Raw genomic sequence first — 56,928 nt, 5'->3', positions numbered from 1 at the left:
CCGCGTTTTGGCTGGCGAGTAACGTTGTTGCCGCTACTGGAACTGTACTGGCAGCAAAGCGATCCTGCGCGGCGAACAACGGGGTGGCTGCGAATGTTGAAACGTCTGCGCAAAGCGCGGGAACCACAGCCACTACGCCTGAGTCCGTTGCATATGGATGTTCATGCCGGAAACTTGGTGCATAGCGCGTCAGGGTTAAAACTCATCGACTGGGAGTATGCCGGTGATGGCGATATCGCGCTGGAACTGGCGGCGGTGTGGGTGGAAAATACTGACCAGCACCGACGGTTGGTTAATGATTATGCCGTGCGGGCGAAGATTAATCCGGCGCAATTGTGGCGTCAGGTCAGGCGCTGGTTTCCCTGGTTGCTGATGCTGAAAGCAGGGTGGTTTGAGTACCGCTGGCAACAAACCGGCGATCAACAATTTATCAGGCTGGCCAATGACACCTGGCGGCAGCTATCAATAAAACAATAAGGAGAGCAGTGTGGGTCCAGTAATGTTGGATGTTGAAGGTTACGAACTGGACGCGGAAGAGCGTGAGATTCTCGCGCATCCGCTGGTCGGAGGGCTGATTCTCTTTACGCGTAACTATCACGATCCAGAGCAGTTACGCGAACTGGTGCGTCAGATCCGAGCAGCTTCGCGCAATCACCTGGTGGTGGCGGTGGATCAGGAAGGTGGGCGTGTGCAGCGTTTTCGTGAGGGTTTTACCTGCTTACCGGCGGCGCAATCATTCGCTGCACTGCTGGGAATGGAAGAGGGTGGCAAACTGGCGCAAGAGGCGGGTTGGTTAATGGCCAGCGAAATGATCGCTATGGATATTGATATCAGCTTTGCGCCAGTGCTGGACGTAGGGCATATCAGCGCGGCGATTGGTGAGCGTTCTTATCATGCTGATCCAGAAAAAGCCCTCGCAATCGCCAGCCGATTTATTGATGGTATGCATGAAGCCGGAATGAAAACCACCGGTAAACACTTTCCTGGTCACGGCGCAGTAACTGCTGACTCACATAAAGAGACGCCGTGTGATCCGCGTCCGCAAGCGGAAATTCGTGCCAAAGATATGTCAGTCTTCAGCACGTTAATTCGCGAAAATAAACTCGACGCCATTATGCCTGCGCATGTGATCTACAGTGATGTTGATCCGCGTCCGGCGAGCGGATCTCCCCACTGGCTTAAGACCGTTTTACGTCAGGAACTGGGTTTTGACGGTGTGATTTTCTCTGACGATTTATCGATGGAAGGCGCAGCGATTATGGGCAGTTATGCTGAACGTGGGCAGGCATCACTGGATGCGGGTTGCGATATGATCCTGGTCTGCAATAATCGTAAAGGGGCCGTCAGCGTGTTAGATAATCTGTCACCGATCAAGGCAGAACGTGTTACACGTTTGTATCATAAAGGTTCATTTTCGCGACAGGAACTGATGGACTTGGCTCGCTGGAAAGAGATCAGCGCCCGTCTGAATCAGTTACATGAACGCTGGCAGGAAGAGAAAGCAAGTCACTAACCCTGGCTTATGTGAGGAAGCGATGATTATCTATTTACACGGTTTTGACTCTAACAGTCCGGGTAACCACGAAAAAGTCTTACAATTGCAGTTTATTGATCCCGATGTACGGCTGATAAGCTACAGCACTCTGCACCCGAAACACGATATGCAGCATCTGCTCAAAGAAGTGGACAAAATGTTGCAACTGAATGTTGACGAGCGCCCGTTAATTTGCGGTGTTGGGCTGGGTGGTTACTGGGCGGAGCGGATTGGTTTTCTCTGTGATATCCGCCAGGTGATCTTCAACCCTAATCTGTTCCCTTATGAAAACATGGAAGGGAAGATTGATCGCCCGGAAGAGTACGCTGATATTGCTACTAAGTGTGTGACCAACTTCCGCGAGAAGAATCGCGATCGTTGCCTGGTGATCTTGTCGCGTCACGATGAAGCGCTTAATAGCCAGCGGACATCTGAAGAGTTGCATCATTATTACGAGATTGTCTGGGACGAAGAGCAGACGCACAAGTTCAAAAACATCTCCCCGCATTTGCAGCGTATTAAAGCGTTCAAAACCCTCGGTTAAAAGCTATCATCGGTCGCATCAGGTAACCTTGCCGCTATCTGATGCGCCCCGGATTCTGTAGGTCGGATAAGGCGTCCACGCCGCATCCGACAGCCGTGCACCAATGTCTGATGTGCATCTTATCAGGCCTAACACCTCACCCTGTTTCACTCTCCCGAAGCTGCTTGAACAATAAACAAAGCACTGTGTTTTTTGATCTCATCCGGTAAATCCGATTATCTTTTCAGCAACAAAACTTGATTCACATCAATTTTGGTATGACCAATGCACCATTCATGTTATTCTCAATAGCGAAGAACATTTTCATCACTGTAACCTGCTGTTAATTAAGGGCTATGATCATAACCATTAATTAACAATTGGTTAATAAATTTAAGGGGGTCACGTTGACTACGCCATTGAAAAAGATTGTGATTGTCGGCGGCGGTGCTGGTGGGCTGGAAATGGCGACACAGCTTGGACATAAGTTGGGGCGCAAGAAAAAAGCCAAAATTACGCTGGTAGATCGTAACCACAGCCATCTGTGGAAACCGCTGCTGCACGAAGTGGCGACTGGATCGCTCGATGAAGGCGTTGATGCGCTGAGCTATCTGGCCCATGCACGTAATCATGGTTTCCAGTTCCAGTTGGGTTCTGTGGTTGATATCGATCGTGAAGCGAAAACAATCACCATTGCTGAACTGCGCGACGAAAAAGGCGAACTGCTGGTGCCTGAACGCAAAATTGCCTATGACACGCTGGTAATGGCATTGGGCAGCACCTCCAACGATTTCAATACGCCGGGTGTAAAAGAGAACTGCATTTTCCTCGATAACCCGCACCAGGCGCGTCGTTTCCACCAGGAGATGCTGAATCTGTTCCTGAAGTACTCTGCTAATTTGGGCGCCAATGGCAAAGTGAACATTGCGATTGTCGGCGGCGGCGCTACTGGCGTGGAACTCTCTGCCGAACTGCACAATGCGGTGAAACAACTACATAGTTACGGTTACAAAGGGCTGACCAACGAAGCCCTGAATGTAACGCTGGTGGAAGCGGGCGAGCGAATTTTGCCAGCATTGCCGCCACGTATCTCTGCTGCGGCTCACAGTGAGTTAACGAAACTGGGCGTTCGCGTACTGACGCAAACGATGGTGACCAGTGCCGATGAAGGCGGTTTGCACACTAAAGATGGCGAATATATTCAGGCCGATCTGATGGTGTGGGCTGCCGGAATTAAAGCGCCGGATTTCCTGAAAGATATTGGTGGGCTGGAAACCAACCGTATCAACCAACTGGTGGTGGAACCGACGCTGCAAACCACGCGCGATCCAGACATTTATGCCATTGGCGACTGTGCGTCGTGTCCGCGTCCGGAAGGGGGCTTTGTACCGCCGCGCGCCCAGGCCGCACATCAGATGGCTACCTGCGCAATGAACAATATTCTGGCGCAGATGAACGGTAAACCACTAAAAAATTATCAGTATAAGGATCACGGTTCGCTGGTATCACTGTCGAACTTCTCTACCGTTGGTAGCCTGATGGGTAACCTGACCCGAGGTTCGATGATGATTGAAGGACGTATTGCGCGTTTTGTGTACGTTTCTCTGTACCGCATGCATCAGATTGCGCTGCATGGCTACTTTAAAACGGGGCTGATGATGCTGGTAGGTAGCATTAACCGCGTGATCCGTCCGCGTCTGAAACTGCATTAATTGGCTTGTACTGGCGGATGTGGTGTGAACGCCTCATCCGCCCTTACAGGAAGAGGACGATTTGTGAGCCTGATAAGACGCGTTAAGTGTCGCATCAGGCATCCCTTCAGACTCATCTGAATCATTCAGTATTTCCTGCTATTCCCGCGTTTTTCATCTTCTGTCTGATAGCGGCTTTTCCTCTTCGCTTGCATGATTGGCATAACTGCAAAGAAGGAGGTGTTCCCGTGAATAAATCAATGTTGGCGGGTATCGGGATTGGTGTCGCGGCTGCGCTCGGCGTAGCGGCAGTAGCCAGTCTGAACGTGTTTGAACGTGGCCCGCAATACGCTCAGGTTGTTTCTGCAATCCCAATCAAGGAAACAGTTAAAACACCGCGCCAGGAGTGCCGCAACGTCACGGTGACTCACCGCCGACCGGTGCAGGATGAAAATCGCATCGCCGGTTCGGTTCTGGGCGCTGTGGCGGGCGGGGTTATAGGGCATCAGTTTGGCGGTGGGCGCGGTAAAGATGTTGCCACCGTTGTGGGGGCGCTTGGTGGTGGGTATGCCGGTAATCAGATTCAGGGCTCTCTCCAGGAAAGCGATACTTACACGACCACCCAACAGCGTTGTAAAACGGTATATGACAAGTCAGAAAAAATGCTGGGATATGACGTGACCTATAAGATTGGCGATCAGCAGGGCAAAATCCGCATGGGTAGCGATCCGGGCACACAAATCCCATTGGATAACAACGGACAACTGGTTCTGAATAACAAAGTATAAAAAAGCTGTACTCTGCAATTTAGCCCCTCATTCGCTCAGGCTGAGGGGCTTTTTTTGCGTCTTATTTCACCAGCGCTGGCCATAAGCGCAATGTTGTCCGCGAAATCTGCATTAGTTTTTCCAGCGATGCGCCTTCCCGGGCACTGATCGACATCCCCTGAATTATACAATTAAGAAATTCCGCAAGATGCGTTACGTCACAGTGGGCAGGAATTTCCCCGCGAGCCTGGCGTTGACATAAAAACTGTTGCAAGGTGCGTTCCTGCATCGCGTGGCGTGACTTTACGGTATGGGCGATATCTCCGGAGTCCGGGGAGAGCGTGGCGCAGTTGTTAATCATAAAGCAACCTGCAGGGGTGTCTTTACTGGTAAAACAGCTCGCGATGGCGGCGAAATAGTCTGCCAGTGCAGACTCCACGCTTTTCTCTTCACAAAACAATTGCGCTTCGTGCTTTGCGGCAAAACGGTCGATATAGCGGTCAAGTACGGCGCGGAATAATCCCTCTTTGTTGGTGAATTCCGCATACAGCGTCGGCGCTTTGGCTCCGGTCGCTTCGACGAGATCGGCAAGGGAAGTTGCTTCATAACCGTGCAGCCAGAACAGTTTCATAGCCTTATCAAGCGCGGCTTCCCTGTCGAACATTTTGGGGCGGCCACGGCTTTTTTTTACACAATGTGCTGAGTCAGTTGCCATGATGCCGTTATACCTTGTAGCTGTGAATGAATGATTATTATAAAAATAATCACCACCGTTCACCAGTCCAGAGAGCAGAAAAATAATTGCTCCCTATTTAACTGAAATTTAAAGAATTTTAATTTAATTAATGAGTGTTATAAAAAATATCTTGTATGTGATCCAGATCACATCTATCATTTAGTTATCGATCGTTAAGTAATTGCTTGCGACGCCATTCATCTGCATAAGGTCACTATTATGAAAAACGTAAAAACCCTCATCACTGCGGCGATTTTAAGCTCCATGTCATTTGCCAGCTTTGCGGCTGTCGAAGTTCAGGCAACACCAGAAGGTCAACAAAAAGTGGGTACTATCAGTGCTAACGCGGGGACAAATCTGGGATCGCTGGAAGAACAACTGGCACAAAAAGCGGATGAGATGGGCGCAAAATCTTTCCGTATTACTTCAGTAACCGGCCCGAATACCCTTCATGGAACGGCAGTAATTTATAAATAAGCATTAACCCTCATTAATGCCCGCTACTGCTGCTTTTTTCCCCGCGACATGCCGTGCCGCGGGGATTTTTTTATCCGGTATTTACAACGCTTGTTGGTTCACTTGATGACGACGTACATCCACCGGCATTCCTGAACGTACATCCATCACATGCTGCATTACTTCGGCGTCAGTTCGCGCTGCATTTTTAAATGCCTGCATCGCACTATTGAGCGTAATCGGCAACAATTGCGGATCGTCATCAATCTTCTCTGACAGAGGCTGATGCACTTCTACCAGGCGTGCGCCATTTGGCTCGGCAGAGACTTTAATCGGTGTGTTGATAATGTTCACTTTGGTGCCAGGGGTGACCTGGCTGAAAAGTGTTTTGATATCGTCATCGCGCAGACGAATACAGCCGGAACTTACCCGCATACCAATGCCGAAATCGGCGTTTGTACCGTGAAGTAAATAAACGCCGCCATAGGCCGCCAGACGGATCGCATGATGACCCATCGGATTATCCGGTCCTGCCGGAACAACAGCCGGAAGTTCGATGCCCTGGGCTTTATAACGGGCGCGGATGTTTGCGGTAGGTGTCCATGTTGGGTTAGCTCGCTTGTCCGAAACGGTAGTTACCATTGTTGGTGTCAATGTGTCTCCGCCTAACTGGCCAATGCCGATCGGATATACGGTCACCGAATTTTTACCCGGTGGATAATAATAGAGACGTAACTCTGCAATATTGATCACAATGCCTTCACGTGGCGCATCCGGCAGCAGCGTTTGCAACGGAATCGTTAACACGCTTCCGGCTCGTGGTACATACGGATCAACGCCAGGGTTGGCCTGTAACAGCGCCAGGAAACCGACGTTATATTTTTTGGCGATGGCTTCCAGCGAACCACCGTCATTCTCCACCACATGAAATTTGTTTTCACCAACCAGACGACTACCCGCAGGTGGCAGCGGCCAGGTATTGGCTTTTGCCGGTAGCGCCAGTGCTACGGCTGCGGCGAACGTAAAATACGTCAGCCAGCGAGAAAAACGTGTTTTGATCATCACCAAAAATCCATAAAAAATATAAGGTTATTGTAATAAAAAGATAAGTATGAATTATGAATGGTGGCAGTGTCGGGTAGTGCAGGGAAGTGCAAAGAATTTGTAAATATTAGGAGAGATGCTGGTTCATGCCTGATGCGGCGTGAACGCCTTATCCGCCTGCAAATTCAATACACGGTAGGCCTGATAAGTGTAGCAAATTTTGTTTATGCTTTGTGTCTAAAGGGGGCATAACCGCCCCCCGATTTACTACTACGCGATGGCGTTCTCTTCCAGCTCACGCATAAACTGGCGCACCCAGTCGATACGTTGTTTCCGCTCGCTCAAATCCTGAATAAACTTCAGGCGCGTCGGGCCATCGAGACGATAGTGCTGCGGCTGTTTTTGCAGCAAACCAATCAACCAGGCTGGATTCACGTGATTCTTCTCGGCAAATTCGATCACGCCGCCTTTCTCATTCCCCTCCAGCTTCCGGATCCCCAGCTTCTGCGCTTGCTGGCGCAGGCGGGCAATCTCCAGCAGAGTACGTGCCGGATCCGGCAGCAGGCCGAAGCGATCGATAAGCTCTACTTTGATCTCTTCCAGTTCATTTTCCGTTTTGGCGCTGGCAATGCGTTTATAGAACGACAGACGTGTATTCACGTCAGGGATGAAATCGTCCGGCAGTAGCGACGGCATCCGCAGTTCGACTTCCGTTTGCTGGCTGGTGAGATCTTCCAGCGACGGCTCGCGTCCGGCTTTCAGCGCATCAACGGCGTTTTCCAGCAACTCCATATACAGCGAGAAACCGATGGTTTCCATCGAACCACTTTGTTCTTCACCGAGCAGTTCACCCGCACCGCGAATCTCCAGATCGTGAGTTGCCAGCGCAAAGCCCGCGCCAAGGTCTTCCAGAGACGCAATCGCCTCGAGACGTTTTTGCGCATCGGGAGTCATCGCTTTCGGATGTGGCGTCAGCAGCCACGCATACGCCTGATGGTGTGAGCGTCCGACGCGACCGCGCAACTGGTGCAACTGCGCCAGACCGAAATGATCCGCGCGTTCAATGATAATGGTGTTGGCGGTAGGAATGTCGATCCCGGTTTCGATAATTGTGGTACAAACCAGCACGTTGAAACGCTGGTGATGGAAATCATTCATCACCCGTTCCAGTTCGCGCTCACGCATCTGCCCGTGACCGATGGCAATTCGTGCTTCTGGCACCAGTTCCGCCAGCCGTTCGGCGGCTTTCTGGATGTTTTCCACGTCATTGTAGAGATAATAAACCTGCCCCCCACGCAAAATTTCACGCAGGACGGCCTCCCGGACGACCAGGCTGTCGTACTCGCGGACAAACGTTTTGACCGCCAGACGACGGGCGGGCGGTGTGGCGATAATTGACAGATCGCGCATTCCACTCATTGCCATGTTCAGCGTGCGCGGAATTGGTGTCGCGGTGAGCGTCAGTATGTCGACGTTCGCGCGCATCGCTTTAATGCGTTCTTTATGACGGACACCAAAGCGGTGTTCTTCATCGACAATCAGCAAGCCCAAATCTTTAAACTTGACGTCGTTTTGCAGCAGTTTGTGCGTGCCGATCAAAATATCGATTTTCCCTTCCGCCACTTCCGTAAGGATTTGCGCCTGTTCTTTGGCGCTGCGGAAACGGGAGATCATTTCGATGCGCACCGGCCAGTTAGCAAAACGGTCGCGGAAGTTGTCGTAGTGTTGTTGGGCGAGGAGGGTGGTTGGCACCAGCACTGCCACCTGCTTGTGGTTTTCCACCGCCAGGAAAGCGGCACGCATCGCCACTTCCGTTTTACCAAAGCCAACGTCACCGCACACCAGACGATCCATTGCCAGTGGCCGACACATGTCGCTAAGAACTGCGTTGATGGCCTGCGCCTGATCCGGCGTGGTTTCGAACGGGAAGCTGTCGCAGAACAATTGATATTGTTCGCGATCGTGTTTAAACGCGAAGCCTTCTTTGGCAGCGCGTTGGGCGTAGATATCCAGTAGTTCCGCTGCCACATCACGCACTTTTTCCGCCGCTTTCTGCCGCGCCCGTGACCACACATCTCCGCCAAGTTTATGCAGCGGAGCGTTTTCTTCTGCGCCACCGGCGTAACGGCTAATCAGGTGCAGCGATGATACCGGAACATACAGTTTGGCGTCGTTGGCGTAGGTGAGCATCAGATACTCGCCCGTAATGCCGCCAGCCTCCAGCGTGGTCATTCCGGCATAGCGCCCGACGCCATGTTCCAGGTGAACAACCGGCTGGCCGATATGCAGCTCCGCGAGGTTGCGGATCAGCGTGTCTGGGTTGATGGCGCGACGAGAGTCCTGACGACGACGGGCAACACGTTCACCGAGCAGATCGCTTTCACAAATCAGCGCCAGATGACGTACTGTATCGATAAAACCATGTTCGGCAGCACCGATCATCAGATAACGCCCACGCTCGCTGGCCTCATCGAGACGCATAATGCGTTGCGGGGCAATTTTGATTCGGGCGAGCAGTTCCCCGAGTGCTTCGCGGCGGCCTTCACTTTCTACCGAGAACACCACCGGGCCATCGAAGGATTCGAGAAATTTACGCAGCGCATCCAGCGGCGCTTTTTGTTGCGCCTGAATGGCCAGGTCTGGCAGTTTCTGAAAACCTAAATTGGCATTCGCTGCTTTCGTCGGTAAATGCTCGGTTTTAAGCTGCACGCGAGGCCAGTTTTTTAACGCCGAGAAAAGTTCATCCACTCGCAGCCAGAGCGATTGTGGCGGCAATAGCGGTCGCATCGGATCGACGCCGCGACTTTCAAAACGCGCCAGCGTATCGGCCTGGAAACGTTCGGCACTGTTTTCCAGATCGCCGGTATTCACCAGCAACGTATTGGCCGGGAAATAACTGAACAGTGGCGGCAGCGGTTCGCTGAAGAACAGCGGCTGCCAGTATTCGATCCCGGCAGGCAGCGTGCCTTTACTCACTTGCTGGTAAATATGTTCCGGATCGCGTTTCACCTCAAAAGTATCGCGCCACTGACTGCGGAACAGCTCAATCGCCGCTTTATCGGTCGGAAATTCATGTGCGGGCAGCAGGTTGATGGCTTCCACTTCTTCCAGCGTGCGCTGGCTGTCGACGTCAAATACCCGCAGGCTGTCGATTTCATCATCAAAAAAATCAAGACGATAAGGCAGTTCGCTGCCCATTGGGAAAAGATCCAGCAACGCACCACGCGTGGCGTATTCGCCGTGCTCCATCACCTGATCAACATGGCGATAACCAGCGCTGTCCAGTTGGGTACGCAATGCATCGCGCGATAACCGCTGACCTTTTTTCATTACCAGCGCATGGCCGTGGAGAAAACTGTGCGGGCAAACGCGCTGCATAAGCGTATTCACCGGAACAATCAGTACGCCACGCTGCATTGATGGTAACTGGTAAAGGGTGGAAAGACGCGAGGAGATAATGTCCTGATGAGGCGAAAAACTGTCGTAGGGGAGGGTTTCCCAGTCCGCCAGGTTCATCACCATCTGGTCGGTGAACTGGCTGATTTCATCGTGCAAACGCAGGGCATTTTGCATATCTGGTGCAATAAGCACCACCGGTCCGGCGTGACGTTCGGCAATTTCGGCTACCAGCGTCGCGCAGGCAGCTCCGGTTAACTCGCCCAGCAGACGCTGCTCACCCGCTTTGACGGGCAGCGTATAACGATATTGTTCAGGCATAACAGTTGTCAGAGTCTCGTTAGGATATGCCTCAACATATGGGGGCATATCTCTGATAAGCAATGCTGTTCATTATCCGGAATCGACATGGTTTAGCAAATTGAATCGCCCCGGCTGGGGCGATGGCTTAGCGAGAGTAACTGGTTGCAGGCAGAGAAGGCGGGGAGAACAACAGATCGTTGAATGCGCGTTGTGAAAATTTTCGCACCAGCAAGCCAGCCAGTGTGCAAATCAACAAACTGACAAAGGGATAAACCAGCAGGAGCGCCAGTTCGATTGGCGGCGACCAGCGCGCCGCGTTTATTTGCGGAATCAGACTTAAGCTGAATATCTCTACCAGAATGCGATGGGTGGTGTAGATGGCGATGGTGTTGGAACCAATCACATTCAACAGGCTGAGGGAACGCATACCGAAGCGCTGCTCGAACTGATAAAACAGCTTCATAATCACCACAATCGACACCAGCGACAGTAGTAGCGACACGTTCAACAACCAGGCTCCGATCGCCAGAACAGCCAGCAGCACTGCTATCAACAGATGGCGACGTAGCGGCACCTCTTTAACGTAGGTCATCAACGTTGAGCCAAACCATGCGCCAAGACTGTAATAAGGCAAATTGCGGATCACACTGTTCATCCCCCACCACGGTGTGGGAACGAAATTAACAGCCACGCTCATCAGTACAAACAGGGCGAATAACGGCAGTGCCTGGCGGTTAAAAGCTTTACACACCACGAAATAGACGATTAAGGCATACAGATACCACAAGCTGGTGCTGGCGGTGGCCATCCCATGCAGGAACTCGCCGGTGGAATCGGCATAAGCAGCATTGGCGGTATTGTTTAAATCGCGCTCTGGTGCCAGCCATTGGTTGAGCGCGCTCAACGCCAGCCACTGGACAATGCCCCAAAGCGCCAGCACCCAAAAGATGCTCCAGATGCGTTTATCGACACAATTACCCCACGGCACGCTGTCGATGTAGCGGCGAATCAAATAGCCGGATATAAAGAAAAAGACCGGCATCCGAAAGGGTGCAAGGTAAAGATTGAAATAGATCCAGCATTTGCTCAAGACTTCCGATAACGGATGCTGGAAAGTGGTCAGATGCGGATAAAAGGTAACAACCGAGTGATAAACCACCACCAGGCAAATACATAACCCTTTGATCTGATTAATCCATAGCTCTTTTTGTTTCATCAGGACAACGCGCTCATAAAATTTAACATGCCGTTGATCCTGCGGGGTGAGCGGCGTGGTGTAATGCGTATCTGTCTGTATTTGGTTATTTTTCAGATAAAGATCAGGTTACAAGGCAGATGAGAAAACGAGACACTTTAGCCGATTGATTTACTGATACTTTTCAGATTAGCCCTGACGATCACTTACAGTTCAGGCGTTTACCCATCCTGCTTTCGCTTATATACTCGTGTCTTTGCTAACAGCAACCAGACGGATTTCATGTACCAACCTGTCGCTCTATTTATTGGCCTGCGTTACATGCGTGGGCGTGCAGCGGATCGCTTCGGTCGTTTCGTCTCCTGGCTTTCTACTATCGGCATTACCCTCGGGGTGATGGCGCTGGTCACGGTATTGTCAGTGATGAACGGTTTTGAGCGCGAACTGCAAAACAACATCCTTGGCCTGATGCCACAGGCAATTCTCTCTTCGGAGCATGGCTCCCTTAACCCGCAACAACTCCCGGAGACTGCGGTCAAACTTGACGGCGTAAATCGTATTGCGCCTCTCACTACAGGTGATGTGGTGCTGCAAAGCGCGCGCAGCGTGGCGGTCGGGGTGATGCTGGGTATCGACCCGGCGCAAAAAGATCCGCTAACCCCGTATCTGGTCAATGTGAAGCAAGCCGACCTCGAACCGGGGAAATATAATGTCATCCTCGGTGAACAACTTGCCTCACAGTTAGACGTCAATCGCGGCGATCAAATCCGTGTGATGGTGCCGTCTGCCAGCCAGTTTACGCCGATGGGGCGTATTCCAAGTCAGCGCCTGTTCAATGTGATTGGCACTTTTGCTGCCAACAGTGAAGTCGACGGCTATGAAATGCTGGTGAATATTGAGGATGCCTCGCGTCTGATGCGTTACCCGGCGGGTAATATCACCGGCTGGCGTCTGTGGCTGGATGAGCCGCTGAAAGTCGACTCTTTAAGCCAGCAAAAACTGCCAGAAGGCAGCAAGTGGCAGGACTGGCGCGATCGTAAAGGCGAGTTGTTCCAGGCCGTGCGCATGGAAAAAAATATGATGGGTCTGTTGCTGAGTCTGATTGTCGCCGTTGCAGCGTTTAACATTATTACATCGCTGGGGCTGATGGTAATGGAGAAGCAGGGCGAAGTGGCGATCCTACAGACACAAGGCTTAACTCCACGACAAATCATGATGGTCTTTATGGTACAAGGAGCCAGCGCTGGCGTTATCGGTGCGATCCTGGGCGCTGCGCTTGGTGCACTGCTTGCCAGCCAGTTAAATAATCTGATGCCGATAATCGGCGTCCTGCTTGATGGCGCAGCGTTACCGGTCGCTATCGAACCTTTACAGGTCATTGTTATTGCGCTGGTGGCGATGGCTATCGCGCTGCTTTCTACGCTTTACCCTTCCTGGCGCGCTGCCGCCACTCAACCCGCTGAGGCTTTACGTTATGAATAAGATCCTGTTGCAATGCGACAACCTGTGCAAACGCTATCAGGAAGGCAGTGTGCAAACCGACGTGCTGCACAATGTCAGTTTCAGCGTGGGCGAAGGCGAAATGATGGCCATTGTTGGTAGCTCCGGTTCTGGCAAAAGTACCTTGCTGCATTTACTGGGCGGGCTGGATACGCCAACCTCCGGTGATGTGATTTTTAGCGGTCAGCCGATGAGCAAACTGTCGTCGGCGGCGAAAGCGGAACTGCGCAACCAGAAGTTGGGCTTTATTTATCAGTTCCACCACCTGCTGCCGGACTTTACCGCGCTGGAAAACGTCGCTATGCCGCTGCTGATTGGCAAGAAAAAGCCTGCTGAAATTAACAGTCGGGCGCTGGAAATGCTAAAAGCTGTGGGGCTGGAGCACCGGGCGAATCACCGCCCGTCAGAACTTTCTGGTGGTGAGCGTCAGCGTGTGGCGATTGCCCGGGCGCTGGTTAATAACCCGCGTCTGGTGCTGGCGGATGAACCTACTGGTAACCTCGATGCGCGTAACGCTGACAGCATCTTCCAGTTGCTCGGAGAATTGAATCGCTTGCAGGGCACTGCCTTTCTGGTGGTTACTCACGATCTGCAACTGGCGAAACGTATGAGCCGTCAACTGGAAATGCGTGATGGTCGTCTGACGGCGGAACTGAGCCTGATGGGGGCGGAGTAATGGCGATGCCTTTATCGTTATTAATTGGCTTGCGTTTTAGTCGCGGACGGCGACGCGGCGGCATGGTGTCGCTGATCTCCGTTATTTCTACCATTGGCATTGCCCTGGGCGTGGCAGTATTGATTGTCGGTTTAAGTGCGATGAACGGCTTCGAACGTGAACTGAACAACCGCATTCTGGCAGTGGTGCCGCATGGTGAAATTGAAGCGGTGAATCAGCCGTGGACGAACTGGCAAGAAGCACTGGATAAAGTGCAGAAAGTGCCGGGTATTGCCGCCGCTGCGCCATATATCAATTTCACGGGGCTGGTGGAGAGCGGTGCAAATTTGCGCGCTCTGCAGGTAAAAGGTGTTGACCCACAGCAGGAACAGCGACTGAGCGCGCTGCCATCGTTTGTCCAGGGAGATGCCTGGAAAAATTTTAAAGCCGGTGAACAGCAGATTATTATCGGCAAAGGCGTGGCGGATGCGTTGAAAGTGAAGCAGGGCGATTGGGTGTCGATCATGATCCCGAACTCAAAGCCTGAGCATAAGCTGATGCAGCCGAAACGTGTGCGCTTGCAAATTACCGGAATTTTGCAGCTAAGCGGTCAACTTGATCACAGTTTTGCCATGATCCCGCTGATGGACGCTCAACAATATCTTGATATGGGTTCCAGTGTGTCAGGTATTGCCCTTAAAATGACGGATGTTTTTAACGCCAACAAGTTGGTACGCGATGCGGGTGAAGTGACCAACAGCTATGTCTATATCAAGAGCTGGATCGGTACTTACGGCTATATGTATCGGGATATCCAGATGATCCGCGCCATTATGTATCTGGCAATGGTACTGGTGATTGGCGTAGCCTGTTTCAACATCGTCTCCACCTTAGTGATGGCGGTGAAAGACAAGAGCGGCGATATCGCAGTATTGAGAACGCTGGGTGCTAAAGACGGTTTAATTCGCGCTATTTTCGTCTGGTATGGACTACTGGCGGGGCTGTTTGGCAGCCTGTGTGGCGTGGTTATCGGCGTGGTGGTTTCGCTGCAACTTACTCCGATTATTGAGTGGATTGAAGGTCTGATCGGTCATCAGTTCCTCTCCAGTGACATCTATTTTATTGACTTTCTGCCATCGGAATTACACTGGCTGGACGTCTTCTACGTACTGGTCACAGCATTGTTGCTGAGTCTTTTGGCAAGTTGGTATCCGGCGCGGCGCGCCAGTAATATTGACCCTGCGCGAGTCCTTAGCGGCCAGTAAGGCAGTACATTAAAACAAGGAGTGGCAATGTATTACGGGTTTGATATTGGTGGGACGAAAATTGCGCTTGGCGTGTTTGATAACAATCGGCAACTGCAATGGGAAAAGCGGGTGTCGACGCCGCGTGACAGCTATGACGCATTTTTAGATGCGGTGTGCGAGTTGGTGACCGAAGCTGACCTGCGTTTTGGCTGTAAAGGTTCTGTTGGCATTGGCATTCCTGGAATGCCGGAAACGGAAGATGGCACTTTGTATGCCGTCAATGTTCCTGCTGCCAGCGGTAAACCGCTGCGTGCCGACCTGAGCGCACGTCTTGATCGCGATGTGCGCCTTAATAACGATGCCAACTGTTTTGTCCTTTCTGAAGCCTGGGATGAGGAATTTACCCAATATCCGTTGGTGATGGGGTTAATTCTTGGTACTGGCGTTGGTGGCGGGCTGGTATTCAACGGTAAACCGGTGACGGGAAAAAGCTATATTACCGGCGAGTTTGGGCATATGCGTCTGCCGGTCGATGCGTTAACCATGATGGGACTGGATTTCCCGTTACGCCGTTGCGGTTGTGGCCAGCATGGCTGTATCGAGAATTATCTTTCTGGTCGCGGTTTTGCGTGGCTGTATCAACATTATTATCATCAACCGTTGCAGGCTCCAGAGATTATTGCGCTTTACGATCAAGGCGATGAGCAGGCAAGGGCGCACGTTGAGCGTTATCTGGATTTATTAGCGGTTTGTCTGGGAAATATCCTGACTATCATTGACCCTGATTTGCTGGTCATTGGTGGTGGGTTATCCAATTTCCCGGCAATCACAACGCAACTAACGGACAGGTTGCCTCGTCATCTCTTACCTGTAGCTCGTGTCCCACGCATTGAGCGTGCGCGTCACGGGGATGCAGGAGGAATGCGTGGAGCTGCCTTCTTACATCTTACCGATTAATCAATAGAGGTTGCTATGCTGTCGCGTCGGGGTCATCGGTTAAGTCGTTTTCGTAAAAACAAACGCCGCCTGCACGAGCGTTTGCGTCAGCGTATTTTTTTCAGAGATAAAGTGGTGCCGGAAGCAATGGAAAAACCAAGAGTACTCGTACTGACAGGGGCAGGCATTTCTGCGGAATCAGGTATTCGTACCTTTCGCGCTGCAGACGGCCTGTGGGAAGAACATCGTGTAGAAGATGTCGCGACGCCAGAAGGCTTTAACCGCGATCCTGAACTGGTACAGGCATTTTATAACGCCCGTCGCCGTCAACTACAGCAGCCAGAAATTCAACCTAACGCTGCGCATCTTGCATTGGCAAAACTGCAAGACGCCCTGGGCGATCACTTTTTGCTGGTGACGCAGAATATCGATAACCTGCATGAACGCGCGGGCAATACCAATGTGATTCATATGCATGGGGAATTGCTGAAAGTACGCTGTACGCAAAGCGGGCAGGTGCTCGACTGGACGGGCGATGTCACGCCAGAAGATAAATGCCATTGCTGCCAGTTTCCGGCACCGCTGCGCCCACACGTGGTGTGGTTTGGTGAAATGCCGTTCGGTATGGATGAAATCTATATGGCGTTATCGATGGCGGATATTTTCATTGCTATTGGCACGTCCGGGCATGTTTATCCGGCAGCAGGATTTGTCCACGAAGCGAAGCTGCATGGCGCGCATACGGTTGAACTGAACCTTGAACCGAGCCAGGTTGGCAATGAGTTTGCCGAGAAATATTACGGCCCGGCAAGTCAGGTCGTGCCAGAGTTTGTTGAGAAGTTGCTGAAGGGCTTATAAAGCAGAAGTCATTGCCTGATGCGCTACGCTTATCAGGCCTATAAAAGGGCACAATTAATTGAATTTGTGGGTTTTGTAGGCCGGATAAGGCGTTCACGCCGCATCCGGCATAATACACGCGCATTTTACCGACCTCTTTTAACTTTTACTCGGCCATAACAGCGCGGCAAAAAACGTACAGACACCAATCAGCACCGCCCAGAGCGGCGATATTCTGGCAATCGTAAAGCTATTATCGATACACAGGCATAAAGCCTGATAGCCCATATTGGCAACAGTCATAGCTACTGCAAATTTTAGCGCATAAATAAAACGTGTCGTGTAGTAAAAGATCCTGGAAAATAAGACAAATGCTGCAGCCCAGGAGATAAAACCTAATGTCGAGGTGCTGCCTGGCGGATCACTCTCATGCTTTTGTTCGGGATGCGGATAATATGTCAGTGGCGGCGTTGGTTGTTTTAATATCTGAGCTTGTAAAATATCCAGTGCATTATTCATACCCTGATACCAGAGATCAGCATTTAAATAAGCCAGTGTGTAATTTTCTATCAGCCGTCCCAGATGTTTATCGTCCATACTGCTTTCAACCTGGCCGTTGGTTATCACAATTAACCGTGGCTCCCGGGTAGTAAAGATTAACAGAACACTCCCTTTTACATCAGTCAATGAAGATGACGCATGCGCCAGCATCGCTTTGCCATTTTTCCTGAGACTGGTTTCATTGATGTCAGGAACAACCACGATAAATGGCGCAATCCCGGTTTGTTGACGAAAGATCTCCGCTTTACGCGCGATATCCTCGCCATCGGGAACGGTGCCAGTGGTATCCGTAAAGAATGTTTTCATTACGGGTATTACAGGCTGGCTTATTCCCGCCAGTGGCAGAAAAGCAATATAAATAACTTTTTCATTGGCGGGATTTCCTTTTCCTGCGCGTCTTTTTAGAGGAGGGCATACTGATTAATAAACCGACGGCGATAAAAATAACGCCCATCATGCCGATAAATCCCCATTTGAAAAAATTAACCCACGGGTTATTTATTTCAGCCTTTTCAGGATGTCCTGGAGGATAATAAACATTAACTTTATCGCCTTCGCTGTCTTCATAAAAAGTACTACCGATACTCGAATTGAAAATGAGCGTGTAGTCTGGCGTAGGACGAAATGCGACAACAGGATGCCATGAACCATCATTACCGATCTGGCGTGAATTGTGCCAGACGGTATCAACAATGATCCCTTCGGTATGTACAGTATTTTTGCTGTAGGTGAACTGGTTATAAAAGATAACAATAGAAATAAGGAGGAGTATCAGACCGACTCCAGGGAAAACGCGGGATAAAATTTGATTGTCCTGACTCATAAGCAACATCCTTGCTTAATAAAAAAGCGGGCGGTAATAACTCCGCCCGCTTGCTGAATTAACGTCCTGCTTTCAGCTTCTGATAATACTCTTCATAAATGCTGCTGGCTGAGCCAACGTCACTCTGCCATTCGCCATTTTTGATGGTTTCGGCATCCGGATAGAGGGTCTTGTCGTTCGCCACTTCCGGGCTTAACAGTTTACGTGCGGCGAGGTTTGGTGTTGGATAACCAATAGTTTCCGCAACCTGTTTTGCCACATCCGGACGTAGCAGGAAGTTGATCAGTTTCAGCGCGCCTTCTTTGTTTTTGGCATTTGCTGGAATAGCCAGGCTGTCCATCCAGAAAATGCCGCCTTCTTTCGGCCAGACCACGTCAATTGGCGTGCCTGCCTGACGGGCAACGAAAGCAGAACCGTTCCAGATCATGCCGAGGTTAACTTCGCCTTCCATGTACGGGTTAGCCGGGTTATCGGAGTTAAACGCCGCTACGTTTGGCATCAGCTTTTTCAGCTCGTTATACGCGGCTTCAATCTCTTTCGGATCGGTGGTGTTGCCAGAATAACCCAGCTTACGCAGTGCCATCTGGAACACTTCACGGGCGTCGTCGGTCAGCAGCAGGCTGCCTTTGTATTCAGGCTTCCACAAATCGGCCCAGCTCGTCACGGATTTCGGATCAACCGCATCACCGTTAACGCCAATCGCCGTCGCGCCCCAGATATACGGAATGGAGTAATCGTTATTCGGGTCAAATGGCTTGTTGAGCATTTCTGGATCGAGGTTGCTGAAGTTCGTTAACTTCGACTTGTCGATCTTCTGGATCATCCCTTCTTTACGCATTTTATCGACGTAATAGGTTGAAGGAACCACCAGGTCATAAGCACCGTCTTTGTACGTTTTCAGCTTGGCGTACATGGTTTCATTCGACTCATAAGTCGAATAGATAACTTTAATGCCGGTTTCTTTAGTGAACTGTTCCAGCAGTCCTGGCGGTACGTACTCGGTCCAGTTGTAGAAATACAGCGTGTTGTTGTCATCGGCGTGAGCGGCGCTCATGCCCAGTGCCAGAGCACCCGCCGCGAGCAGGTGGCGTGACCATTTTTTCATTTAACGTCCCCTGTGTTACCTTTCGTTTTATCACGAGCAATAAGCTGGCTGGCAATCACCATCACCAGCGACAGCACCAGTAAAATGGTTGCCAGCGCGTTAACTTCCGGCGATACGCCGACTTTGACCATCGAATAAATTTTTAACGGCAGAATTTCATAGCTCGGCCCGGTGACAAACGACGAAACTACCACATCGTCCATGGACAGGGTAAAGCTTAACACCCAACCCGCCGCCACCGCTGGCATTGCCAGTGGCAGAATGATTTTCCGCAGAATGGTGAACTCGCTGGCACCGAGATCTTTCGCTGCTTCCAGCATCCGCACATCAAAGCCTTTCAGACGCGAATACACCGTCACCACCACAAATGGCAGGCAGAAGGTAATGTGTGAGAACAGCAGCGACCAGAAGCCAAGCTGAATACCCAGCAGCATAAACAGCACCAGCAGGGAAATCGCCATCACGATATCTGGCGACATCATTACCACAAACAGCATCCCGCTAACGAACGGCTTACCGCGGAAGCGATAGCGGTACAGCGCAACAGCCGTCAGTGAGCCAATAAGCGTAGCGAATGTCGCTGAAAACACCGCCATCGTCAGTGAATGTTGCGCTGCTTGTAACAGACTATCGTTGTTCATCAGCAGGCTATACCATTTGGTGGTAAAACCCTGCCAGTTGATGCCAAAGCGCGAGCTGTTAAAGGAGTTCACAATCAAAATGATGATTGGAATATACAGGTACGCATAGATAGCGGTCATAAAACCGCCGCGGAGCAGTCGACCGATCATTCGAGTTCCACCTTCTTGTTCAGCAAACGAGAAGCGCGCCAGTAAACCAGCAGCATCAGACCCATTACGATAGTCAGGGTAATACTGGTCGCGGCACCAAACGGCCAGTCGCGAATGTTGAGGAACTGCACTTTGATGACGTTACCGATCAGCAGGTTTTTCGCACCGCCCATCAGGTCAGAAACATAGAACAGGCCCATTGCTGGCAGCATCACCAACAGACATCCGGCAATAATCCCCGGCATGGTCAGTGGGATGATGATGCGGATAAAAGTCTGCAACTTGCTGGCACCGAGATCGCGAGCCGCTTCCAGCAATGGTTTATCCAGCTTTTCAATACTGGAATAAAGTGGCATCACCATAAACGGCAACAGGATATATACCAGACCGATAATCACCGCGCTGGGGGTGAACATGATGCGAATTGGGGTATCAATAACGCCCAGCCACAGCAAGAACTCGTTGAGATAGCCTTTGGTGCTGAGGAAAATTTTCAGGCCATAGATACGAATCAGTGAGTTGGTCCAGAACGGCACAATCAACAGAAACAGTAACAGCGGACGCACCTTGTGTGGCAGTTTAGCCAGAAACCAGGCAAACGGGTAGCCCAGCACCAGGCAGGCTATAGTCGCGATCAGCGCCATATTCAGTGAGTGCAGCAGCACTTCAAAATAGAGCGGATCGAGCAGACGGGCGTAGTTCTCCAGCGTAAAAACCATTTTGACGAAACTGGCGTCGTCGCGGGTCAAAAAGCTGGTGCCAATGATCATCAGGTTGGGCAGAAAGACAAACAACACAAGCCAACCGACAATAGTGACAATCACTACATTCTGGAACTTACTTGTGTTCTTCATCAGCCAGTACAACCTCCCAGCTTTCTACCCAATTAATGGCCATTTTCTGGTCGAGAGAGTGGTCAAAGTCAGGATCGTCTTCATTAAAGAATTCGCTGACCATCACCATCTTGCCATTTTCCAGTTCGACAACTGATTCCAGCGTCATACCTTTGTAGTTGCGTTCGCGAACGTAGCCAATCAGCCCTTCGACGTGGTTGTCATCGTTGATTTCGTCAACGCGTAAGTCTTCCGGGCGCAGCAAAACATGCAACTTTTGCCCTGGTTCAACAGCGAAGTTAACGTAGATATTACATTCGCGGCCTTCAACGTTGGCTCGTACGCGTTGTTCGTCGAGACGCTCGATCACCGTGGCGTTGAACATATTGATTTCGCCAATGAATCCGGCAACAAACAAGTTTTTCGGCTCTTCGTAAATTTCACGCGGCGTGCCGTCTTGTTCAATGCGACCATCGCGCATCACCACAATTCTGTCCGACATGGTGAGCGCTTCTTCCTGATCGTGGGTGACGAAAACGAAAGTAATGCCAAGCTTACGCTGTAAAGCTTTCAGCTCGTTCTGCATCTGTTTACGCAGTTTGTAATCCAGCGCGGAGAGCGATTCATCCAGCAGCAACAGGCGAGGCTTGTTAACCACCGCGCGGGCAATGGCTACGCGTTGCTGTTGACCGCCAGAGAGTTGATGAGGTTTGCGTTGAGCGAAGGTCTCCAGTTGCACCATCCGCAGAGCCTCCATCACGCGAGGCGTAATTTCAGCAGCGGGGGTTTTTTGCATACGCAAGCCAAAGGCCACATTTTCGAACACGGTCATGTGGGGGAATAGCGCGTAGCTTTGGAAAACGGTGTTCACATAGCGGTTTTCCGCCGGAACGTAGGTGATGTCCTCGTTATCCAGCATGATGCGTCCAGAATCAACAGTTTCCAGACCTGCAATCAGGCGAAGAACGGTTGTTTTACCGCAGCCAGAAGGGCCAAGCAGCGTAAGGAACTCGCCATTGTTGATAGTCAGATCCAACTGGGGAATGACTTCTTTACCATCAAAACATTTGCGAATTCCCGCCAATTGCACCAGCGGTGAAAGCGAACTCGGTTGTTTATTCAATTTTTTACTCTGTCCCATGTAAACGCAACGGATGGCTTACCGATGCGGGGTTTGTGGTTAACCACCTTGGTGACTCTTAATGAGGGCGGTAATTCTACGGCAAACCATCGTAATCGCCAATCCTTGTTGTGAATTACTGGCTTAGCTTTATATTGATTAAGGTAATGTTGATAAATATTCCCGCTTGCAGGGGTAAAAGTGACCTGACGCAATATTTGTCTTTTCTTGCTTCTTAATAATGTTGTCACGAAAAGTGAGGGTGACTACATGGATAAACTACTTGAGCGTTTTTTGAACTACGTATCTCTGGATACCCAATCAAAAGCGGGGGTGAGACAGGTTCCCAGCACGGAAGGCCAGTGGAAGTTATTGCATCTGTTGAAAGATCAGCTTGAAGAGATGGGGCTTATCAATGTGACCTTAAGTGAGAAGGGCACATTGATGGCGACGTTACCGGCTAACGTTCCAGGCGATATTCCGGCGATTGGCTTTATTTCTCATGTGGATACCTCTCCGGATTGCAGCGGTAAAAATGTAAATCCGCAAATTGTTGAAAACTATCGCGGTGGTGACATCGCGCTGGGTATCGGTGATGAAGTCTTATCACCGGTGATGTTCCCGGTTCTGCATCAACTATTGGGGCAGACGTTGATCACCACCGATGGTAAAACCTTGTTAGGTGCAGATGATAAAGCGGGTATCGCAGAAATCATGACCGCGCTGGCAGTATTGCAGCAGAAAAACATTCCACACGGCGATATTCGCATCGCCTTTACGCCAGATGAAGAGGTGGGCAAAGGGGCAAAACACTTTGATGTTGAAGCCTTTGATGCTCGTTGGGCTTATACCGTTGATGGCGGTGGCGTAGGTGAACTGGAGTTTGAAAACTTTAATGCCGCATCGGTGAATATCAAAATAGTCGGCAACAACGTTCACCCTGGCTCGGCAAAAGGCGTGATGGTTAATGCGCTGTCACTGGCAGCACGCATTCATGCGGAAGTTCCGGCGGATGAAAGCCCGGAAACTACCGAAGGTTATGAAGGTTTTTATCACCTGACGAGCATGAAAGGCACCGTTGAGCGTACCGATATGCACTACATCATTCGTGATTTCGACCGTAAACAGTTTGAAGCGCGTAAACGTAAGATGATGGAAATTGCCAAGAAAGTGGGTAAAGGGCTACACCCTGACTGCTACATTGAACTGGTGATTGAAGACAGCTACTACAATATGCGCGAGAAAATCGTTGAGCATCCGCATATTCTTGATATCGCCCAGCAGGCGATGCGCGATTGCGATATTGAACCGGATCTGAAACCGATCCGTGGCGGCACCGACGGTGCACAGTTGTCATTTATGGGATTGCCGTGCCCGAACCTGTTTACTGGCGGTTATAACTATCATGGTAAACATGAGTTTGTGACCCTGGAAGGAATGGAAAAAGCGGTACAGGTGATCGTGCGTATTGCCGAGTTAACGGCACAACGGAAGTAAGCGAAAAGGGATGCGGCATGTGATGCCGCATCCGGCTTAGATTCAAACTTATCCTTCGAAGAACCAATACCCGCTATTGACCAGCGCCGCGAGCATAGCGAGGAACGATGGATCTTCCAGCGCATCGCCAAAATTCTCGGCGGTCAGAGCAATATTGCTGGCGAGTGCCTCCAGCGCCGGACGGTGTGGAGAATCGATCTTTTCACCATTAGCATATACTTCATCACCAATACGCAACACGCGCAGACCACCCAGACGTACCAGTACATCACCTTGTTTCAGCGCGTCGTATATTTCATCCGGTTGATAAGGCGGTTCTGGCGGAGCGATATCCAGTTCATGCCGTGACTGGGAGATAAACTCGCCAAACCACTGTTTAAAGTGTTCTGGCTGGTTGATCAATTCAAGCATCATCTCACGCAGTTTATCCATCTCCTGCGGCAGAACGTCCGCCGGATGGGCGCGAGGAGGGATATCCGGATCACTGTAATAATTACCGCCCAGCTCACGTTGCAGAACATAATCGGCAAAACCGCTGATCAGCTCCCGCGTATTCGGTGCACGAAAACCGACAGAATAGTTCATCGCATTTTCCAGCGCGTAGCCTTCGTGCGGGAATCCTGGCGGAATATAAAGAATATCGCCTGGCTCCAGTTCTTCGTCGATAATTGCTTCAAACGGCTCGACCTGTAGCAGATCCGGATGCGGGCAGTGTTGCTTCATCTGCAGCTTTTCACCCACCCGCCAACGACGACGACCGGTGCCCTGAATAATAAAAACGTCGTACTGATCGAGATGTGGACCGACGCCGCCGCCAGGTACGGAAAATGAGATCATCAGGTCGTCAATGCGCCAGTCTGGTAATTCACGGAACGGACGCATCAGCGCGGCGGTTGGCTCATGCCAGTGATTCACTGCCTGCACCAGCAATGACCAGTTGGTCTCACCGAGATGATCGTAGCTTTCGAATGGACCGTGGCTGACCTGCCATTTGCCATCCTGATGACTGACCAGCCGACTGTCGACTTCCGTTTCCATTGCCAGACCTGCCAGCTCGTCTGGAGAGATCGGGTCAATAAAATTATTAAAGCCGCGTTTTAACACCACCGGACGTTTCTGCCAGTGGCGTTTAAGAAAATCGGGCCAGTTAAGGGTAAGTTGGTATTCCATATTAAGCGTCCATAGGCGGGTATCTGCAACCGATTATAACGGATGCTTAACGTAATGCGTGAAGAAAGGGCATATTTATTCACCCTTTGGTGCAGAATGCTGGCGACCAAAAATGACCTCCATTCGTGCGCCGCCGAGCATACTCTCTCCGGCGATGATTTTTCCGTCGTATTGCTCGGTAATTTCACGGGCGACAGCCAGACCAACACCTTGTCCGGGACGCAAAGTATCTATACGTTGGCCGCGGTCGAAAATGACTTCACGCTTGCTTAATGGAATTCCCGGGCCGTCATCCTCGACCACAATATAGAGATGATCTTCGGTTTGTCTCGCTGAAATTTCCACGAACTCAAGACAGTATTTACAGGCGTTATCCAGTACGTTGCCCATCACTTCGACAAAGTCATTCTGCTCGCCAACAAAACTGATTTCTGGCGAAATATCGAGAGAAATATTGACCCCTTTACGCTGATACACTTTGTTCAGCGCCGAGGTGAGATTGTCCAGTAACGGGGCAACGGGATGCAGTTCGCGGCTAAGCAGCGTTCCACCGCGCATACTGGCGCGATGCAGGTAGTAGCCGATTTGTTGTGAAATACGGCTGATTTGTTCCAGCATTACCGGCTCAGCATCACTGACGCTCATCTTTTCACTACGCAAAGAACGCAGCGTACTTTGCAGTACCGCCAGTGGTGTTTTCAGGCTGTGCGTCAGGTCGGTGAGCGTTGTGCGGTATTTGTCGTAACGTTCACGCTCACTCTTTAATAGCCGGTTCAGGTTACGCACCAGACTGGTCAGTTCTCGTGTCGTGGCTGGGTTGAGCAATTCGCGGTTATGTTCTTCCAGTTCGCGGACTTCTTTTGCCAGGGCTTCGATGGGGCGTAAACTCCACCAGGCGGCGACCCATAACAGAGGGATCACTAACAGCAGGTTGGCTGAGAGCACGTAGACAAACCAGCTCCACACCATATAGGAACTTTTAAGCTCCACCGGAATAGTATCCACCACCACAATGGTTAACTTCGGCATCCGCGACGTTGCCGGGTAGATGTTCACCGCCACCGAGTGGGTCATCTCTGCGTCGTCGTCATCTTCTCGTACTTCCTGTAACTGTTGCTGTATCGAATGATCTTCACTCAGCAAGATGCTGGTGTCGTTAACATCCGCTTCGATTTCATGGAAGCCATTTGATTTCAGCCAGTCAGGCTGGATCATTTTCATCAGCCAGGGAACGTCACGCTGCGCCCATAAGAGTTGCCCGTTCTCATCATAAATTAGCGTCATGGTGGGGCTTTGCTTGTCGATATTTTCTGGTAACTCGACATGCAACTTATTGTTTTCCCACTTTGCGAGGGTATAGAACAAATTGCTCTCGCCGCGTAACAGGCGAAACGTGGTTTTATCGAAACTGACGCTATAACCGATCAGCGCGACCATTCCGTAGGCCAGCGAAAGCACCAGTACTACCGCCGCCGTCGCTAACAGAAAACGTACCCGCAGCGAAAGCGGGAAAAAAAGACGCAGTAATTTTTTCATCAGCGCAATTCGAACAAATAACCCTGGCCGCGAACGGTGGTAATCACTTCTTGCGGATATTGCGCCTGAATTTTTTTGCGCAGACGCCCCATGAGTACATCAATGGTATGGCTTTCCCGCAATTCGGCGTCCGGGTAGAGTTGTAACATCAACGAATCTTTGCTGACCACTTTGCCATTATTACGAATCAACGTTTCCATAATGGTGTATTCAAACGCGGTCAGTTTGATCACTTCGTCATTAATCGATAGTTCACGGCGGGAAAGATCAACCTGAAACGGTGGCAGCGAAATAACCTGTGAAGCCAGACCACTATTACGACGCATTAATGCCTGCATCCGCGCCATCACCTCTTCAATATGAAACGGTTTAGTCACGTAATCGTCAGCGCCGGCGCTTAATACTTCGACTTTGTCCTGCCAGCTTTCACGGGCGGTTAATACCAGAATCGGCAGTGAAACATCATTGCTGCGCCAGCGGCGGATCAGTGACAGACCGTCTTCGTCAGGCAAACCGAGATCGACAATTGCAATATCTGGCAAATGTTCATTGAGATAATAATCTGCTTCTTTGGCATCTTCTGCGTCATCGACCTGATGACCAGCGTCCTGAATCTGAACTTTAAGATGGTGACGTAACAACGCATTGTCTTCGACAACCAGTACGCGCATTTTTATTTCTCCCTGTCTTAATTATTAAAATAGTGTAACGCGATTATGTGTTTATGGGAGTAAACATTAATTAAACCAGCGGGTAGGGGAGATAATACGGGAAAAGATCAGCTTAAGAAGCAGGCCGGACAGCATCGCCATCCGGCATTGATATGGGTGTTATTTCAGCTCATCCACCATTGTGATGGCGCGACCAATGTAGTTAGCAGGGGTCATCGCTTTCAGGCGCGCTTTCTCTTCTTCCGGCAGCGCCAGACCGTCGATAAATTGCTTCATGCCTTCGGCGTCAACGCGTTTACCGCGAGTCAGTTCTTTCAGCTTCTCGTACGGTTTTTCGATGCCATAGCGACGCATAACTGTCTGGATCGGCTCAGCCAGCACTTCCCAGTTGTGATCCAGTTCATCCAGCAGATGGTCACGGTTCACTTCCAGTTTGCTCACGCCTTTCAGGGTGGACTGGTAAGCAATTAGCGCATAACCGATGCCCACTCCGAGGTTACGTAGCACGGTAGAGTCGGTCAGGTCACGCTGCCAACGGGAAACCGGCAGTTTGCTGGCCAGGTGCTGCAACACCGCGTTGGAAAGCCCCAGGTTACCTTCGGAGTTTTCGAAGTCGATTGGGTTAACCTTGTGCGGCATGGTGGAAGAACCAATCTCACCGGCGATGGTTTTCTGTTTGAAATGGTTAAGGGCGATATAACCCCAGACGTCACGGTCAAAGTCGATCAGAATGGTGTTAAAGCGCGCGATGCAATCAAACAGTTCGGCAATGTAGTCGTGCGGTTCAATCTGGGTGGTGTACGGGTTCCACTGAATACCCAGTGAGGTGACAAACTCTTCACTGAACTGATGCCAGTCAACTTCCGGATACGCGGCGATGTGGGCATTATAGTTACCGACCGCGCCGTTGATTTTGCCGAGGATTTCCACCTGATTAAGCTGGCGGAACTGGCGCTCCATACGATAAGCGACGTTAGCCATCTCTTTACCGATGGTTGACGGTGTCGCTGGCTGACCGTGGGTACGGGATAGCAGCGGAATATCGCGATACTGAACAGCCAGATCTTTAATGCCGTCAATCAGTTGACGCCAGTACGGCAGGATCACTTCATCACGCGCGGTTTTCAGCATCAATGCGTGGGAGAGGTTGTTGATGTCTTCTGAGGTGCAGGCAAAGTGAATAAATTCAGAAACTGCGTGCAGTTCTGGGATCTCAGCCACTTTTTCTTTCAGGAAATACTCAACCGCTTTAACGTCGTGGTTAGTGGTACGCTCAATGGTTTTGATTCGCGCCGCATCTTCTTCACTGAAATTAGCGACGATTGCATCAAGGTAACCGATTGCGTCGGCAGCAAAAGCAGGAACTTCCTTGATCGCTGCGTGCGCGGCCAGTTTTTGCAGCCAACGTACTTCAACTTGTACACGGAATTTCAGCAAACCATATTCGCTGAAAATCCCGCGCAGCGCGCTGACTTTATCGCCGTAGCGTCCGTCGACAGGGGAAACGGCGGTCAGTGAGGATAATTCCATAGATCACAACTCCGGGGTTAAATGAGCAAGAATTTGTTTTGCCTGAGTGGTCAGGCGATTACGAGAAAACATCAGTTGTAGACGTCCGCCGCCAACCTGGTGCCAGAGCACGGCGGCGCGAATGCCTGCCAGCAGGGTAGCGCGAACTTTCGCCTGCACCTGTGGGCTTTGCAGTACGGCAGGGGAACCGGTGACCTGAATACGTGGGCCAAGTGGGCTGATAACATCAACATAAATAGCAGCCATTGCGCTCATCAGCGTTTCCGACTGTAAATCGAAATGTTCGAGCTGGCGTTGCAGACCGTTAATCCGGTTACCCAGAGTGTCGAGCGCACCTTTGGCAGACGAGAGTTTGCGCTCAAGCACCATCAGGCTAAGGGTGTAACGGGTTAACTCAGCGTTTAAGCCCTGGCGACTGCTGGCATTGAGCATGCCGAGCAGGGTTTCCAGCCCGACGCGCAGGTTGGCTTCGCTGCCGCCAAAAACCGCCAGCGTGGAGCTGGGGTTCACATCGATAATACTGTTGAGTGAGACGTGTAGCGCATCGGCATCACAATGCCCCTGGTGAGCAAGCTGTTGTACCAGGCGTGCCGCCTGACAAATACCGGCCAGGGCGAGGGTGATGTCATAGTAATTCTTTGCCACGTTCACTGCTTCCTTGTTTTAAGTAAGAAAATAATCAGACTGGCAGCGGCAGACGCTGCTCAATGATGCCGCCGCCGAGGCACACTTCACCGTTATAGAAGACGGCGGATTGACCTGGAGTGACGGCCGCAACCGGCTCATCGAAAATCACTTCAATGCGATCATCATCCAGCGCCTTGACGGTGCATGGAATGTCAGTCTGGCGGTAGCGGGTTTTCACCGTGCAACGCATAGTGCCGGTGAAAGGTTCGCGATCGACCCAGTGCAGTTGCTGGGCAATCAATCCGACAGACATCAGACGTGGGTGTTCATGACCCTGCGCAACAATCAGAATGTTGTTCTCGACGTCTTTATCCACCACGTACCACGGCTCTTCAGTGCCGTCTTTGGTGCCACCGATGCCCAGGCCTTTACGCTGTCCGAGGGTGTGATACATCAGCCCCTGGTGCTCGCCAATCTCATCACCATCGACAGTAATGATTTTTCCCGGTTGCGCCGGGAGATAACGGCCAAGAAACTCGCGGAATTTACGTTCACCGATAAAGCAGATCCCGGTAGAATCTTTTTTCTTCGCGGTGACCAGACCGAGATCTTCCGCAATCTTACGTACCTGCGGTTTTTCCAGTTCGCCAACCGGGAACAGGCTTTGCGCTATCTGCTCATGGCTAAGTGTATAAAGGAAGTAGCTCTGGTCTTTGTTGCTGTCCAGACCACGCAGCAGGCGGCTCTTGCCATTGACATCTGCACGACGAACGTAATGGCCGGTAGCGATATAATCGGCACCTAAATCTTCGGCGGCAAATTCGAGGAAGGCTTTAAATTTGATCTCTTTGTTGCACAGAATATCCGGGTTCGGCGTGCGACCCGCTTTATATTCAGCAAGGAACAGTTCAAAGACGTTGTCCCAGTACTCGGCTGCAAAGTTGACAGTGTGCAGTTCAATGCCGAGCTTATCGCAGACAGCCTGGGCATCAGCCAGATCCGCTGCCGCCGTGCAATATTCCTCACCGTCGTCTTCTTCCCAGTTCTTCATAAACAGGCCTTCGACCTGATATCCCTGTTGTTGCAACAGCCAGGCAGAAACGGAGGAATCGACGCCGCCGGACATGCCGACGATCACTTTTTTTGCGGTTTCAGACATTGGATTACTCACGACATTGAACTTCAAGGCGGCGTATTCTATCACGCAGCCTTTTAGATGACACCCTTTGTAAAAGGCCAGTTAAACTCGCCAATCATCTCCAGCGGATAATGTTGCCCGCTTTGATAACAACGAATACTTTCTGCCACTAATGGCGAGCGCAGATTTGGTGCCTGTAAAATCTCTTCAGCACTGACCCAACGGCAACAGTCGATATCACTGTCATGAGGGTGTGTTGGGCATATTTGCTCAAGCTCAATGGCAAACAGGAAGCGCAAAAATGGCGTCTTATCCGGCGCAATCCACTGATGCATACGGATGAAATATTGCGGTTGCGCGCTGATGCCGGTTTCTTCCCACAGCTCACGCGCCGCTGCTTCTGTTAATGTTTCATCCGCCTCCAGATGTCCGGCGGGTTGGTTCCATAACGCTTTACCATTAATCGTCTCTTCAACGACTAAAAATTTGCCTTCTGCGTGCACCACGCAGGCAACGGTAACGTGCGGTTTAAACATTTTGCGTCCTTATTCTGTCGCTTCTCGCCATTCGCCATTGGCAAGATTATCCAGCGTGTAATTACCCATCGCATAGCGAATCAGTCGCAGCGTGGGGAAACCAACATGGGCGGTCATGCGGCGCACCTGGCGATTACGTCCTTCATATAAGGTGATCTTAAGCCAGGAGGTAGGAATACTTTTACGCTCACGAATTGGTGGATTACGTGGCCATAACCACTCCGGTTCTTCAACCAGTTCCACACCTGCGGGCAGGGTAGGGCCATCATTTAAGGTTACGCCATTGCGCAAGGCTTCAAGTGCGTCTTGCGTGGGAATGCCTTCCACCTGCACATAATAGATTTTTCCGGTGCGTTTGCCCGGCTGGGTTAAACGCGCCTGTAACGCGCCATTATTCGTCAGCACCAGTAACCCTTCGCTATCTCTGTCGAGACGACCTGCCGCATAAACGCCCTGAACAGGGATGAATTCTTTTAATGTTTTGCGCCCGGCTTCATCGGTGAACTGCGGAAGAACATCGTAGGGTTTATTGAACAGGATCACGCGCGTGGGCTGGTTTTCAGGTTTGCGCCTGGTGGAACGTTGCGAGCTGAATCGCTTAACCTGGTGATTTCTAAAAGAAGTTTTTTGCATGGTATTTTCAGGGTTTATGAATTGCCGCATTATAGCCTAATAACGCGCATCTTTCATGACGACAAACAATAGGGTAGTATTGACAAGCCAATTACAAATCATTAACAAAAAATTGCTCTAATGCATCCGTGTGGCAGGACGCAAACGCATGTGCAACGTGGTGGCAGACGAGCAAACCAGAAGCGCTCGAAGGAGAGGTGAATGGAAAGTAAAGTAGTTGTTCCGGCACAAGGCAAGAAGATCACCCTGCAAAACGGCAAACTCAACGTTCCTGAAAATCCGATTATCCCTTACATTGAAGGTGATGGAATCGGTGTAGATGTAACCCCAGCCATGCTGAAAGTGGTCGACGCTGCAGTCGAGAAAGCCTATAAAGGCGAGCGTAAAATCTCCTGGATGGAAATTTACACCGGTGAAAAATCCACCCAGGTTTATGGTCAGGACGTCTGGCTACCTGCTGAAACCCTTGATCTGATTCGTGAATATCGCGTTGCCATCAAAGGCCCGCTGACTACTCCGGTTGGTGGCGGTATTCGTTCTCTGAACGTAGCACTGCGCCAGGAACTGGATCTCTACATCTGCCTGCGCCCGGTTCGTTACTACCAGGGCACTCCAAGCCCGGTTAAACACCCTGAATTGACTGATATGGTCATCTTCCGTGAAAACTCGGAAGACATTTATGCAGGTATCGAATGGAAAGCTGACTCTGCTGACGCTGAGAAAGTGATCAAATTCCTGCGTGAAGAGATGGGGGTGAAGAAAATTCGCTTCCCGGAACATTGCGGTATCGGCATTAAGCCGTGTTCTGAAGAAGGCACCAAACGTCTGGTACGAGCAGCAATCGAATACGCAATTGCCAACGACCGTGACTCAGTGACCCTGGTGCACAAAGGCAATATCATGAAGTTCACCGAAGGCGCGTTTAAAGACTGGGGTTACCAGTTGGCGCGTGAAGAGTTTGGCGGTGAACTGATCGACGGCGGCCCGTGGCTGAAAGTCAAAAACCCGAACACCGGCAAAGAGATCGTCATTAAAGACGTGATTGCTGACGCATTCCTGCAACAGATCCTGCTGCGTCCGGCTGAATACGACGTTATCGCCTGTATGAACCTCAACGGTGACTACATTTCTGACGCACTGGCAGCACAGGTTGGCGGTATCGGTATCGCCCCTGGTGCAAACATCGGTGACGAATGCGCACTGTTTGAAGCCACCCACGGTACAGCACCGAAATATGCCGGTCAGGACAAAGTAAACCCAGGCTCTATCATTCTCTCCGCGGAGATGATGCTGCGCCATATGGGCTGGACTGAAGCCGCAGACCTGATTGTTAAAGGTATGGAAGGCGCAATCAATGCGAAGACCGTAACCTATGACTTCGAACGTCTGATGGAAGGCGCTAAGCTGCTGAAATGTTCAGAGTTTGGCGATGCGATCATCAAGAACATGTAATTACTATATGTGTTAAATATTATAACGGGCGTATAACACGCCCGTTGTTTTATGTAAGTTTGCTAACGGTTATCAAAATTTTATCAAAATAAGTTATCAAAACCTCTTAGTTGTTTGGGGTCGGTTGGTCAGTCAGATGACAGTTCTACTGCCAGGTTCCTATTAGACATTCCTCTATTTGGTGGACGCTCGTTAATATTTAGATCCGCTATGTGTCAGGTGCGGACATTGTTATAAATGCCAATTGATATAACGTCAGCTCGTTTATCTCATCTTACAGAACCTCAACAACTTCAAACTCTTCCATAATCAACTCCATATCTTCAGAAAAATGACCTTCCTGGGTGAAAAATCGTTGATGCTCTCTCTGCCAATATTCAAGGCTCAAATCGCCTTCACCTTCCTTGCGAGCTAACTCGGCAGTAACATCACAAAAACACACCAGTTGCATCGACACCAGCCTGGTCACGCATACCGGTACATCCTGGCCGTCAAGGATGATGTTATAGCTCCCAATCCTTGGGGCAAATTCTTCCTTCTGATAAGAGGCATAAGAGCCACAGGAGGCCGTTTTAATCCCTTTTTCTATAAGTGCTGCAAGCTCGTTAGCCAGTTCAGGGCTGTCGCCCATTTGCCAGGCATTCGCGTCCGGATATTTCATCTTTAGTTCATCAACCTTACCCATTACACGTCCTTTCTGATTGTAAATAATAGAGAAATAGCTGAGCATTAATTGTTCGAATATTAACAGTGATGCTTTCTTGCTAATATCATAGTTCGTTTTTCGCTCAAAGCGGGCTGTTTGGTTCTTTTTCATGTGGGGTGAGAAATTCAAGGAGGCGTTGAGACGTTTAAATTTTCACAACGCTACTTTGCGCCATTCTTTACCTCAATTATCATGATAACGATCGGTTTGACGAAAGTGATCGCGCCTACGCGGATATTATCGTGAGTATGCTTCATCGCCATTGCTCCCCAAATACAAAACCAATTTCAGCCAATGTCTCGTCCATTTTTTTGATGAACTCCGGCACCATCTCGTCAAAACTCGGCATGTACTTCTCATGTCAGGCTACTTATTTCCTGAACGGGGTTTTGCTATCACGTTGTGAATTTCAGAAGCGGTAATGACGCTGAGCCGTAATTTGTGCCACGCATTATCTCCCTGTTTGACAGCCCTCACGTCGATCCCGGTACGCAGCAGGATAATGTCCGGTGCCATGACGCCACCTTCTGCTCTGTGGCTTTCTGTTTCAGTAACCAGTATAAATCAGGCAGCGGCTAAAGTGGCGCAGACAGGAATTCAGGTTATCGATGGTATATAAACGAACTGATCCTACCCACGTAATGTGGACACGGCCCTAAGCGAGATTATGGTTTTCAAATTGTTCCGGGCTGAGACCGCCACAGGGACTGTGACGACGCCAGCGATTGTAATCACACTCGATATAATTAAACACCGTTGCCCGCATTATTTCCCGGCTGCTAAAGCGTTCCCCGCGGATACATTCCACCTTCAGCGAATGAAAGAAGCTTTCCACACAGGCATTGTTATAACAGTTGCCTTTCGCACTCATACTGCCACGCAGGTTGTGTCGCTACAGCAGCGCCTGATAATCCCCTGAACAGTATTGACCACCACGGTCCGTATGAACAATGACGCTTTCCGGGCGGCTTCTCCGCCACAACGCCATTTGCAGTGCCTCACAGGCCAGTTGTGCTGTCATTCGCGGTGACATCGCCCAGCCAATAACGGCGCGTGACCACAGGTCGATGACTACTGCGAGATACAACCAGCCCTCATCGGTACGCAAGTACGTGATGTCACCCGCCCACTTCTGGTTCGGGCCGCTGGCGCTGAAGTCCTGCTCCAGCAGATTCTCCAATACGGGCAGGCCATGTGCACGGTAGCTGACCGGGCTGAACTTCCGGCCGGCTTTCGCCCGCAGCCCCTGACGACGCAGGCTGGCGGCAATGGTTTTAATATTGAACTCCGGCAGTTCGTCAGCAAGGCGGGGAGCACCGTATCGCTGCTTTGCCTCAAAGAATGCCTTATGAACAGCGGTATCGCAGGTGAGCCGAAACTGTTGGCGCAGGCTCATCTGGTGACGACCCCTGAGCCAGACATACCAGCCGCTGCGGGCAACCCGAAGTACACGACACATCGCTTTGATGCTGAACTCTGCCCGATGATTTTCGATGAAGACATACTTCATTTCAGGCGCTTCGCGAAGTATGTCGCGGCCTTTTGGAGGATGGCCAGTTCCTCAGCCTCCTCCGCCAGTTGTCGTTTAAGGCGGACATTTTCAGCGGCCAGTTCGCTTTCGCGCTCTGACGAACTCATTTGTTGCTGCTGTTTACTGCGCCAGGCATAAAGCTGAGATTCATACAGGCTGAGTTCACGGGCTGCGGCGGGCACACCGATGCGTTCAGCGAGTTTCAGGGCTTCGTTACGAAATTCAGGCGTATGTTGTTTACGGGGCTTCTTGCTGATTGATACTGGTTTTGTCATGAGTCACCTCTGGTTGAGAGTTTACTCACTTAGTCCTGTGTCCACTATTGGTGGGTAAGATCAAACATCAATGAATGCACCGGGATGAAACCGGTGAGTTAAGTTCAAACTGTAGTACAATTCTCTCCGGTATTAACAGGAAAGACTATGCTATGAATCCTTATATTTATCTTGGTGGTGCAATATTTGCAGAGGTGATTGGTACGTAAGCGGCTCGTCAGAACCGTATTGATATTTACTGAGAGCTCAGATCAACTTTCCAGGGCAACAGATCGCGTACCCGGTTTGCCGGCCAGTCCTGGATATGTTCAATGACGTAACGCAGCCACTTTTCTGGCTCCACATTGTTCAGACGGCATGTGCCGATCAGCGAGTACAACACCGCCGCATGTTCACCACCGCTGTCGGAACCCGCGAACATCCAGTTTTTCCGGCCTACGGCCACTCCCCGTAAGGCGTTCTCTGCGATGTTGTTGTCGATTTCCACCCAGCCATTACTGCAGTACACGTTCAGTGCATCCCACTGTTTCAGCAGGTATGCGAACGCTTTTGCCGTATCTGAGTGACGCGACAGTGTTTTCATCTGTTGCTGTATCCAGTCATACAGTGACTGCATCAGTGGCGCGGCTCTGGCTTTTCTTGCCGCCAGACGCTGTTCTGCTGAACAGCCCCGGACCTCTGCCTCGATAGCATACAGTTCACCGATACGCTGCAGGGCTTCCGTGGTGATGTCGGTGGGCGCTCTTGCATGCACATCGTGGATTTTTCTCCGGGCATGAGCCATACACGCGGCTTCCGTTATTCTGCCGGATTCGTATAACACCCGGTAACCACCGTAAGCATCGGCCTGAAGCACACCGCTGTAACCGGCCAGGTGATTTTGTGGATGGATACCTTTCCGGTCCGGACTGTACGCGAACCAGACCGCCGGGGGCATCTGTGAACCGGCGTTGCGGTCATCACGGACGTAGACCCACAGCCGGGCTGTCCGGGTTTTACCGCTGCCCGGCTCCTGGACCGGGACGGGGATATCATCGGCATGGACTTTACCGGGCATCAGCACATACTGGCGCAGTACGTCATACAGCGGCTCCAGCAGTTCAGCAACGGCACCGGTCCAGCGCCCCAGTGTGGCACGGCTCAGCTCCACTCCCTGACGACGGTATATTTCTGACTGGCGGTATAACGGCAGATGGTCTGCATATTTCCCGGTGACAACATGGGCCAGAAGCCCCGCTCCGGCATAACTGCGTGCAATGGGTTTTGAAGGTACTGGTGCCTGCACGATATGGTCGCACCGGCAACAGGCCAGTTTCGGACGTTGTGTTTCGATAACCTTAAAGGCGCTGCTGATAAGCTCCAGTTGCTCTGACACATCACATCCCAGAGAACTGAGTTCACCACCACAGGCAGGACAGCATTCCTCTTCCGGCCGGATAACCCGGGTTTCACGGGGAAGTGAGGCCGGTAACGGTTTACGGGCTGAAGACTGGCGCAGGGCGGATGGCAGTACCGGGTCATATTGCTCACCCAGCGTTTCCGCCATTTCTTCCTGAAGTGCGCTGATTCGCTCCTGAGCTTCCTGTATCTGCCGTTCGGTTTTTGCACGAAGTTTTTCTGAGCTTTTACCGAACTGCATACGTTGCAGTTTCGCAACCAGCGCCTTCAGCCGGTTGATTTCGGAAGCATAAGCCGCCACCCGCTGTGAGAGCAGGCGGTTGTATTCAGCCATCTGGCGGATGGTGTCCTGTTGCGTCTGCAACAGTGCCCGCAGGCGGGCGTTCTCATGAGCAAGTGAGGTGTCCATATCCTCACTTTACAACGGGTTATATGCGGATTCCAGCGCGTTCCGTTCGTTTCGGGTGCTTCCAGTTGATACCTTCAGGAAGCATGGATAACTGAGCCGGAGTAAGGTGCACCTTGCCGTCACGGGTGACTGGCCAGACGAAGCGGCCCCGCTCCAGGCGTTTGGTGAAGAGGCACAGTCCGTCACTGTCAGCCCACAACACTTTTATCTGGTCACCCCGGCGTCCGCGGAAGATGAACAGGTGTCCGGAGAACGGGTCATCCTTCAGGACGTTCTGAACTTTTGATGCCAGGCCGTTAAAGCCATTCCGCATGTCGGTGATACCGGCAACCAGCCAGATACGCGAACCGGCAGGGAGAGATATCATCAGTGGCTGCTCCCTTTTATTTCGCGGATAAGTGTCTGTAATAACGCCGGCGTCAGTTTACCTTTAAGCCTGAGAGTTCCGGCCGGCAGAACCAGCTCACAACACAGACTGTCGGACGGTGTATTTATCTGCTCTGGTTCCTGTGCGGGGGCCGGGATTTTATTATCCGGCTCCGGCGTTAACGTCACGGGAAGCAGTGCCGGCATATTTTTTCCGGAAGGCAGCAGGCCACCTTTCCGGTATTGATGGCGCCAGTTGAAGAGCAGGTTATCGTTGATTCCGTTTTCCCGGGCGATCTGCGCCACACAGGCTCCGGGCTGCAGTGACTGCTCCACTAAGGCGATTTTAAACTCATAAGGGAAGTTGGGCCGCCGGGGACGTTTTTTTACCACGGGGGCTTCGGATATAACGGTGCTTTCAGGACGTACGACTGGTACCGTGGAAAATTGTCCGTAAAGGCAGGCATCAAGTTCCTGCTCCGACATGCCCTGCGGGCAAAGGCCACGAAAGGCCAGCTCTCCGAAAGCGCACGAACATACTACAAACTGTTGATTTTGTTACACCCAGGCGACGCCCGGCCACAACCCGGGGTAAATGTTCTTCAAAGTGAAGACGTAAAGCTTCAGTGATCCAGGTCCGGTGTTTCATACGATAGTGTCCATTAAAAATGATGGACATTATTTTTGTAGAGCCGGAGGAAACAGACCAGACGGTTTAAATGAGCCGGTTACATTGGTACAACCTTAATGAAGTATTCAGATGGCTTTACACGGTTATGGCCCTCTGTTGGTACAATTATTTGTTACTGTGCATCATTTTGGTTATTAGCTCAAACATTGGCTTATATTCCTACAGGGATTGCTTATGCTATCTGGTCAGGAGTCGGTATAGTCCTGATTAGTTTACTTTCCTGGGGATTTTTCGGCCAACGTCTGGATCTGCCAGCCATTATAGGCATGATATTGATTTGTGCCGGAGTGTTGGTAATTAACTTGTTGTCACGAAGCGCACCACATTAAAAATAATTTCTTTTTAATCAAATGGAATATGTCAGCCCGCATGTAAATGCGGGCTGCTTTTTACAGGTTAGCGTTTGGGTTTTGTTGTTGGGTGGTGGTTTTCATAGGGACTCCCAGATTTTTAGTAAACCACTCAACAACCCTGTTTATAATAATTGGCTGATACCATGTATTATCTCCATGCTCAGCCCCTTCTACCAGCACGTACTCAGCATTATTGCCGTTCTTTTTCAACATCCTGAATAGTTTGGCACTTTGCTCCGGTGAAACCAGAGTGTCTTTGCTACCATGCATAATAAGAAATGGGGGTTTTACTCCTTTCATATGTCCGATTGGGCTGGCGTTTAGCGCTTTTTCTTTTGACGCTGTGATGGGGGCTCCCGCAAAACTTCTGAATGCAGGGCCATTGATCATTAAAGCTTCGGTTACGGCAGGAGATCGATGAACCTCCTGCACTGATTCAGGGAACCCCTCACCAATATTCAACAAGTCAGAAATCCCATAAAGTGTGGCAACTGCCTGAACATCTGATGATTGCTGAAGAAAGTCACCTTTATCAAAGGTTTTGTCACCATTTGTAGTTCCCATCATCTGGGCAAGCCATCCACCGGCAGAGTCACCCAGAACTCCGATTCTTTGAGGATCAACCCCATAATCGCTGGCATGCTCTCTCAGGTAACGTATTGCAGCTTTTCCATCCTCAACTGGCGCTGGAAATGTATCAGGAATTGTTCTGTATTCTACAGCGGCTACAACAAAACCAGCTTCTGCCAGAGCCATTCTCATTTCAATAAATTTGTCATGTTCAGAAGACATGAACCCGCCGCCAGGATAGTAAATAATGGCTGGTTTCAAATCATTTGTTCGCGGGACAAGAACTGACATGTGAAGCTGTCTGACAGAACGAGTTCCTTTTATCTGGGAATAAACAACATCACCAATAAGATCGACCTGGTTTCTGGTCGATGAAACATTAATGACATCTGCACCAGGGGTGTAACCAGGAAGATTAGTCTGGACAGTTGTTGAACAATTCCCGACCGACATGACTACTGACATACCATACAATAATGTTGCGGATGATAGTATTTTGTTAATTTTCATATTTTACATGCCTTGACTTATCGGATGAAATTTTCTTAGCGAATTTAACGGCAACTTAAGAGTTGTACAACAGGAGGCATCTTAGGAAACTCAACAAGATGCAAAAAATCCTTGTCAGTGAAATTGCGCGTATTCTGGTTCAAAAATAGCCGTCTATAAATCATACTAACTTATGCCCGCATGACTAATAATAAACCTAAAATCTATTTAGATAACATCAATATGATTCGTGCATATTATGGTTAATGCTGGGGTCGATTTTATAATTATGATTGCTTTTGCATGAACATTGCGTCTTTATGCATAATGAGATAAATGAATATCAAATAAAATAACGATAGGTCATAACAAAGAGGTTTTTATGAAAAAACTTATCGTTTCAAGTGTATTGGTATTCATCACATTTTCTGCGCAGGCCGCAGAGTTTCAGGTCACAAGTAGTGAAATGAAAACAGGAAAACAACTTACAAAGTCTCATATCTTTTCCGGATTTGGGTGTGAAGGTGGCAATATATCGCCCTCATTAACCTGGTCTGGTGTCCCTGAGGGCACTAAAAGTTTCGCCGTAACTGTTTATGATCCAGATGCACCTACTGGTAGTGGTTGGTGGCACTGGACTGTTGTTAATATTCCAGCAACAGTAACATATTTGCCTGCTGATGCAGGAAGACGTGATGGTACAAAACTTCCGACAGGTGCTGTTCAAGGCCGAAATGATTTTGGCTATGCCGGATTTGGTGGTGCATGTCCTCCGAAAGGGGATAAACCGCATCATTACCAGTTTAAAGTATGGGCTCTGAAAACTGACAAGATTCCTGTAGATTCTAATTCCAGCGGAGCGTTAGTTGGTTATATGCTTAATGCCAATAAAATCACAACCGCTGAGATAACACCAGTTTATGAGATAAAGTAGGGTGAGAGTATGCTGGCAAAAGGTAAGACCAACCTAAAGATTGAAGAAATACGGATGCATAAACATCATGAGATTCATATTGTTAGGGCTATTGTGCCAGCTTTATGTCGTATCCGTCAGGGAAAAAAATTATCAATTGGGAGACGCATAGTTTGACTGTTGATAATAATCAAATAATGTTATTTCCATGTGGACATGAGTTTTATATTGCGAATTATCCAGAAGCAGGTCTTTATCTTGCAGAAATGCTTTACTTTCCCATTGAACTAATTGAAAAATTCCAAAAATTTTTTTTCGGTAACTGATCAAATACGTAACAAAACAGGGTTCTGTTTACCTCAGAACCCTGAGTTAATATATTGTTGGGAGCAGCTAAAAATATCTATTTTTCGAGGTTTCTCAACTCAAATTCAGGAGCATTTAGCAATGGCTGTTCTACTTTCGTTAGGAGTAAATCATGCTAATTATTTACTTTTATCAGATAGTAAACAATCACTGATAAGTCATTGTTATAACCTGCTGCTACCCGAACCAGGAGCAAAATGGACAGCAAACAAGGTTGCGAGATATCTCTACATTTCTGTTTCCACATTACATCGCCGTCTGGCAAACGAGGGGGTAAGTTTTCAAAGTATATTGGACGATGTGAGGTTAAATAATGCGTTGTCTGCTATACAAACGACTATAAAATCCATAAGCGAGATTGCCAGAGAAAATGGTTATAAGTGTCCTTCTCGTTTTACTGAAAGATTCCATAATCGTTTTAAGATAACACCAAGAGAGCTAAGAAAGGCTTCCAGAGAGTAAAAGTATTTTAACTGTATCGATGTTTTTGGGAAATCAAAACGGCATAATTACCCTATCGGAGCCTGAACAACTCCGGTGGCTTCTGCGCTAAACAGGGACGTTTATGCGCACATACAATTTTTTGTATCCAGCGTTTGACCTCTGTGGAGGTGAAGCGTAAACCTGAGCTGAAGTTATCCGAAATGCCAACGCTGCTCGGATATACCGTCTACCTGGTGGGAGAAGAAACTATGTCAGTATTGTCATGGCAAGGGAGAAGTCAGCACGGTGAGCAGAGGGTGTAAGGGTAAAGGTATTGCCCTGGATAAAAAAGAATCCGGCTTCATGGCGTGCCTGTTTATAAGATGTGCGGACGTTGCAATGGAAATTGGTTTAGTCGTTTACCGCCCCCCAGGTGCGATGTCATGTCCAGAAGCTGGTTCCAGACATGACGGATTATCAATGGGATAAAGGATATGCTGACGTTATTGATAAACTGGTTACAAAGTGCTGGCAGGAAGAAGCGTATGTGAGGTGCAGTTAAGGAAATTGACAATATAAATAATTTTCAGCGAAGATGGCGGCATGATGCTTGCTTTTTGTTTCAAAAAACATGGGTGAGATTTTCTCAACGATGGGCTTTGTATATCCGGTGTTGAGAAAAAGTAGAAAACCCGCTAATGAGAGTTTTTTGTGTTTTAAATTGGAGGGGGTGGCTGGATGTCTAAAATAAACATTGCTTCTATGTGTACAACTATGCGTTAATGATTGCGTCGGTTTGAAGAACAGACGATATACGAAGTAGTTTACTAAAGCAGTTCTCATTTCAGGTGTTATTCACTTATTCCTTCTTTGAGTCTCTCCAATTAAGTACGAAGTCGTTTCTGTTATACAAACCATTTATGCCGAAAGGCTCAAGTTAAGGAATGTAGAATGTCAAATAAAATGACTGGTTTAGTAAAATGGTTTAACGCTGATAAAGGTTTCGGCTTTATTTCTCCTGTTGATGGTAGTAAAGATGTGTTTGTGCATTTTTCTGCGATTCAGAATGATAATTATCGAACCTTATTTGAAGGTCAAAAGGTTACCTTCTCTGTAGAGAGTGGTGCTAAAGGTCCTGCGGCAGCAAATGTTATAATTACCGATTAAAATCCAGGACTCGACTGTATACGATAACGAAGATGGCTGATGCCTGAGTAGAGATGCAGATAGAGTAATGGATATAGAATCCCATTTTGTGGTGAAGTACAGGTTTGCTGTATGAATAGTTTAATAGCAGAAGCTAACTGCTGGCATAGTAAAACAAAGTGCGTAAGTGGGTGACTCCCACAAAAAGCACCACAATCTCAAACCCGCTCAGGCGGGTTTTTTCTTATCTGATTTAAATATATTATTAAAATATCAAAGCTCTTGATAAGTAATCAAAAATCAGGCAACAGCTTTAAGATTTGTTTGGAATACTTTGTTGCAATGAGGGCAGATTAAAAGGGCACCTTTTTGTACTCTGGAAAAACTGTGTTCTGATTCTTGGGTGCAGTTTGGGCAGGAGCATTTAACGAGATAATTACGGCGTGATTTTGAGTCTTTACGTTCTGACATAGGCTTTTCCTGTGTAAATGGTCGTATACAATACACTAAATAACAAAACATATCGCGCATTATTATTTAATACATGGTTTTTAACCCTATTATTTTAAATTTCTGTTTTTTAGTGTTGTTGTGAACAATGTTTGCTGTAAAAACTAACCCGTAGACTCCGATCTTTTCAAACATACTGCACCATTCGCGCACATCGGGGTGAGGATATGAAATCCATTGATAATAACAACTGGCGCCGCCTGTGGCACATCGGCCTGTAATGCTGGTTTCTGGGCATTGCCGGAACTCCGTCACATTTCAAGATTAAAGAAGAGAGGCGTAAGACTGCGAGAGATGAATGATGCCGCCATCATTACGCAAGACTGTTGCGGTTGCTATTACTTCCAAAAATCGTTATTTCCCTCAGAGTGAGGAGCAGAAAAAGAGAATATGAGACAGGAATGCTCCTCTTATAACTGGACTTGGTGACTAAAATTTTGCAGGCCCTTTCCGGCAATCCGGCAGACTACGGGGGAAGGCGCGCGGGTTTTCTCTATTTATGAAAATTTTCCGGTTTAAGGCGTTTCGTTCTTCTTCACTGTAACTTAATGTTTTTATTTAAAACACCGCCTAAAAAGAAAGGAAACGACAGTTACTGAAAATGGGCTTTTTGGCCTCTGCTGCTTCCTTCTCTGTTTTTTCCGTGGAATGAACAATGGAAGTCAACAAAAAGCAGTCGGCTGACATTTTTGGTGCGAATGTCCGTACTATTCAGAACTTACACGTGCGCAGACCGACGCACAGGAGCTGAAAATACCAGAGACTCTGCTGAAGTGGTGGAAACCGCATTTTGTACTTTTGTGCTTTCACGGATTGCAGGTGAAATTGCCAGTATTCTCGACGGAATACCCCTGTGGTGCAGCAGCATTTTCTTGAGCTGGATAACCGGCATATTGATTTCCTGAAACGGGACATCATCAAAGGCATGAACAAAGCAACCGCACTGGATGAACTGATACGGGGGCCGAGTGAATATATCGACCGCTGTCTGGAAGACTGTTATGTGCCAGAAGCAGATGTACTGAGCCTTCATCAACTTTGCGGCAGGCTTTATCTCCACGTGGGACATCACCTAAAAACAAAAATATGACGGCTTAATACTGAGAGAACACTAAATGTAGAAATTATGTCTACTTAGTTCGGACCAGAGTGCTGTTTTTTTATTACGTCGTTGAGACCATCATACTTCCTCCAGTAAAGGAGATAAAAATGGAAAAATTATTTACCCCGTTTCAGGTCGGTGACACTAACTTGGCAAATCGCGTCGTTATGGCACCAATGACCCGCTCACGGGCAATTTCAGACGATACTCCAGATGAACTGACTGCAAAATATTATCAGCAGCGCGCATCTGCAGGGCTCATTATTACAGAAGGATCGCAAATCTCCGTCCAGGGACAGGGTTATCTTTTCACTCCCGGAATCTACAGCGATGCTCAGGTGCAGGGATGGGGAAAAGTTACAAAAGCGGTCCACGACGCTGGCGGAAAAATTTATATTCAACTTTGGCACGTCGGGCGAATTTCTCACACAAGTTTGCAGGCTAATGGACAGGCCCCCGTCAGTTCGGTGGCAGTTAAAGCCAATAATTCCACCTGCTACGCACGCGACGAAAACGGCAAACCCGGTCCGGTTCCGGTATCGGAACCCCGTGCGCTGTCGATCCCCGAGATTAAAGCCGTGGTGCAGGATTACGTTCAGGCCGCTAAAAATGCTATTCGGGCGGGCTTTGATGGTGTTGAGATCCACGCCGCCAATGGCTATCTGCTTGAGCAGTTTATTAATGGTGGGCTGAATACTCGCAAGGATGAGTACGGTGGCGCGGATACTGACAATCGCCTGCGCTTTGTTCTGGAAGTGACTGACGCAATCTCTACGGCCATCGGCTCAGGTAAAACGGGTATCCGCCTGGCTCCCTTCGGGCGTCTGTTTGACATGCGTCCTTTTGATGGCGAGGAAGAAACCTGGCTGATGCTTGCTGATAAACTCAGCGCCCGTTCTCTCTCGTATGTTCATCTGAGCGACCAGCAAACACTGGGAGAACAGGCCATCCCTGCCGGGTTTATTGAAAAATTTCGTGCAGCTTATTCCGGACCTTTGATTATTACCGGTGGCTTTGATAAGCAGCGTGCCGAAGCATATCTCCAGGAGGGGAAAGCTGACCTGATTGGTTTTGGTCGGCCTTACATTGCGAACCCGGATCTTGTGGAACGAATGGTTAATGACTGGCCGTTGAATGATGTTAACCGGGCAACGATGTACGGCGGAGATGAAAAAGGCTATACGGATTACCCCTTCTGGTCCGATAGCAGGGAATAATTAATCAAGCAGGCCGTCTTCCGCAGCTCTGACCAGGGTATCCACTACATAGCGGATTTTGGGCAGCAGTTGGCGGCTTTTTGGCCACAGCGCGCTGATAGGCATCTCCCCGCCGGAGTGTCCGGGCAGCACTTCCCGCAATTTACCCTCGTCGAGATATCTGCCCACCAACCAGAGGGGGAGTTGCGACAATCCCCCTCCCGCCAGGGTAGCAGCGAGCATCGCGTCACCATCGGCAAACTCATGGGTCGGCGGAGGGACAAAGCGGCTGATTTGACCATCCCCCTCTTTCAGCAACCACGAAACAGGCTGGTTACGGCGAAAGCCGACAACGCACTGATGGTGATTCAGGTCATCAATACTGACAGGCTCGCCGTGGTTGAACAGATAATCTGGAGAGGCGCAGATCACCAGCTTCTGGGTTGTCAGTCTTCTGGCAACCAGCCCACTGCTGTCTGACAGCTCACCAATGCGAACGACAAGATCGATCCCCTCATCAATCAGGTTAACGAACCGCTCGCTGAACGTAACGGTCAACGCCAGTTCGGGGTAGCGTCGGGTGATATCAAGCAGGATAGGAAGGATGCGCTGTCGTCCGAAGGCTGCAGGTAAATCTACCCGCAGGCGCCCGGAGGGCTGGCAGGTATGTGACGTCAGTTCCGCCTCAGCCTGCTCCAGGATATCTATTGCGCTCTGGCAACTGGCAAGAAAACGCTCGCCATCAGGCGTCAGGCTCAACCGACGGGTGGAACGTTGAAAAAGCTTCAACCCGAGGCGGTCTTCCAGACGACTGACGCTTTTTCCTATGGCAGACTTTGTCAGCCCCAGCTTTTCCGCTGCTGCCGTAAAACTTCCTTGCTGGGCTGTGGCGACAAAAGCCGTAATTCCCCCCAGATGATCTGTTCTTCTCATAATTGTCCGTGAGAGGTATTAGCCCTGTATATAGATTTATTTTACAATAAATTGAAAACGATTTGTAGAATCTATGTCTACTCAGAGACGAGTGAAAGCGTGTTTATCGCACGAAGAAAAACAGCCATAGTCACCTTCTCTATTACGCTTCATCTAAATTGCAAGACGATGCCGGATTTCGCCGGCCAGTTTTACAAAAACATGAATTAATACAGAGGAGAATATGATGTCATCTGCTAACGGTTTCAAACATGTGGGCTTTCTTACCCGTAAAAAAGGACAGAGCTTCGACGATTTTGTTAAATACTGGGATGAGGTACATACAGCGATAGCGCTCAGACTCCCCGGCTTAAAAGGTTATGTACTCAACCCCATCGATCGGGAAAAATATCCCGACTCCCCCGTCGACGGTTTCTCCGAACTGTGGTTCGACTCACTTGAAGACGCTATCGCAGCATTCAATTCTCCCGTCGGTAAAGAAGCCTATGACGACGTGTCCAATTTTGTTGAACATGCTGCCATTACCTATATCACTGAAATCAGAAAGCGCTAATGCCTTAACATGCCGGGAGCGGTAGAGGTACTGGATTTAATGCGGAGTTTTTAGGTAAATCTAAGATAAGGTGAAGAAATCTGCCATAAAGGCAGATTTCTTAAATTCATAATTAGAGATTTGCAACGTTATGATATACTTTTTGAACATCATCATCATCTTCAAGGGCATCAACAAGTCCCTCAAAGATTTCTAAATCTTCTGGTGAAAGCTCAACTTCTGATTGAGCAATCATTTCTAATTCTGTTGTTGAGAACTCAGTAATTCCGGCTGCTTTTAGCGCTGCAATTCCTTTGTGAAGGTCTGTAGGCTCAGTATAAATAACGATATTTCCTTCTTCTTCGGTCACATCGCGAACATCAACTTCAGCATCAAGCAAAATTTCAAAAATATGGTCAGGATCTGTTCCTTTAAATACAATCACTCCAGTATTGTCAAACATATAGCTGACAGAACCTGCCGCTCCGATATTTCCGCCTTTTTTGTTGAAAATTGTGCGAACATTAGCAATCGTGCGGTTAACATTTGAAGTTAACGTTTCGGCTATAATCATTGAACCATTGGGGCCAAAACCTTCATAACGTCCTTGTACGAACGTTTCATCTCCGCCACCTTTAGCTTTATCAATTGCTTTATCAATGACGTGTTTTGGAACTTGTGCCTGCTTCGCACGCTCAATAACGAATTTTAAAGATGTATTTAATTCAGGGTCTGGTTCACCTTGTTTAGCTGCAGCATAGATTTCTACACCGAATTTTGCATATATTTTAGACGTTGCACCGTCTTTAGCCGTTTTTTTAGCAACAATATTGGCCCATTTACGTCCCACTGGAATGATCTCCTCGAAATTTATTTACATTACCGACAAGTTGATAACTTGTGTTTTTTCATCGTATTATATTATATCATAACATGAAAAAATTCGTCTATGGGAACATAAAATATTCTATTTTCACTCAAGGATATTTAATTTTAACGATGTTAATTATTGTTGATGCGTTATTTTATGATTTCATTTTTCATTGTTAATAATTAAACCGCAACAATAATGTCGCGGTATGGTTGATTTTGACACCTGAATGCCTTATTAAGGAGGCGCGGTTTTAAATTGGCGGTAGCCCATATTTAGCTCGGGCGCGATTACATGCCTCATTAATTTCTCCATGCTCGCCAGACATGGCGAATTCTCTACATGTGGATGAGCGATTCTTGTATATTGTGCAGCAGGCGTTTTTTCCAGGCGTTCCAGCCAGGGCAACACAGCGTGGATTCTTCTGGTTAGTACCGCGCATACATCGGTGGTAAGGGGATATCTGCTCAGTCAGATGAGCCGGTATGGTGCCGCCTGCATCATCAGCTTCGGCCCAGTAAAAAGAGACGCGGAAAAATGCACAACAGGCACCACACGTCAGGCATGGATTCGGATTGCTCATAATTCACCAGTACTACTATTTAAATATCACAACGAAACCGCAGACACGTCATATGAAAGCACGTGCCTGCGGCAGGCTGGCGAACTTTCTATAGTGCGAGTATTGAATGATTACCAGCCGTTATCAATTTTACATATCTATTTAGATATGACCAGCCAAGTTGAATGCAAACTGGAAGAGTTAATCTTTACAATTTGTAACGTGGTGGTTTGTGAAAAGTGAACGTCTTATGTAACCAGAGTCTGTATTATATTGTCCCTATAGTCCGACTTGCTAAATATAGCGATTAGTGATTTCTTTTTAATTCTAATTGGTTAGGTAAGTTCATCAGAAAAAGTTATTTTTCTTGTTTTAACGTGTAAGGCTTATATTACTGCTATCCGTGTTTCACATTCATTCTAGTGATTTTGCTGTATGTATTGGTGCTGATTTGGGATGTGGCTATTGAGCGACATGGTCTGGCATCTCCATCTTATGATCTGGAGCCGCCGCTATCGAAGAAAAGACGCGGGGGCACGTACTGGAAAATTAACACCCACCTTACCAGCGAGGCCCCATCGACGTTGTGCCAGTTCATCATATCCTTACTTATTGATAGCTTATGTATAAAAGTGAAGGGGACACAGAGAACTTTGCCTGACCAATATTCTTGTTCCGTTTTGTTGTCCAATGCTTTTTCTCTGCTTTAAGTTACGGCATAGAGGGCAAAATTTCATCAAGAGTATGGATATTTCTGGTTCTCTCTACCATGCTCTTTGTAGACGCCAGATTGAGCGAATGAACACAAAATAATGGCCCCGGGACACGCAAATGCGCAATACACTTATCCCCATCCTCGTTGCGGTGTGCTTGTTTCTTACTGGTGTGTCTATTTTGAATTTTCAGCTCTGGTATTCCGCAAAAGCAGAGAGCCTGGCGGGGGCGAGGTACGCCGCTAACAACATTAATCATATTCTTGAGGAAGCGTCACAGGCGACTCGAACGGCAATGAAAATTGCCGGGAAGAGGTGCGATCTGGATGAACAATACCAACTAGGTACAGAGGCTGCGCTGAAACCACATCTGCGGACGATCATCATTCTCAAACAAGGTGCAGTCTGGTGTACATCGCTACCAGGTAATCGGGTTCTGCTATCCCGTATTCCTGTTATATCTGACAACAATTTGCTATTGGCTCCGGCGATCGACACCGTAAATAGATTACCCATCCTCCTTTATCAGATTCAATTCGCTGATACGCGTATCCTGGTGACAATTAGTGACCAGCATATCCGCGGGGCGCTCAATGTGCCGTTGAAGGGGGTGAAATATACTTTGCGCGTGGGGAATAGCATTATTGGACCGTCAGGAGATGTGACAACTCTCAATGGCAGCCATCAATTTTCTGGACGGGTAAATTCCACAAAATATCATTTCAGTATTATCTATAACCAACCGCCGCTATTTAATTTCACCAGACTTATCGATAAAGGTTTGGGTATTTTGATATTCAGCCTGTTAATCTCCTGTTCTGCTGCTTTTTTGCTTGATAAATATTTTAACAAGAGTGACACACCTGAAGAGATCCTGCGTAGAGCAATAAGCAATGGTGAAATTGTACCTTTTTACCAACCCGTGGTTAATGGCCGGGAAGGGACGTTACGCGGCGTAGAAGTACTTGCCAAGTGGAAACATCCTCGCGGAGGATATATTTCACCCGCAGCATTTATTCCACTTGCTGAAAAATCAGGGTTGATAGTTCCGCTCACCCAAAGTCTGATGAACCAGGTCGCCACACAAATGAACGCGATCGCAAGTAAACTGCCGGAAGGTTTCCATGTAGGGATTAATTTTAGCGCCTCACATATTATTTCGCCTACGTTTGTTGAAGAGTGTCTGAAATACCGGGACAGCTTCACGCGCCATGATTTGAATCTCGTTCTTGAGGTTACTGAGCGTGAAGCTTTGCATGTTGATGAAAACCTTGTCCAGCGACTAAATATTCTGCATGAAAATGGCTTTGTCATTGCGCTGGATGATTTTGGTACGGGGTACTCGGGACTTTCTTATCTCCATGATCTGCACATCGATTATATTAAGATTGATCACAGTTTCGTTGGTCGGGTCAACGCAGATCCAGATTCCACCCGAATTCTGGACTGTGTGCTGGATCTGGCGCGCAAACTTTCTATCAGTATTGTTGCCGAAGGTGTCGAAACGAAGGAGCAACTCGATTACCTGAACAAAAATAATATCACGTTTCAGCAGGGGTATTATTTCTATAAACCGGTGACGTATATTGAGTTAGTCAAAATTATTCTCTCAAAACCGAGGGTGAAGGTGGTTGTTGAGTAAATATGTACTAATTCACGTAGCATGATGATGTCTGACTAAAAAATGATCGAAAAGACTCTGTGGTGGTGCAATTGTAGACAGATAATTAGCTCGTTGCGTCTTGTTACTATTGTTCATTATTTTGTTTGCTATAATTATCTGAAATTGTTTTCAGGATCGCCGTCAGTAGCATGAACAATAGTAATAGCCTGGATTATTTCACTTTGTATATCATCTTCTCCATCGCGTTTATGCTGATCACCATTCTGGTGATCCTGTTCGCCAAACCCAGCATCTGGCTGGGAGAAGTGCTGGTTACCATAAATTTAATCAATGCACTTGTTTGGTTGGTGATCAATTTACTTAACCGATTAAGAGAAAAGTTTGTAAGTCAAAGGGATCAACATTAATCTTTTTCATTATATTTTGATAATCTGGACTTATAGAATATTTGATCAGGCGTGTTTATAAGTCCAATCATTGAATAATTAATCGTTAAAACTGAAAAACTATCCGGGTTTAATTTGAGGAATTGCTTTAGCGGTGAGTAACGCGTATACGAATATGATTGCAGGGAAATAGTTTTTGTGAAGAATAAAAAACTAAATCAATAAAATCACCAAGATAAATAATCAGTGCTTCAGTATTGTCTGTAAGTCTGTTCACCCGCTAAAAATACACCGCGTCGAATCAATCGGCGCGGTGCTACATTATCGATTATTTTTTACCGATGGCACGCATGGTGTCATCAATTGCGGTAATTAACAGCATTTGCGGATCTTTGGCACAAACCTGATTCAGTTTTTCTACCACTTTGGCACTCAGTTCCGGTGATTGCTCAATCTTTAAATCACGGCTGGTAACGCTGGCGTTACCCATTACCGCAACGATATCTGCAACCTGTGCGCTGTCAGTTTTTGCCATTTCGTTGGCTTCTGCGCAGGTAATATAGGTTTCTGCTGGCAAACCATTCTTAATATTATAGTCCTGAGCCCAGGTCATTGGTGCGAAGACGAACAGCCCCGCCAGTAAAGCAAATTTTTTCATCATCATTCCTTATTTCATTTTACCCAGAATTGCACCACCCGTACCGCCAATTACGGCACCTTTAATTGCGCCTTCAAGACCATTGCCGGTCAGAACGCCAGTGACCGCGCCAACGGCGGCACCCACTTTTGCGCCTTTACGGGCATTTTTACCATCGTGGCCTTTTTCTGTTACTGCACCAACGCCAGCGCCCACAGCAGCACCTTTCAGTACGCCATTAACACCATTGCCAGTCAGTAAACCAACGCCTGCGCCTAACAGTGCACCTTTCGTGGTGCGATTCATATCCGCCATCGCTGGCGCGGAGCAGAGCAATGCTGAGATAAGCCCTAAGGCGAGTATTTTTTTCTTCAACTTAGATGTCCGGTATTTAGTAAGTTGCACACACAATAATTTCGTCTTCAATTAAGAACAGCTTAACTAAAGAACGCTCTCTATTATTCAGATAATTCAAAATGAGCGCGGTTTGTATAATAAGAATTATGGTTTTTGCTTGAATGGGAATAATCTTAAATAATAATTAACTCATTGATTTGAAATGTTTATTCAAGAAATGTCATCAAATGTTAACGTGGTATTGTAAAGGTAAGGTGATCTGAAATATCAATATTATTGTGTAATTTATATGTGAACAATATTTATCAGAAAACGTAATGTAAGTGATTATCTTCTGGCGGCAGTAATGTGAATCTGTTTGGCGGGGAAAGGGGTAGCCAGGCAGAGAAAAACTTAAATCGGATGTAATCTGACAGATACCTGTATAAATCACCGGTAACTGTCAGATCAGGTCTGAGCTAATACGGCTTATTTCAGCTCTTCTGCTTCCGGCAAGGTCACGTTAAGCTCAAGGATGGAAATATCACCATCTTTTTGCTCAAGCTGAACAGTCACCATCTCGGGATCGATTTGTACGTATTTACAAATGACATCAAGAATATCTTTACGCAACTGCGGCAGATAGTGCGGTTCTGCATCGCTGCGCCGGCGTTCAGCAACAATAATTTGCAACCGTTCTTTTGCAATATTGGCCGTGTTTTTCTTCCGTGAGAGAAAGAAATCGAGTAATGCCATAATTTATCCTCCGAACAAGCGTTTGAGGAAACCTTTCTTCTCTTCTTCAATGAAGCGGAAAGGGCGTTCTTCTCCCAACAGACGTTCTACGGTATCAGCATAGGCTTTACCCGCATCGGCGTTGATATCGAGAATAACCGGTTCCCCCTGGTTAGAGGCGCGCAATACTGATTGATCCTCTGGGATCACGCCGACGAGCTTGATGCGCAGGATCTCCAGTACGTCTTCCATGCTCAACATGTCGCCTCTGTTAACGCGGCCTGGGTTATAGCGCGTTAATAGCAGGTGCTCTTTAATCGGTTCTTCACCGTTTTCTGCTCGACGGGATTTCGACGCCAGAATACCTAAAATACGGTCAGAGTCACGAACTGATGAGACTTCCGGGTTCGTGGTTATAATAGCTTCATCTGCGAAATAGAGCGCCATTAATGCACCGGTTTCAATACCCGCCGGTGAGTCACAAACAATAAACTCAAAATCCATTGCTTTTAGGTCATCAAGAACTTTGGCGACCCCTTCGCGGGTGAGTGCGTCTTTATCGCGAGTTTGTGATGCCGGAAGAATATAGAGGTTTTCAGTACGCTTATCTTTAATTAAAGCCTGATTTAGCGTTGCATCGCCCTGAATGACGTTGACGAAATCGTAAACGACCCGGCGCTCGCAACCCATAATCAGGTCGAGATTACGCAAGCCGATATCAAAATCGATCACGACAGTTTTCTTTCCCTTCTGGGCCAAACCAGTGGCGATGGCCGCGCTGGAGGTTGTCTTTCCAACGCCCCCTTTCCCCGAAGTAACAACAATAATGCGTGCCATAAAAATTCCTTGTTAAAAAGGGATCAATTTAACGATTGAACGGTCAAAGCGTTTTCGACTAATTGCAGCCGTGCCGCTTTGCCATAAAATTCTGCTGGGATTTTATCACTCAGCCAGTATTCACCTGCGATAGAGACCAGTTCTGCCATCAGGCTCGTACAAAATATTTGTGCTTCCCGATCACCACTTGCCCCCGCCAGCGCACGACCGCGCATCATGCCATAGACATGAATGTTACCATCTGCGATCAATTCTGCCCCTGCGCTAACATGGCTTGTAACAATTAGATCACATTGTGGCGCATAAATGCGCTGACCGGAACGCACTGGGGTATCTATTAAGCGCGTTTTTGTGTCCGGCGTTGTATTTTTCGCAGGAGCCAGGGGGGCAGGAGCTGGACGCGGCGCTTTTTCCTTTCCTTCAGTCAGGATTGGCAACCCCATTTTTTCGATTTCAGCTTTCAGTTTCGCATTTTTGCAGCCACTGACACCAATGATCCGCAAGCCCGTTGCCGAGATAGCTTTATGCATTGCAGACCAGTTGACCTGTTCTTCGAGGCCACTGACATTGAGTACGATGGGGGCATGCTTTAAAAATGCGGGAGCCTGAGCGATTTTGTCTTCCAGCGCCTGATGAATAACCTTAGGTTCTGCCTCATGCAGATGAACCACAGATAAGGTGAAGCTGCTACCTTTAAGCTCGATTGGCGTGTTTGACATCCTGGCCTTACTCAATTAGCTAATTACCATCATCATCAGCGTGCGATGATATTACGAAGACTATAAGGCATGTTATAGTCTGGATTATATTGAGGCAAGTCACCCCCCCATTTATTCAGAGTAAAATTATGTTTTGTGTGATCTATCGAAGTAGCAAACGTGACCAGACCTATTTATATGTTGAAAAAAAAGACGACTTTTCGCGTGTTCCAGAGGAGCTGATGAAAGGTTTTGGTCAACCTCAACTTGCGATGATTCTTCCATTGGACGGGAGAAAGAAACTGGTAAATGCCGATATTGAGAAAGTTAAACAGGCATTAGCTGAGCATGGCTATTATCTTCAATTGCCACCACCTCCCGAGGATTTGCTGAAGCAACATCTTTCTGTGATGGCGAAAAATACAGACAGCACTAAAAAATAACCGATATCCGGCGGTGGCACCATATTTGTCGGAGCGGGTTTTAAGAACCACGATGAAGTGAGAGGAACGTTATGTATCAACATCACAACTGGCAAGGTGCGCTGCTGGATTATCCGGTGAGTAAAGTGGTCTGTGTTGGCAGTAATTATGCCAAACATATTAAAGAGATGGGGAGTGAAGTGCCTGAAGAGCCAGTGTTGTTCATTAAACCCGAAACGGCACTGTGCGATCTGCGCCAGCCATTGGCCATCCCCTCTGATTTCGGTGCGGTTCATCATGAGGTTGAACTGGCGGTGTTGATCGGCGCGACGCTACGCCAGGCCACGGAAGAGCATGTACGCAAAGCCATTGCCGGTTATGGTGTGGCGCTCGATCTGACATTACGTGATGTTCAGGGAAAGATGAAGAAAGCCGGGCAGCCATGGGAAAAAGCTAAAGGGTTTGATAACTCTTGCCCACTGTCCGGGTTTATTCCCGCTGCAGAGTTCACTGGCGATCCACAAAATACGTCGCTAGGCTTAAGTGTAAATGGTGTCGTTCGTCAACAGGGTACAACGGCAGATATGATCCATAAAATCGTTCCGCTGATTGCTTATATGAGCAAGTTTTTTACCCTCAAGCCTGGTGACGTTGTACTAACAGGCACGCCTGATGGTGTTGGCCCACTACACAGTGGTGATGAACTGACCATCACTTTCGGTAGTCATTCGTTGACAACTCGCGTTTTGTAATACTTTTTGCCGCCTGAAAGAGGCGGCAATACTTGCAACGCTGTGCCAGACTGGTTATAAGGTGCGTTTTAACGTAATGGCGGAACACCTGATGAGCGATATACCTTTCTGGCAAAGTAAAACCCTGGATGAAATGAGCGATGCAGAATGGGAGTCGTTGTGTGATGGTTGTGGTCAGTGCTGTCTGCATAAACTGATGGATGAAGATACTGACGAAATCTACTTCACTAACGTCGCTTGCCGTCAGCTTAATATTAAAACCTGTCAATGTCGTAACTACGAACGCCGCTTCGAGTTTGAACCTGACTGCATTAAATTAACCCGTGAGAATCTGCCAACATTCGAATGGCTACCGATGACCTGTGCTTATCGGTTGCTGGCGGAAGGGAAGGCATTGCCAGGGTGGCACCCACTGATTACCGGTTCGAAAGCGGCAATGCATGGTGAGCGAATTTCCGTACGTCATATCGCGGTGAAAGAATCAGAAGTGATCGACTGGCAGGATCATATACTCAATAAACCTGACTGGGCACAGTGAGCAACTGAAACCGAAGGGATTACTTGTTTTGTGCATGGGGCATTGTTGGTGCATCAGAACTGAAATTAGCATCCAGAATTGCCAGTGGATTGCCATTATTGTCTGACACCCATCTGAGCAGAAATCTGCCCCATTTGTGCAGCAATGACCTGCGCTTAGTGCTCTACAAGCAAATGTGCGCCTTGATTTGTACACGTTACAAACACATAGCTGCTCTTTTTAGAATGTTGTTTCAGTTAGCACTAAATGAGCCAGGTGCATGCCGTTTACCACCTTTGTTATTTCTTGCCATCAAGTGAGGAACGAAGATGAACCTCAATATAAGGTTATTTACCTATTCTGGTAAAAGCCATCTGAATTATCAGCACATTAATAACGGCCTGCCTAAGATTGATCATCCGTATACCGCTTTCTGTTTCTGATGATGTGAAATGATCTTTAATCGCAAGATTGCATTTGATGGTAATTATCCATTTTTTGTATAAATATTTCCCCTGCTAATACATATATTTCGCCGTGCCACACTACTGTATTTATTACCAGTTTCCAGAGATTATGTATCTGCCTGTACGGGCATTTTCCAGAGAGACGATAATATCCCTCACAAGTGAGAGGGGTTTGATCTGATTTCGCTTTTTTGAGAGGGAGAATAGCTGTAAAAGGAGATTTGCTAATATAGCCGTTTAATTCGTCGAACCCGAACACGGGTCTCATTCAGAACATATACAGATTTATGTTCTCACTGTTCGATCGTTCTTAACGGTATGTTTTTTTGATTATGTCCGCAATGTGGTGGCCTGGTTGATGAAACTGGCACTGTATAGTGCCAGTCGCAACTTAGCTGGTCTGCTTTTTCATCATACTGAGAATGAACAACAGCGCTGCACACAACACCACCGAGGGGCCTGCTGGCGTATCGTAAAACGCGGAAAATGTTAAACCGCCCGTTACAGCAACCATTCCTACTACGACAGCGACACCAGCCATCTGTTCCGGCGTGCGGGCAAAACGGCGCGCAGTAGCCGCAGGAATAATCAACAGCGAGGTAATAATCAACGCGCCAAC

General features: G+C 48.6%; 59 protein-coding genes and 6 pseudogenes (2 of these 65 running past the window's edge). 27 read left to right on the top strand and 38 right to left on the bottom strand.

Going from position 1 to position 56,928, the window contains the following annotated elements; genetic code table 11:
• The 5 genes from thiK to C1192_RS06690 all read left to right on the top strand — a co-directional run.
• Nucleotides 1-477, top strand: partial view of a thiamine kinase gene (gene thiK, locus C1192_RS06710; RefSeq protein WP_001516193.1) — the 3' portion only. 348 nt of this gene lie to the left of the window's left edge; only the last 477 of its 825 coding nucleotides appear in the window; the start codon falls outside the window, past its left edge; it ends in the stop codon at nt 475-477.
• 10 nt (nt 478-487) lie between these two features.
• Nucleotides 488-1,513, top strand: coding sequence for a beta-N-acetylhexosaminidase (nagZ, locus tag C1192_RS06705; protein WP_000529327.1), 1,026 nt, complete (start codon nt 488-490; stop codon nt 1,511-1,513).
• Nucleotides 1,514-1,535: 22 nt separating this feature from the next.
• On the top strand, nt 1,536-2,078 hold the full coding sequence (gene ycfP / locus C1192_RS06700; RefSeq protein WP_000587920.1) for an alpha/beta hydrolase YcfP: 543 nt from the start codon (nt 1,536-1,538) through the stop codon (nt 2,076-2,078).
• Nucleotides 2,079-2,464: 386 nt separating this feature from the next.
• Nucleotides 2,465-3,769 (top strand): NADH-quinone dehydrogenase, encoded by a 1,305-nt coding sequence (gene ndh / locus C1192_RS06695; RefSeq protein ID WP_001516194.1) that lies wholly within the window; start codon nt 2,465-2,467, stop codon nt 3,767-3,769.
• A gap of 227 nt (nt 3,770-3,996) precedes the next feature.
• Nucleotides 3,997-4,536 (top strand): glycine zipper 2TM domain-containing protein, encoded by a 540-nt coding sequence (locus tag C1192_RS06690; RefSeq protein WP_001516195.1) that lies wholly within the window; start codon nt 3,997-3,999, stop codon nt 4,534-4,536.
• A 61-nt stretch (nt 4,537-4,597) separates the two neighbouring features.
• Here C1192_RS06690 and comR read toward each other — a convergent pair whose 3' ends face one another.
• Entirely contained in the window at nt 4,598-5,230 is a 633-nt protein-coding gene (gene comR, locus C1192_RS06685) for a TetR family copper-responsive transcriptional repressor ComR (protein WP_000179798.1), read from the bottom strand.
• Nucleotides 5,231-5,470: 240 nt separating this feature from the next.
• Between comR and bhsA the strand changes: the two genes are divergently transcribed.
• Nucleotides 5,471-5,728 carry a multiple stress resistance protein BhsA gene (gene bhsA, locus C1192_RS06680; protein WP_001516196.1) on the top strand — a complete coding sequence of 86 codons (258 nt, stop codon included), beginning with the start codon at nt 5,471-5,473 and terminating at the stop codon, nt 5,726-5,728.
• 81 nt (nt 5,729-5,809) lie between these two features.
• Here bhsA and ldtC read toward each other — a convergent pair whose 3' ends face one another.
• From ldtC to C1192_RS06665, 3 genes are all read right to left on the bottom strand, one after another.
• Complete coding sequence (ldtC, locus tag C1192_RS06675; RefSeq protein WP_077784515.1) at nt 5,810-6,772, bottom strand: L,D-transpeptidase LdtC; 963 nt, start codon at nt 6,770-6,772, stop codon at nt 5,810-5,812.
• Between the two features lie 249 nt (nt 6,773-7,021).
• Nucleotides 7,022-10,468 carry a transcription-repair coupling factor gene (gene mfd / locus C1192_RS06670; protein ID WP_024196607.1) on the bottom strand — a complete coding sequence of 1,149 codons (3,447 nt, stop codon included), beginning with the start codon at nt 10,466-10,468 and terminating at the stop codon, nt 7,022-7,024.
• A 127-nt stretch (nt 10,469-10,595) separates the two neighbouring features.
• On the bottom strand, nt 10,596-11,666 hold the full coding sequence (locus C1192_RS06665; protein WP_001516199.1) for an acyltransferase family protein: 1,071 nt from the start codon (nt 11,664-11,666) through the stop codon (nt 10,596-10,598).
• Between the two features lie 261 nt (nt 11,667-11,927).
• Here C1192_RS06665 and lolC point away from each other — a divergent pair, with 261 nt between their 5' ends.
• From lolC to cobB, 5 genes are read left to right on the top strand one after another with little or no spacing between them, the layout of a single operon-like run.
• Nucleotides 11,928-13,127 (top strand): lipoprotein-releasing ABC transporter permease subunit LolC, encoded by a 1,200-nt coding sequence (gene lolC / locus C1192_RS06660; protein WP_038354425.1) that lies wholly within the window; start codon nt 11,928-11,930, stop codon nt 13,125-13,127.
• Nucleotides 13,120-13,821 (top strand): lipoprotein-releasing ABC transporter ATP-binding protein LolD, encoded by a 702-nt coding sequence (gene lolD, locus C1192_RS06655; protein WP_001033706.1) that lies wholly within the window; start codon nt 13,120-13,122, stop codon nt 13,819-13,821. The genes lolC and lolD overlap by 8 nt, the downstream gene beginning before the upstream one ends.
• A complete protein-coding gene (gene lolE, locus C1192_RS06650) occupies nt 13,821-15,065 on the top strand; it encodes a lipoprotein-releasing ABC transporter permease subunit LolE (RefSeq protein ID WP_038354424.1) in 1,245 nt (414 codons plus the stop codon). The genes lolD and lolE overlap by 1 nt, the downstream gene beginning before the upstream one ends.
• A 27-nt stretch (nt 15,066-15,092) precedes the next feature.
• Nucleotides 15,093-16,004: an N-acetylglucosamine kinase gene (gene nagK / locus C1192_RS06645; protein WP_038354423.1), complete on the top strand. Its 912-nt coding sequence runs from the start codon at nt 15,093-15,095 to the stop codon at nt 16,002-16,004.
• A 15-nt stretch (nt 16,005-16,019) separates the two neighbouring features.
• A complete protein-coding gene (cobB, locus tag C1192_RS06640) occupies nt 16,020-16,841 on the top strand; it encodes a Sir2 family NAD+-dependent deacetylase (protein WP_016248601.1) in 822 nt (273 codons plus the stop codon).
• Between the two features lie 138 nt (nt 16,842-16,979).
• Here cobB and C1192_RS06635 read toward each other — a convergent pair whose 3' ends face one another.
• The 6 genes from C1192_RS06635 to potA all read right to left on the bottom strand — a co-directional run bounded on the left by C1192_RS06635 (nt 16,980) and on the right by potA (nt 22,074).
• Nucleotides 16,980-17,687 carry a TPM domain-containing protein gene (locus C1192_RS06635; RefSeq protein ID WP_077784514.1) on the bottom strand — a complete coding sequence of 236 codons (708 nt, stop codon included), beginning with the start codon at nt 17,685-17,687 and terminating at the stop codon, nt 16,980-16,982.
• Nucleotides 17,688-17,748: 61 nt separating this feature from the next.
• Nucleotides 17,749-18,204: a DUF3592 domain-containing protein gene (locus tag C1192_RS06630; protein ID WP_001516204.1), complete on the bottom strand. Its 456-nt coding sequence runs from the start codon at nt 18,202-18,204 to the stop codon at nt 17,749-17,751.
• A gap of 58 nt (nt 18,205-18,262) precedes the next feature.
• Complete coding sequence (potD, locus tag C1192_RS06625; protein ID WP_000759322.1) at nt 18,263-19,309, bottom strand: spermidine/putrescine ABC transporter substrate-binding protein PotD; 1,047 nt, start codon at nt 19,307-19,309, stop codon at nt 18,263-18,265.
• On the bottom strand, nt 19,306-20,100 hold the full coding sequence (potC, locus tag C1192_RS06620; protein WP_000580316.1) for a spermidine/putrescine ABC transporter permease PotC: 795 nt from the start codon (nt 20,098-20,100) through the stop codon (nt 19,306-19,308). Before potC ends, potD begins: the two co-directional genes overlap by 4 nt.
• Nucleotides 20,097-20,954: a spermidine/putrescine ABC transporter permease PotB gene (gene potB, locus C1192_RS06615; protein ID WP_000799418.1), complete on the bottom strand. Its 858-nt coding sequence runs from the start codon at nt 20,952-20,954 to the stop codon at nt 20,097-20,099. The genes potC and potB overlap by 4 nt, the downstream gene beginning before the upstream one ends.
• On the bottom strand, nt 20,938-22,074 hold the full coding sequence (gene potA / locus C1192_RS06610) for a spermidine/putrescine ABC transporter ATP-binding protein PotA (protein ID WP_038354421.1): 1,137 nt from the start codon (nt 22,072-22,074) through the stop codon (nt 20,938-20,940). The genes potB and potA overlap by 17 nt, the downstream gene beginning before the upstream one ends.
• A 249-nt stretch (nt 22,075-22,323) precedes the next feature.
• Between potA and pepT the strand changes: the two genes are divergently transcribed.
• The gene (pepT, locus tag C1192_RS06600) at nt 22,324-23,550 is read left to right on the top strand and encodes a peptidase T (protein WP_038354420.1); all 1,227 of its coding nucleotides are present in this window, start codon (nt 22,324-22,326) and stop codon (nt 23,548-23,550) included.
• Between the two features lie 48 nt (nt 23,551-23,598).
• Here the strand turns inward: pepT and roxA are convergent, their stop codons facing one another.
• The 8 genes from roxA to rluE form a co-directional block, all read right to left on the bottom strand.
• Entirely contained in the window at nt 23,599-24,720 is a 1,122-nt protein-coding gene (gene roxA / locus C1192_RS06595; RefSeq protein WP_000456528.1) for a [50S ribosomal protein L16]-arginine 3-hydroxylase, read from the bottom strand.
• A 75-nt stretch (nt 24,721-24,795) separates the two neighbouring features.
• On the bottom strand, nt 24,796-26,256 hold the full coding sequence (gene phoQ, locus C1192_RS06590; protein WP_001516207.1) for a two-component system sensor histidine kinase PhoQ: 1,461 nt from the start codon (nt 26,254-26,256) through the stop codon (nt 24,796-24,798).
• Entirely contained in the window at nt 26,256-26,927 is a 672-nt protein-coding gene (gene phoP / locus C1192_RS06585; RefSeq protein WP_001265481.1) for a two-component system response regulator PhoP, read from the bottom strand. Before phoP ends, phoQ begins: the two co-directional genes overlap by 1 nt.
• A 159-nt stretch (nt 26,928-27,086) precedes the next feature.
• Nucleotides 27,087-28,457, bottom strand: a complete 1,371-nt coding sequence (gene purB / locus C1192_RS06580; RefSeq protein WP_000423722.1) for an adenylosuccinate lyase — start codon at nt 28,455-28,457, stop codon at nt 27,087-27,089.
• A 3-nt stretch (nt 28,458-28,460) separates the two neighbouring features.
• Nucleotides 28,461-29,102 (bottom strand): high frequency lysogenization protein HflD, encoded by a 642-nt coding sequence (gene hflD, locus C1192_RS06575; RefSeq protein WP_038354442.1) that lies wholly within the window; start codon nt 29,100-29,102, stop codon nt 28,461-28,463.
• A gap of 34 nt (nt 29,103-29,136) precedes the next feature.
• Nucleotides 29,137-30,243, bottom strand: coding sequence for a tRNA 2-thiouridine(34) synthase MnmA (mnmA, locus tag C1192_RS06570; protein ID WP_001516209.1), 1,107 nt, complete (start codon nt 30,241-30,243; stop codon nt 29,137-29,139).
• Between the two features lie 53 nt (nt 30,244-30,296).
• Nucleotides 30,297-30,758 (bottom strand): phosphatase NudJ, encoded by a 462-nt coding sequence (gene nudJ, locus C1192_RS06565; protein ID WP_000476079.1) that lies wholly within the window; start codon nt 30,756-30,758, stop codon nt 30,297-30,299.
• Nucleotides 30,759-30,767: 9 nt separating this feature from the next.
• Nucleotides 30,768-31,421: a 23S rRNA pseudouridine(2457) synthase RluE gene (gene rluE / locus C1192_RS06560; protein WP_001516210.1), complete on the bottom strand. Its 654-nt coding sequence runs from the start codon at nt 31,419-31,421 to the stop codon at nt 30,768-30,770.
• 171 nt (nt 31,422-31,592) lie between these two features.
• Between rluE and icd the strand changes: the two genes are divergently transcribed.
• Nucleotides 31,593-32,843, top strand: a complete 1,251-nt coding sequence (gene icd / locus C1192_RS06555; protein ID WP_000444487.1) for an NADP-dependent isocitrate dehydrogenase — start codon at nt 31,593-31,595, stop codon at nt 32,841-32,843.
• A gap of 274 nt (nt 32,844-33,117) precedes the next feature.
• Here the strand turns inward: icd and C1192_RS06550 are convergent, their stop codons facing one another.
• The 8 genes and pseudogenes from C1192_RS06550 to C1192_RS26055 all read right to left on the bottom strand — a co-directional run bounded on the left by C1192_RS06550 (nt 33,118) and on the right by C1192_RS26055 (nt 38,207).
• Nucleotides 33,118-33,528 carry an ASCH domain-containing protein gene (locus C1192_RS06550; RefSeq protein WP_001516236.1) on the bottom strand — a complete coding sequence of 137 codons (411 nt, stop codon included), beginning with the start codon at nt 33,526-33,528 and terminating at the stop codon, nt 33,118-33,120.
• 182 nt (nt 33,529-33,710) lie between these two features.
• Nucleotides 33,711-33,806, bottom strand: coding sequence for a DUF1317 family protein (locus tag C1192_RS25090; RefSeq protein ID WP_010380789.1), 96 nt, complete (start codon nt 33,804-33,806; stop codon nt 33,711-33,713).
• Between the two features lie 112 nt (nt 33,807-33,918).
• A pseudogene (locus C1192_RS26060) lies at nt 33,919-34,065 on the bottom strand (exonuclease); the annotation flags it as partial.
• Between the two features lie 139 nt (nt 34,066-34,204).
• A pseudogene (locus C1192_RS06535) lies at nt 34,205-35,355 on the bottom strand (IS3 family transposase).
• A gap of 235 nt (nt 35,356-35,590) precedes the next feature.
• Nucleotides 35,591-37,162, bottom strand: a complete 1,572-nt coding sequence (locus C1192_RS06530) for an IS66-like element ISCro1 family transposase (RefSeq protein ID WP_103194767.1) — start codon at nt 37,160-37,162, stop codon at nt 35,591-35,593.
• Nucleotides 37,163-37,181: 19 nt separating this feature from the next.
• A complete protein-coding gene (gene tnpB, locus C1192_RS06525; RefSeq protein ID WP_069906977.1) occupies nt 37,182-37,529 on the bottom strand; it encodes an IS66 family insertion sequence element accessory protein TnpB in 348 nt (115 codons plus the stop codon).
• Nucleotides 37,529-38,014 carry an IS66-like element accessory protein TnpA gene (gene tnpA, locus C1192_RS06520; protein WP_001295053.1) on the bottom strand — a complete coding sequence of 162 codons (486 nt, stop codon included), beginning with the start codon at nt 38,012-38,014 and terminating at the stop codon, nt 37,529-37,531. The genes tnpB and tnpA overlap by 1 nt, the downstream gene beginning before the upstream one ends.
• Complete coding sequence (locus C1192_RS26055; protein ID WP_370567118.1) at nt 37,995-38,207, bottom strand: hypothetical protein; 213 nt, start codon at nt 38,205-38,207, stop codon at nt 37,995-37,997. Before C1192_RS26055 ends, tnpA begins: the two co-directional genes overlap by 20 nt.
• A gap of 68 nt (nt 38,208-38,275) precedes the next feature.
• On the opposite strand from C1192_RS26055, the gene C1192_RS06510 reads away from it, so the two are divergent.
• Entirely contained in the window at nt 38,276-38,548 is a 273-nt protein-coding gene (locus C1192_RS06510) for an EmrE family multidrug efflux SMR transporter (RefSeq protein ID WP_052463080.1), read from the top strand.
• Between the two features lie 60 nt (nt 38,549-38,608).
• Here the strand turns inward: C1192_RS06510 and C1192_RS06505 are convergent, their stop codons facing one another.
• The gene (locus C1192_RS06505) at nt 38,609-39,652 is read right to left on the bottom strand and encodes an alpha/beta hydrolase (protein WP_001516240.1); all 1,044 of its coding nucleotides are present in this window, start codon (nt 39,650-39,652) and stop codon (nt 38,609-38,611) included.
• 361 nt (nt 39,653-40,013) lie between these two features.
• Here C1192_RS06505 and C1192_RS06500 point away from each other — a divergent pair, with 361 nt between their 5' ends.
• The 4 genes and pseudogenes from C1192_RS06500 to cspB all read left to right on the top strand — a co-directional run bounded on the left by C1192_RS06500 (nt 40,014) and on the right by cspB (nt 42,500).
• Entirely contained in the window at nt 40,014-40,565 is a 552-nt protein-coding gene (locus C1192_RS06500) for a kinase inhibitor (protein WP_038355932.1), read from the top strand.
• 9 nt (nt 40,566-40,574) lie between these two features.
• Nucleotides 40,575-41,372: pseudogene (locus C1192_RS06495) on the top strand (helix-turn-helix transcriptional regulator).
• 216 nt (nt 41,373-41,588) lie between these two features.
• Nucleotides 41,589-41,912, top strand: a pseudogene (locus C1192_RS06490) (antitermination protein Q); the annotation flags it as partial.
• Nucleotides 41,913-42,284: 372 nt separating this feature from the next.
• The gene (gene cspB / locus C1192_RS06485) at nt 42,285-42,500 is read left to right on the top strand and encodes a cold shock-like protein CspB (RefSeq protein WP_000066486.1); all 216 of its coding nucleotides are present in this window, start codon (nt 42,285-42,287) and stop codon (nt 42,498-42,500) included.
• A gap of 279 nt (nt 42,501-42,779) precedes the next feature.
• Here the strand turns inward: cspB and ynfU are convergent, their stop codons facing one another.
• The gene (ynfU, locus tag C1192_RS25475) at nt 42,780-42,950 is read right to left on the bottom strand and encodes a putative zinc-binding protein YnfU (RefSeq protein WP_001405948.1); all 171 of its coding nucleotides are present in this window, start codon (nt 42,948-42,950) and stop codon (nt 42,780-42,782) included.
• Between the two features lie 756 nt (nt 42,951-43,706).
• Between ynfU and C1192_RS25295 the strand changes: the two are divergent.
• Nucleotides 43,707-44,079: pseudogene (locus tag C1192_RS25295) on the top strand (terminase small subunit); the annotation flags it as partial.
• Nucleotides 44,080-44,198: 119 nt separating this feature from the next.
• Nucleotides 44,199-45,308, top strand: coding sequence for an alkene reductase (locus C1192_RS06470; RefSeq protein ID WP_016261941.1), 1,110 nt, complete (start codon nt 44,199-44,201; stop codon nt 45,306-45,308).
• On the opposite strand, the gene C1192_RS06465 is transcribed toward C1192_RS06470, so the two are convergent.
• On the bottom strand, nt 45,309-46,220 hold the full coding sequence (locus C1192_RS06465) for a LysR family transcriptional regulator (RefSeq protein WP_016248625.1): 912 nt from the start codon (nt 46,218-46,220) through the stop codon (nt 45,309-45,311).
• Between the two features lie 226 nt (nt 46,221-46,446).
• Here C1192_RS06465 and C1192_RS06460 point away from each other — a divergent pair, with 226 nt between their 5' ends.
• Nucleotides 46,447-46,773, top strand: a complete 327-nt coding sequence (locus C1192_RS06460; RefSeq protein ID WP_001516246.1) for an EthD family reductase — start codon at nt 46,447-46,449, stop codon at nt 46,771-46,773.
• Between the two features lie 112 nt (nt 46,774-46,885).
• Here C1192_RS06460 and C1192_RS06455 read toward each other — a convergent pair whose 3' ends face one another.
• Together C1192_RS06455 and C1192_RS06450 are read right to left on the bottom strand one after the other, a co-directional pair.
• Nucleotides 46,886-47,602, bottom strand: coding sequence for a YebC/PmpR family DNA-binding transcriptional regulator (locus tag C1192_RS06455; protein WP_000532916.1), 717 nt, complete (start codon nt 47,600-47,602; stop codon nt 46,886-46,888).
• Nucleotides 47,603-47,876: 274 nt separating this feature from the next.
• A complete protein-coding gene (locus C1192_RS06450) occupies nt 47,877-48,206 on the bottom strand; it encodes a YkgJ family cysteine cluster protein (protein WP_032240664.1) in 330 nt (109 codons plus the stop codon).
• Nucleotides 48,207-48,258: 52 nt separating this feature from the next.
• On the opposite strand from C1192_RS06450, the pseudogene C1192_RS26050 reads away from it, so the two are divergent.
• The 3 genes and pseudogenes from C1192_RS26050 to ymgF form a co-directional block, all read left to right on the top strand.
• Nucleotides 48,259-48,344, top strand: a pseudogene (locus tag C1192_RS26050) (capsid protein); the annotation flags it as partial.
• A gap of 672 nt (nt 48,345-49,016) precedes the next feature.
• Entirely contained in the window at nt 49,017-50,540 is a 1,524-nt protein-coding gene (gene pdeG, locus C1192_RS06440) for a cyclic di-3',5'-guanosine monophosphate phosphodiesterase PdeG (RefSeq protein WP_038355933.1), read from the top strand.
• 170 nt (nt 50,541-50,710) lie between these two features.
• Nucleotides 50,711-50,929, top strand: coding sequence for a cell division-associated protein YmgF (ymgF, locus tag C1192_RS06435; protein ID WP_038355934.1), 219 nt, complete (start codon nt 50,711-50,713; stop codon nt 50,927-50,929).
• Between the two features lie 307 nt (nt 50,930-51,236).
• Here the strand turns inward: ymgF and C1192_RS06430 are convergent, their stop codons facing one another.
• From C1192_RS06430 to minC, 6 genes are all read right to left on the bottom strand, one after another.
• Nucleotides 51,237-51,572 (bottom strand): YmgD family protein, encoded by a 336-nt coding sequence (locus C1192_RS06430; protein WP_000979974.1) that lies wholly within the window; start codon nt 51,570-51,572, stop codon nt 51,237-51,239.
• Nucleotides 51,573-51,575: 3 nt separating this feature from the next.
• Nucleotides 51,576-51,920 carry a YMGG-like glycine zipper-containing protein gene (locus C1192_RS06425; protein WP_000726984.1) on the bottom strand — a complete coding sequence of 115 codons (345 nt, stop codon included), beginning with the start codon at nt 51,918-51,920 and terminating at the stop codon, nt 51,576-51,578.
• Between the two features lie 16 nt (nt 51,921-51,936).
• The gene (locus C1192_RS26045; protein ID WP_228988174.1) at nt 51,937-52,074 is read right to left on the bottom strand and encodes a hypothetical protein; all 138 of its coding nucleotides are present in this window, start codon (nt 52,072-52,074) and stop codon (nt 51,937-51,939) included.
• A 296-nt stretch (nt 52,075-52,370) separates the two neighbouring features.
• On the bottom strand, nt 52,371-52,637 hold the full coding sequence (gene minE, locus C1192_RS06420) for a cell division topological specificity factor MinE (RefSeq protein ID WP_001185664.1): 267 nt from the start codon (nt 52,635-52,637) through the stop codon (nt 52,371-52,373).
• A 3-nt stretch (nt 52,638-52,640) separates the two neighbouring features.
• Nucleotides 52,641-53,453 carry a septum site-determining protein MinD gene (minD, locus tag C1192_RS06415; protein WP_000101053.1) on the bottom strand — a complete coding sequence of 271 codons (813 nt, stop codon included), beginning with the start codon at nt 53,451-53,453 and terminating at the stop codon, nt 52,641-52,643.
• Nucleotides 53,454-53,476: 23 nt separating this feature from the next.
• Nucleotides 53,477-54,172, bottom strand: coding sequence for a septum site-determining protein MinC (gene minC, locus C1192_RS06410; RefSeq protein WP_038355935.1), 696 nt, complete (start codon nt 54,170-54,172; stop codon nt 53,477-53,479).
• A 128-nt stretch (nt 54,173-54,300) separates the two neighbouring features.
• On the opposite strand from minC, the gene C1192_RS06405 reads away from it, so the two are divergent.
• The 3 genes from C1192_RS06405 to ycgN all read left to right on the top strand — a co-directional run bounded on the left by C1192_RS06405 (nt 54,301) and on the right by ycgN (nt 55,863).
• The gene (locus C1192_RS06405) at nt 54,301-54,594 is read left to right on the top strand and encodes a YcgL domain-containing protein (RefSeq protein WP_001516252.1); all 294 of its coding nucleotides are present in this window, start codon (nt 54,301-54,303) and stop codon (nt 54,592-54,594) included.
• A 71-nt stretch (nt 54,595-54,665) separates the two neighbouring features.
• Nucleotides 54,666-55,325 (top strand): fumarylacetoacetate hydrolase family protein, encoded by a 660-nt coding sequence (locus tag C1192_RS06400; protein ID WP_038355936.1) that lies wholly within the window; start codon nt 54,666-54,668, stop codon nt 55,323-55,325.
• A 91-nt stretch (nt 55,326-55,416) separates the two neighbouring features.
• On the top strand, nt 55,417-55,863 hold the full coding sequence (gene ycgN / locus C1192_RS06395) for a cysteine cluster protein YcgN (RefSeq protein WP_001516253.1): 447 nt from the start codon (nt 55,417-55,419) through the stop codon (nt 55,861-55,863).
• 837 nt (nt 55,864-56,700) lie between these two features.
• Here the strand turns inward: ycgN and znuB are convergent.
• Nucleotides 56,701-56,928, bottom strand: partial view of a zinc ABC transporter permease subunit ZnuB gene (gene znuB, locus C1192_RS06390; RefSeq protein ID WP_000571466.1) — the end only. The gene runs 558 nt beyond the window's last position; only the last 228 of its 786 coding nucleotides appear in the window; its start codon lies off the right edge, out of view — the gene reads right to left on this strand; its stop codon occupies nt 56,701-56,703.

The organism is Escherichia marmotae (genome assembly GCF_002900365.1).
GTDB classification, from domain to species: domain Bacteria; phylum Pseudomonadota; class Gammaproteobacteria; order Enterobacterales; family Enterobacteriaceae; genus Escherichia; species Escherichia marmotae.
This window is presented reverse-complemented; position numbering and strand designations above follow the sequence as displayed.

Bases quoted from the DNA above. Each gene is read 5' to 3' on its own strand.
- tnpA (WP_001295053.1), bottom strand. From the start codon at position 38,014: ATGTCGGAGCAGGAACTTGATGCCTGCCTTTACGGACAATTTTCCACG.
- C1192_RS06505 (WP_001516240.1), bottom strand. From the start codon at position 39,652: ATGAAAATTAACAAAATACTATCATCCGCAACATTATTGTATGGTATG.
- C1192_RS06550 (WP_001516236.1), bottom strand. From the start codon at position 33,528: ATGGGTAAGGTTGATGAACTAAAGATGAAATATCCGGACGCGAATGCC.
- icd (WP_000444487.1), top strand. From the start codon at position 31,593: ATGGAAAGTAAAGTAGTTGTTCCGGCACAAGGCAAGAAGATCACCCTG.
- lolC (WP_038354425.1), top strand. From the start codon at position 11,928: ATGTACCAACCTGTCGCTCTATTTATTGGCCTGCGTTACATGCGTGGG.
- ynfU (WP_001405948.1), bottom strand. From the start codon at position 42,950: ATGTCAGAACGTAAAGACTCAAAATCACGCCGTAATTATCTCGTTAAA.
- phoP (WP_001265481.1), bottom strand. From the start codon at position 26,927: ATGCGCGTACTGGTTGTCGAAGACAATGCGTTGTTACGTCACCATCTT.
- C1192_RS06630 (WP_001516204.1), bottom strand. From the start codon at position 18,204: ATGAGTCAGGACAATCAAATTTTATCCCGCGTTTTCCCTGGAGTCGGT.
- minE (WP_001185664.1), bottom strand. From the start codon at position 52,637: ATGGCATTACTCGATTTCTTTCTCTCACGGAAGAAAAACACGGCCAAT.
- C1192_RS25090 (WP_010380789.1), bottom strand. From the start codon at position 33,806: ATGAAGCATACTCACGATAATATCCGCGTAGGCGCGATCACTTTCGTC.
- potD (WP_000759322.1), bottom strand. From the start codon at position 19,309: ATGAAAAAATGGTCACGCCACCTGCTCGCGGCGGGTGCTCTGGCACTG.
- mfd (WP_024196607.1), bottom strand. From the start codon at position 10,468: ATGCCTGAACAATATCGTTATACGCTGCCCGTCAAAGCGGGTGAGCAG.
- potC (WP_000580316.1), bottom strand. From the start codon at position 20,100: ATGATCGGTCGACTGCTCCGCGGCGGTTTTATGACCGCTATCTATGCG.
- comR (WP_000179798.1), bottom strand. From the start codon at position 5,230: ATGGCAACTGACTCAGCACATTGTGTAAAAAAAAGCCGTGGCCGCCCC.
- C1192_RS06450 (WP_032240664.1), bottom strand. From the start codon at position 48,206: ATGAGCAATCCGAATCCATGCCTGACGTGTGGTGCCTGTTGTGCATTT.
- C1192_RS06635 (WP_077784514.1), bottom strand. From the start codon at position 17,687: ATGAAAACATTCTTTACGGATACCACTGGCACCGTTCCCGATGGCGAG.
- cspB (WP_000066486.1), top strand. From the start codon at position 42,285: ATGTCAAATAAAATGACTGGTTTAGTAAAATGGTTTAACGCTGATAAA.
- C1192_RS06400 (WP_038355936.1), top strand. From the start codon at position 54,666: ATGTATCAACATCACAACTGGCAAGGTGCGCTGCTGGATTATCCGGTG.
- C1192_RS06665 (WP_001516199.1), bottom strand. From the start codon at position 11,666: ATGAAACAAAAAGAGCTATGGATTAATCAGATCAAAGGGTTATGTATT.
- nudJ (WP_000476079.1), bottom strand. From the start codon at position 30,758: ATGTTTAAACCGCACGTTACCGTTGCCTGCGTGGTGCACGCAGAAGGC.
- cobB (WP_016248601.1), top strand. From the start codon at position 16,020: ATGCTGTCGCGTCGGGGTCATCGGTTAAGTCGTTTTCGTAAAAACAAA.
- tnpB (WP_069906977.1), bottom strand. From the start codon at position 37,529: ATGATATCTCTCCCTGCCGGTTCGCGTATCTGGCTGGTTGCCGGTATC.
- ymgF (WP_038355934.1), top strand. From the start codon at position 50,711: ATGAACAATAGTAATAGCCTGGATTATTTCACTTTGTATATCATCTTC.
- lolD (WP_001033706.1), top strand. From the start codon at position 13,120: ATGAATAAGATCCTGTTGCAATGCGACAACCTGTGCAAACGCTATCAG.
- C1192_RS06500 (WP_038355932.1), top strand. From the start codon at position 40,014: ATGAAAAAACTTATCGTTTCAAGTGTATTGGTATTCATCACATTTTCT.
- C1192_RS06530 (WP_103194767.1), bottom strand. From the start codon at position 37,162: ATGGACACCTCACTTGCTCATGAGAACGCCCGCCTGCGGGCACTGTTG.
- ycgN (WP_001516253.1), top strand. From the start codon at position 55,417: ATGAGCGATATACCTTTCTGGCAAAGTAAAACCCTGGATGAAATGAGC.
- purB (WP_000423722.1), bottom strand. From the start codon at position 28,457: ATGGAATTATCCTCACTGACCGCCGTTTCCCCTGTCGACGGACGCTAC.
- C1192_RS06510 (WP_052463080.1), top strand. From the start codon at position 38,276: ATGAAGTATTCAGATGGCTTTACACGGTTATGGCCCTCTGTTGGTACA.
- roxA (WP_000456528.1), bottom strand. From the start codon at position 24,720: ATGGAATACCAACTTACCCTTAACTGGCCCGATTTTCTTAAACGCCAC.
- lolE (WP_038354424.1), top strand. From the start codon at position 13,821: ATGGCGATGCCTTTATCGTTATTAATTGGCTTGCGTTTTAGTCGCGGA.
- C1192_RS06465 (WP_016248625.1), bottom strand. From the start codon at position 46,220: ATGAGAAGAACAGATCATCTGGGGGGAATTACGGCTTTTGTCGCCACA.
- potA (WP_038354421.1), bottom strand. From the start codon at position 22,074: ATGGGACAGAGTAAAAAATTGAATAAACAACCGAGTTCGCTTTCACCG.
- pepT (WP_038354420.1), top strand. From the start codon at position 22,324: ATGGATAAACTACTTGAGCGTTTTTTGAACTACGTATCTCTGGATACC.
- minC (WP_038355935.1), bottom strand. From the start codon at position 54,172: ATGTCAAACACGCCAATCGAGCTTAAAGGTAGCAGCTTCACCTTATCT.
- C1192_RS06460 (WP_001516246.1), top strand. From the start codon at position 46,447: ATGTCATCTGCTAACGGTTTCAAACATGTGGGCTTTCTTACCCGTAAA.
- nagK (WP_038354423.1), top strand. From the start codon at position 15,093: ATGTATTACGGGTTTGATATTGGTGGGACGAAAATTGCGCTTGGCGTG.
- C1192_RS06430 (WP_000979974.1), bottom strand. From the start codon at position 51,572: ATGATGATGAAAAAATTTGCTTTACTGGCGGGGCTGTTCGTCTTCGCA.
- bhsA (WP_001516196.1), top strand. From the start codon at position 5,471: ATGAAAAACGTAAAAACCCTCATCACTGCGGCGATTTTAAGCTCCATG.
- pdeG (WP_038355933.1), top strand. From the start codon at position 49,017: ATGCGCAATACACTTATCCCCATCCTCGTTGCGGTGTGCTTGTTTCTT.
- C1192_RS06405 (WP_001516252.1), top strand. From the start codon at position 54,301: ATGTTTTGTGTGATCTATCGAAGTAGCAAACGTGACCAGACCTATTTA.
- C1192_RS26055 (WP_370567118.1), bottom strand. From the start codon at position 38,207: ATGTCCATCATTTTTAATGGACACTATCGTATGAAACACCGGACCTGG.
- C1192_RS06470 (WP_016261941.1), top strand. From the start codon at position 44,199: ATGGAAAAATTATTTACCCCGTTTCAGGTCGGTGACACTAACTTGGCA.
- rluE (WP_001516210.1), bottom strand. From the start codon at position 31,421: ATGCGGCAATTCATAAACCCTGAAAATACCATGCAAAAAACTTCTTTT.
- phoQ (WP_001516207.1), bottom strand. From the start codon at position 26,256: ATGAAAAAATTACTGCGTCTTTTTTTCCCGCTTTCGCTGCGGGTACGT.
- mnmA (WP_001516209.1), bottom strand. From the start codon at position 30,243: ATGTCTGAAACCGCAAAAAAAGTGATCGTCGGCATGTCCGGCGGCGTC.
- minD (WP_000101053.1), bottom strand. From the start codon at position 53,453: ATGGCACGCATTATTGTTGTTACTTCGGGGAAAGGGGGCGTTGGAAAG.
- ycfP (WP_000587920.1), top strand. From the start codon at position 1,536: ATGATTATCTATTTACACGGTTTTGACTCTAACAGTCCGGGTAACCAC.
- potB (WP_000799418.1), bottom strand. From the start codon at position 20,954: ATGAAGAACACAAGTAAGTTCCAGAATGTAGTGATTGTCACTATTGTC.